The organism is Pseudomonas sp. GL-B-12 (genome assembly GCF_019955895.1).
Taxonomy (GTDB): Bacteria; Pseudomonadota; Gammaproteobacteria; order Pseudomonadales; family Pseudomonadaceae; genus Aquipseudomonas.
Genome location: NZ_JAHBCX010000024.1, coordinates 1 through 57,671, shown reverse-complemented (window position 1 = coordinate 57,671; position 57,671 = coordinate 1). Strand labels below are relative to the sequence as shown.

The 57,671-nt window shown below is 60.9% G+C and carries 47 protein-coding genes and 2 pseudogenes (1 of these 49 running past the window's edge); 27 read left to right on the top strand and 22 right to left on the bottom strand.

Annotation, left to right across the window (positions count from 1 at the left end):
• The 10 genes from hutH to mdoH all read left to right on the top strand — a co-directional run.
• Positions 1–473, top strand: partial view of a histidine ammonia-lyase gene (hutH, locus tag KGA85_RS15135; RefSeq protein ID WP_223532763.1) — the 3' portion only. It extends 1,060 nt beyond the left edge of the window; only the last 473 of its 1,533 coding nucleotides appear in the window; its start codon lies beyond the left edge, outside the window; the stop codon is at positions 471–473.
• A 109-nt stretch (positions 474–582) separates the two neighbouring features.
• Positions 583–1,989: an amino acid permease gene (locus KGA85_RS15130; RefSeq protein ID WP_223457546.1), complete on the top strand. Its 1,407-nt coding sequence runs from the start codon at positions 583–585 to the stop codon at positions 1,987–1,989.
• 17 nt (positions 1,990–2,006) lie between these two features.
• A complete protein-coding gene (gene hutI, locus KGA85_RS15125; protein ID WP_223457548.1) occupies positions 2,007–3,212 on the top strand; it encodes an imidazolonepropionase in 1,206 nt (401 codons plus the stop codon).
• Between the two features lie 10 nt (positions 3,213–3,222).
• Positions 3,223–4,026, top strand: coding sequence for an N-formylglutamate deformylase (gene hutG, locus KGA85_RS15120; protein WP_223457550.1), 804 nt, complete (start codon positions 3,223–3,225; stop codon positions 4,024–4,026).
• A gap of 270 nt (positions 4,027–4,296) precedes the next feature.
• Positions 4,297–5,253, top strand: coding sequence for a choline ABC transporter substrate-binding protein (locus KGA85_RS15115; RefSeq protein WP_223457552.1), 957 nt, complete (start codon positions 4,297–4,299; stop codon positions 5,251–5,253).
• 199 nt (positions 5,254–5,452) lie between these two features.
• Positions 5,453–6,358: an alpha/beta hydrolase gene (locus KGA85_RS15110; protein WP_223457554.1), complete on the top strand. Its 906-nt coding sequence runs from the start codon at positions 5,453–5,455 to the stop codon at positions 6,356–6,358.
• Positions 6,359–6,462: 104 nt separating this feature from the next.
• The gene (gene pip / locus KGA85_RS15105; protein WP_150726550.1) at positions 6,463–7,434 is read left to right on the top strand and encodes a prolyl aminopeptidase; all 972 of its coding nucleotides are present in this window, start codon (positions 6,463–6,465) and stop codon (positions 7,432–7,434) included.
• Positions 7,431–7,868, top strand: a complete 438-nt coding sequence (gene dtd / locus KGA85_RS15100; RefSeq protein ID WP_223446469.1) for a D-aminoacyl-tRNA deacylase — start codon at positions 7,431–7,433, stop codon at positions 7,866–7,868. Before pip ends, dtd begins: the two co-directional genes overlap by 4 nt.
• A gap of 321 nt (positions 7,869–8,189) precedes the next feature.
• Positions 8,190–10,004: a glucan biosynthesis protein G gene (locus tag KGA85_RS15095; protein ID WP_223457556.1), complete on the top strand. Its 1,815-nt coding sequence runs from the start codon at positions 8,190–8,192 to the stop codon at positions 10,002–10,004.
• Complete coding sequence (gene mdoH, locus KGA85_RS15090; RefSeq protein ID WP_223457558.1) at positions 9,997–12,567, top strand: glucans biosynthesis glucosyltransferase MdoH; 2,571 nt, start codon at positions 9,997–9,999, stop codon at positions 12,565–12,567. Before KGA85_RS15095 ends, mdoH begins: the two co-directional genes overlap by 8 nt.
• A 155-nt stretch (positions 12,568–12,722) precedes the next feature.
• Here mdoH and KGA85_RS31415 read toward each other — a convergent pair whose 3' ends face one another.
• The 11 genes and pseudogenes from KGA85_RS31415 to ubiE all read right to left on the bottom strand — a co-directional run bounded on the left by KGA85_RS31415 (position 12,723) and on the right by ubiE (position 20,935).
• Positions 12,723–13,436 carry a methyl-accepting chemotaxis protein gene (locus KGA85_RS31415; RefSeq protein WP_411741744.1) on the bottom strand — a complete coding sequence of 238 codons (714 nt, stop codon included), beginning with the start codon at positions 13,434–13,436 and terminating at the stop codon, positions 12,723–12,725.
• 141 nt (positions 13,437–13,577) lie between these two features.
• Positions 13,578–14,639 (bottom strand): annotated as a pseudogene (locus KGA85_RS31410) (methyl-accepting chemotaxis protein); the annotation flags it as partial.
• A gap of 237 nt (positions 14,640–14,876) precedes the next feature.
• Positions 14,877–15,584, bottom strand: coding sequence for a 16S rRNA (uracil(1498)-N(3))-methyltransferase (locus KGA85_RS15080; protein ID WP_223457561.1), 708 nt, complete (start codon positions 15,582–15,584; stop codon positions 14,877–14,879).
• Positions 15,581–16,375, bottom strand: coding sequence for a twin-arginine translocase subunit TatC (gene tatC, locus KGA85_RS15075; protein ID WP_046039611.1), 795 nt, complete (start codon positions 16,373–16,375; stop codon positions 15,581–15,583). Before tatC ends, KGA85_RS15080 begins: the two co-directional genes overlap by 4 nt.
• Entirely contained in the window at positions 16,372–16,824 is a 453-nt protein-coding gene (gene tatB / locus KGA85_RS15070) for a Sec-independent protein translocase protein TatB (RefSeq protein ID WP_223457562.1), read from the bottom strand. The genes tatC and tatB overlap by 4 nt, the downstream gene beginning before the upstream one ends.
• Before the next feature lie 10 nt (positions 16,825–16,834).
• The gene (locus KGA85_RS15065) at positions 16,835–17,107 is read right to left on the bottom strand and encodes a twin-arginine translocase TatA/TatE family subunit (RefSeq protein WP_223543195.1); all 273 of its coding nucleotides are present in this window, start codon (positions 17,105–17,107) and stop codon (positions 16,835–16,837) included.
• A gap of 25 nt (positions 17,108–17,132) precedes the next feature.
• Positions 17,133–17,465 carry a phosphoribosyl-ATP diphosphatase gene (locus tag KGA85_RS15060; protein ID WP_223457566.1) on the bottom strand — a complete coding sequence of 111 codons (333 nt, stop codon included), beginning with the start codon at positions 17,463–17,465 and terminating at the stop codon, positions 17,133–17,135.
• Entirely contained in the window at positions 17,458–17,859 is a 402-nt protein-coding gene (gene hisI / locus KGA85_RS15055) for a phosphoribosyl-AMP cyclohydrolase (RefSeq protein WP_085725456.1), read from the bottom strand. The genes KGA85_RS15060 and hisI overlap by 8 nt, the downstream gene beginning before the upstream one ends.
• 81 nt (positions 17,860–17,940) lie before the next feature.
• The gene (ubiB, locus tag KGA85_RS15050; protein ID WP_223457568.1) at positions 17,941–19,545 is read right to left on the bottom strand and encodes a ubiquinone biosynthesis regulatory protein kinase UbiB; all 1,605 of its coding nucleotides are present in this window, start codon (positions 19,543–19,545) and stop codon (positions 17,941–17,943) included.
• On the bottom strand, positions 19,542–20,165 hold the full coding sequence (locus KGA85_RS15045) for an SCP2 domain-containing protein (protein ID WP_223457570.1): 624 nt from the start codon (positions 20,163–20,165) through the stop codon (positions 19,542–19,544). Before KGA85_RS15045 ends, ubiB begins: the two co-directional genes overlap by 4 nt.
• Positions 20,165–20,935 (bottom strand): bifunctional demethylmenaquinone methyltransferase/2-methoxy-6-polyprenyl-1,4-benzoquinol methylase UbiE, encoded by a 771-nt coding sequence (gene ubiE / locus KGA85_RS15040; RefSeq protein WP_053153319.1) that lies wholly within the window; start codon positions 20,933–20,935, stop codon positions 20,165–20,167. Before ubiE ends, KGA85_RS15045 begins: the two co-directional genes overlap by 1 nt.
• A gap of 155 nt (positions 20,936–21,090) precedes the next feature.
• Between ubiE and KGA85_RS15035 the strand changes: the two genes are divergently transcribed.
• From KGA85_RS15035 to KGA85_RS15025, 3 genes are all read left to right on the top strand, one after another.
• The gene (locus KGA85_RS15035; RefSeq protein WP_223457572.1) at positions 21,091–21,366 is read left to right on the top strand and encodes a polyhydroxyalkanoic acid system family protein; all 276 of its coding nucleotides are present in this window, start codon (positions 21,091–21,093) and stop codon (positions 21,364–21,366) included.
• A gap of 249 nt (positions 21,367–21,615) precedes the next feature.
• Positions 21,616–22,038: a phasin family protein gene (locus KGA85_RS15030; RefSeq protein ID WP_223457574.1), complete on the top strand. Its 423-nt coding sequence runs from the start codon at positions 21,616–21,618 to the stop codon at positions 22,036–22,038.
• A 10-nt stretch (positions 22,039–22,048) separates the two neighbouring features.
• Positions 22,049–22,864, top strand: coding sequence for a phasin family protein (locus KGA85_RS15025; RefSeq protein ID WP_223543194.1), 816 nt, complete (start codon positions 22,049–22,051; stop codon positions 22,862–22,864).
• 188 nt (positions 22,865–23,052) lie between these two features.
• Here KGA85_RS15025 and KGA85_RS15020 read toward each other — a convergent pair whose 3' ends face one another.
• From KGA85_RS15020 to KGA85_RS14975, 10 genes are all read right to left on the bottom strand, one after another.
• Positions 23,053–23,673, bottom strand: coding sequence for a TetR/AcrR family transcriptional regulator (locus KGA85_RS15020; RefSeq protein ID WP_223447394.1), 621 nt, complete (start codon positions 23,671–23,673; stop codon positions 23,053–23,055).
• A 59-nt stretch (positions 23,674–23,732) separates the two neighbouring features.
• Positions 23,733–25,415: a class II poly(R)-hydroxyalkanoic acid synthase gene (gene phaC, locus KGA85_RS15015; RefSeq protein ID WP_223457584.1), complete on the bottom strand. Its 1,683-nt coding sequence runs from the start codon at positions 25,413–25,415 to the stop codon at positions 23,733–23,735.
• A 115-nt stretch (positions 25,416–25,530) separates the two neighbouring features.
• Positions 25,531–26,385, bottom strand: a complete 855-nt coding sequence (gene phaZ, locus KGA85_RS15010) for a poly(3-hydroxyalkanoate) depolymerase (protein ID WP_223457586.1) — start codon at positions 26,383–26,385, stop codon at positions 25,531–25,533.
• Positions 26,386–26,541: 156 nt separating this feature from the next.
• A complete protein-coding gene (phaC, locus tag KGA85_RS15005; RefSeq protein ID WP_223457588.1) occupies positions 26,542–28,221 on the bottom strand; it encodes a class II poly(R)-hydroxyalkanoic acid synthase in 1,680 nt (559 codons plus the stop codon).
• 259 nt (positions 28,222–28,480) lie between these two features.
• Positions 28,481–28,852: a gamma-butyrobetaine hydroxylase-like domain-containing protein gene (locus KGA85_RS15000; RefSeq protein ID WP_223543193.1), complete on the bottom strand. Its 372-nt coding sequence runs from the start codon at positions 28,850–28,852 to the stop codon at positions 28,481–28,483.
• Between the two features lie 79 nt (positions 28,853–28,931).
• Positions 28,932–30,269: an HslU--HslV peptidase ATPase subunit gene (gene hslU / locus KGA85_RS14995; protein WP_008047842.1), complete on the bottom strand. Its 1,338-nt coding sequence runs from the start codon at positions 30,267–30,269 to the stop codon at positions 28,932–28,934.
• 54 nt (positions 30,270–30,323) lie between these two features.
• Positions 30,324–30,854, bottom strand: coding sequence for an ATP-dependent protease subunit HslV (hslV, locus tag KGA85_RS14990; RefSeq protein ID WP_046031180.1), 531 nt, complete (start codon positions 30,852–30,854; stop codon positions 30,324–30,326).
• A 276-nt stretch (positions 30,855–31,130) separates the two neighbouring features.
• Positions 31,131–31,844: an SPOR domain-containing protein gene (locus KGA85_RS14985; protein ID WP_007975583.1), complete on the bottom strand. Its 714-nt coding sequence runs from the start codon at positions 31,842–31,844 to the stop codon at positions 31,131–31,133.
• Between the two features lies 1 nt (position 31,845).
• Positions 31,846–33,582: an arginine--tRNA ligase gene (gene argS, locus KGA85_RS14980; protein ID WP_223457592.1), complete on the bottom strand. Its 1,737-nt coding sequence runs from the start codon at positions 33,580–33,582 to the stop codon at positions 31,846–31,848.
• Between the two features lie 251 nt (positions 33,583–33,833).
• Positions 33,834–36,053 carry a primosomal protein N' gene (locus tag KGA85_RS14975; protein WP_223457593.1) on the bottom strand — a complete coding sequence of 740 codons (2,220 nt, stop codon included), beginning with the start codon at positions 36,051–36,053 and terminating at the stop codon, positions 33,834–33,836.
• Between the two features lie 206 nt (positions 36,054–36,259).
• On the opposite strand from KGA85_RS14975, the gene rpmE reads away from it, so the two are divergent.
• The 3 genes and pseudogenes from rpmE to KGA85_RS14960 all read left to right on the top strand — a co-directional run bounded on the left by rpmE (position 36,260) and on the right by KGA85_RS14960 (position 38,752).
• The gene (gene rpmE, locus KGA85_RS14970) at positions 36,260–36,478 is read left to right on the top strand and encodes a 50S ribosomal protein L31 (RefSeq protein WP_008047849.1); all 219 of its coding nucleotides are present in this window, start codon (positions 36,260–36,262) and stop codon (positions 36,476–36,478) included.
• 35 nt (positions 36,479–36,513) lie between these two features.
• Positions 36,514–37,301, top strand: a pseudogene (locus tag KGA85_RS14965) (thermonuclease family protein).
• Positions 37,302–37,483: 182 nt separating this feature from the next.
• Entirely contained in the window at positions 37,484–38,752 is a 1,269-nt protein-coding gene (locus KGA85_RS14960) for a malic enzyme-like NAD(P)-binding protein (RefSeq protein WP_095942355.1), read from the top strand.
• A gap of 279 nt (positions 38,753–39,031) precedes the next feature.
• Here KGA85_RS14960 and KGA85_RS14955 read toward each other — a convergent pair whose 3' ends face one another.
• Positions 39,032–41,470, bottom strand: a complete 2,439-nt coding sequence (locus KGA85_RS14955) for a penicillin-binding protein 1A (RefSeq protein ID WP_411741623.1) — start codon at positions 41,468–41,470, stop codon at positions 39,032–39,034.
• 217 nt (positions 41,471–41,687) lie between these two features.
• On the opposite strand from KGA85_RS14955, the gene KGA85_RS14950 reads away from it, so the two are divergent.
• The 11 genes from KGA85_RS14950 (at position 41,688) to hemE (ending at position 57,488) form a co-directional block, all read left to right on the top strand.
• Positions 41,688–42,752: a pilus assembly protein PilM gene (locus KGA85_RS14950; protein ID WP_223457599.1), complete on the top strand. Its 1,065-nt coding sequence runs from the start codon at positions 41,688–41,690 to the stop codon at positions 42,750–42,752.
• Positions 42,752–43,318, top strand: a complete 567-nt coding sequence (locus KGA85_RS14945; RefSeq protein ID WP_223457601.1) for a PilN domain-containing protein — start codon at positions 42,752–42,754, stop codon at positions 43,316–43,318. The genes KGA85_RS14950 and KGA85_RS14945 overlap by 1 nt, the downstream gene beginning before the upstream one ends.
• Positions 43,315–43,938: a type 4a pilus biogenesis protein PilO gene (gene pilO, locus KGA85_RS14940; RefSeq protein ID WP_223457609.1), complete on the top strand. Its 624-nt coding sequence runs from the start codon at positions 43,315–43,317 to the stop codon at positions 43,936–43,938. Before KGA85_RS14945 ends, pilO begins: the two co-directional genes overlap by 4 nt.
• Positions 43,935–44,462: a pilus assembly protein PilP gene (locus KGA85_RS14935; protein ID WP_223457611.1), complete on the top strand. Its 528-nt coding sequence runs from the start codon at positions 43,935–43,937 to the stop codon at positions 44,460–44,462. Before pilO ends, KGA85_RS14935 begins: the two co-directional genes overlap by 4 nt.
• A gap of 13 nt (positions 44,463–44,475) precedes the next feature.
• Complete coding sequence (pilQ, locus tag KGA85_RS14930; RefSeq protein ID WP_223457613.1) at positions 44,476–46,545, top strand: type IV pilus secretin PilQ; 2,070 nt, start codon at positions 44,476–44,478, stop codon at positions 46,543–46,545.
• Between the two features lie 4 nt (positions 46,546–46,549).
• Complete coding sequence (gene aroK / locus KGA85_RS14925) at positions 46,550–47,068, top strand: shikimate kinase AroK (protein ID WP_057712350.1); 519 nt, start codon at positions 46,550–46,552, stop codon at positions 47,066–47,068.
• A 151-nt stretch (positions 47,069–47,219) separates the two neighbouring features.
• Entirely contained in the window at positions 47,220–48,320 is a 1,101-nt protein-coding gene (gene aroB / locus KGA85_RS14920; RefSeq protein WP_223457615.1) for a 3-dehydroquinate synthase, read from the top strand.
• A 10-nt stretch (positions 48,321–48,330) separates the two neighbouring features.
• The gene (locus tag KGA85_RS14915; RefSeq protein WP_223457617.1) at positions 48,331–49,920 is read left to right on the top strand and encodes an AAA family ATPase; all 1,590 of its coding nucleotides are present in this window, start codon (positions 48,331–48,333) and stop codon (positions 49,918–49,920) included.
• Positions 49,921–50,270: 350 nt separating this feature from the next.
• Positions 50,271–54,716 carry a glutamate synthase large subunit gene (gene gltB, locus KGA85_RS14910; protein ID WP_223457619.1) on the top strand — a complete coding sequence of 1,482 codons (4,446 nt, stop codon included), beginning with the start codon at positions 50,271–50,273 and terminating at the stop codon, positions 54,714–54,716.
• Between the two features lie 32 nt (positions 54,717–54,748).
• The gene (locus KGA85_RS14905) at positions 54,749–56,167 is read left to right on the top strand and encodes an FAD-dependent oxidoreductase (RefSeq protein ID WP_223457622.1); all 1,419 of its coding nucleotides are present in this window, start codon (positions 54,749–54,751) and stop codon (positions 56,165–56,167) included.
• A gap of 253 nt (positions 56,168–56,420) precedes the next feature.
• Positions 56,421–57,488 (top strand): uroporphyrinogen decarboxylase, encoded by a 1,068-nt coding sequence (hemE, locus tag KGA85_RS14900; protein ID WP_223457624.1) that lies wholly within the window; start codon positions 56,421–56,423, stop codon positions 57,486–57,488.
• Positions 57,489–57,671 lie beyond the last annotated feature (183 nt).

The window sequence follows — 57,671 nt, the reverse complement described above, 5'->3', positions numbered from 1 at the left end:
AGCGCCGTATCTCGCTGATGATGGACAAGCACATGTCGCAACTGCCGCCGTTCCTGGTGGCCAACGGTGGCGTGAACTCCGGCTTCATGATCGCCCAGGTGACCGCGGCCGCACTGGCCAGCGAGAACAAGGCGTTGTCCCATCCGCATTCGGTGGACAGCCTGCCGACTTCCGCCAACCAGGAAGACCACGTATCGATGGCTCCGGCGGCTGGCAAGCGTCTGTGGGAAATGGCCGAAAACACCCGTGGGATTCTCGCGGTGGAATGGCTGGCGGCGGTACAGGGCCTGGACCTGCGCAACGGCCTGAAAACCTCGCCGAAACTGGAAAAGGCTCGGGCCATCCTGCGTAACGACGTGCCTTTCTATGAGAAGGACCGCTTCTTCGCGCCGGACATCAATGCGGCGTCTGAGCTGTTGGCCTCGCGTTGCTTGAACGAGCTGGTGACGGCGAAGTTGCTGCCTAGCCTGTAATTGCCCCTTCGCGAGCAAGCCCGCTCCCACATGGATCACGCTGAACCTGTAGGAGCTGGCTTGCCAGCGATTCGATTTTGCGTCGAATAACAATAATTAGGGACGAGAAATGCAACAGCCAGAAAAAGGTTTGAAACGCGGGCTCTCTGCCCGACATATTCGCTTCATGGCGCTGGGGTCGGCGATCGGCACCGGGCTGTTTTATGGATCCGCCTCGGCCATTCAAATGGCCGGGCCTGCGGTACTGCTCGCTTACCTGATCGGTGGCGCGGCGGTGTTCATGGTCATGCGCGCCCTCGGTGAGATGGCGGTGCACAACCCGGTGGCCGGCTCTTTCGGCCAGTACGCCAGCACCTACCTGGGGCCGATGGCGGGCTTCATCCTCGGTTGGACCTACGCATTCGAAATGGTCATCGTCGGCATGGCCGACGTCACTGCATTCGGTATCTACATGGGCTTCTGGTTCCCGGAAGTCTCCCGCTGGATCTGGGTGTTGGGTGTCGTTTCCATCGTCGGCGGCCTGAACCTGTGCAACGTCAAAGTCTTCGGTGAAATGGAGTTCTGGCTCTCGCTGCTCAAGGTCGCGGCCATCGTCGCGATGATCCTGGGTGGTTTCGGCATCATGCTGTTCGGCATCAGCTCGGCCCCCGGCCAAGCGACCGACATCAGCAACCTCTGGACCCAGGGCGGCTTCATGCCCAATGGCATGGGCGGTCTGATTGCTTCTTTCGCGGTGGTGATGTTTGCGTTTGGCGGTATTGAAATCATCGGCGTAACGGCAGGTGAAGCCAAAGACCCGCAGCACGTGCTGCCCCGGGCGATCAATGCCGTACCGTTGCGGATTCTGCTGTTCTACGTGCTGACGATGCTGGTGCTGATGTCGATCTTTCCATGGCAGCAGATCGGCAGCCAGGGCAGCCCGTTCGTGCAGATTTTCGATAAGCTGGGGATCAGCTCGGCGGCCACCATCCTCAATATCGTGGTGATCACGGCGGCGATTTCGGCGATCAACAGTGACATCTTCGGCGCTGGCCGCATGATGTTCGGTCTGGCCCAACAAGGGCATGCCCCCAAGGGCTTCGCCCGCCTGTCGCGCAATGGCGTGCCATGGATGACGGTGGTGGTGATGAGTGCCGCGCTGTTGCTGGGCGTATTGCTGAACTACCTGATCCCGGAAAACGTGTTCCTGCTGATCGCTTCCATCGCGACCTTTGCCACGGTGTGGGTCTGGCTGATGATTCTGGTGACCCAAGTGGCCATGCGCCGGTCCATGAGCGCCGAGCAGGTTGCACAACTGAAATTCCCGGTACCGCTCTGGCCCTATGCGCCGGCGGCGGCGATTGCATTCATGCTGTTCATCTTCGGCGTGCTGGGCTATTTCCCGGACACCCAGGCAGCGCTGATCGTCGGCGTGGTCTGGATCGTGTTGCTGGTGCTGGCTTACCTGACGTGGGTGAAACCGGCGGCGGGCCAGGCAGCCCTGGTGACGCAGGATCCTACTTTTTCTCATCGATAACCTAATGGAGGCCACGGATGAAAACTCTCTGGCAACACTGTCACGTCGCAACCATGGCACAAGGCGTCTACTCGATCATCGAGGACGCGGCCATCGTGACGTCAGGAGCGCACATTGAGTGGATCGGCCCGCGCGGTGAGTTGCCGGCGGGCGAGTACCCGGCCGTCAATGATTTGAACGGGGCCTGGGTCACACCGGGCCTGATCGACTGCCACACTCACACGGTGTTCGGCGGTAACCGCAGCGGCGAATTCGAACAGCGCCTGCAAGGCGTCAGCTACGCGGAAATCGCCGCCAGCGGTGGCGGCATCGCCAGCACCGTGCGCGCCACCCGCGCAGCCAGCGAAGATGAACTGTTCGCCAGTGCCGCCAAGCGCCTGAAAAGCCTGATGCGTGATGGTGTCACCAGCATCGAAATCAAGTCTGGCTACGGCCTGGACCTGGCCAACGAGCGCAAGATGTTACGCGTGGCCCGTCGCCTCGGCGCCGAACTGCCGGTCAGCGTGCGCAGCACCTGCCTGGCGGCTCATGCCCTGCCGCCAGAGTACAAGGACCGCGCTGACGACTATATCGATCACATCTGCGCCGACATGCTCCCGGCCTTGGCCGCCGAAGGTTTGGTGGACGCGGTGGATGCATTCTGCGAATACCTGGCGTTCTCGCCTGCGCAGGTTGAGCGTGTATTCATCACCGCTCAGAAGTTGGGTTTGCCAGTGAAGTTGCACGCCGAGCAATTGTCGTCGTTGCACGGCTCAAGCCTGGCGGCGCGTTATCACGCGTTGTCCGCCGATCACCTGGAGTTCATGACCGAGGACGACGCCATCGCCATGGCCAAGTCCGGTACGGTCGCGGTGCTGTTGCCCGGCGCCTTTTATTTCCTGCGCGAAACCCAATTGCCGCCAATGGAAGCCCTGCGCAAACATGGCGTGAAAATCGCCATCGCCAGCGACCTCAACCCCGGTACCTCGCCGGCACTGTCGTTGCGCCTGATGCTGAACATGGCTTGCACCTGCTTCCGCATGACCCCGGAAGAAGCCCTGGCCGGCGCGACGATCCACGCCGCCACCGCGCTGGGCATGGCCGACACCCATGGTTCGCTGGAAGCCGGCAAGGTCGCGGATTTCGTCGCCTGGCAAATCGATCGTCCGGCCGACCTGTGTTACTGGCTGGGCGGCGACCTGGAAAAACGCGTCGTGCGCCACGGCGTCGAATCAAGTCTGTAGGAGATCTGTTGTGGATAAGGTTCTGAACTTCAAACAAGGCCGCGTACCGCTGCTGATCAGCATGCCTCACGCTGGTGTACGCCTGACGCCTGCGGTCGAAGCCGGGTTGATCCCTGACTCGAAAAGCCTGCCGGACACCGACTGGCACATCCCGCAGCTTTACGATTTCGCTGCCGAACTGGGCGCCAGTACCCTGGCCGCCGAGTACTCGCGGTTCGTCATCGACCTGAACCGGCCGTCCGACGACAAGCCGCTGTACGTGGGCGCGACCACTGGTCTGTACCCGGCCACGTTGTTCGACGGCGTGCCATTGTTCCGTGAAGGGCTGGAGCCTTCGAAGGAAGAGCGGGCAACCTATCTTGAGCAAATCTGGACGCCATACCACAGCACACTGCAGCAGGAACTGGCGCGATTGAAGGCCGAGTTCGGCTATGCGCTTCTGTTCGATGCGCACTCGATCCGCTCGATCATCCCGCACCTGTTCGACGGCAAGTTGCCGGACTTCAACCTCGGCACCTTCAACGGCGCCAGTTGCGATCCACAGCTTGCGACCCAACTGGAAGCGATCTGCGCGCTTCACGACAATTACACCCACGTGCTGAACGGGCGCTTCAAGGGCGGGCACATCACCCGCCATTACGGCAATCCGGCCGAGAACATCCACGCGGTGCAGCTAGAGTTGGGGCAGTGCACGTACATGGAAGAATTCGAGCCGTTCCGCTATCGCCCGGATCTGGCAGAACCGACGCGGGTGGTGCTCAAGGAGTTGCTGCAAGGCTTGTTGGCCTGGGGCGGAAAGCACTACGGGCATTAAGGCTTGGTACGGTCTCTGTAGGAGCGAGCTTGCTCGCGAAAAACCAGAGAATGTCGCGGGGTGTCTGACTGGGCGCGTTACCGTTCTCGACCATCGTCGGAACGCCGCCCGGAGCAAGCTCGCTCCTACAGGTTAGGCTGACAGTCGCCACTGTGCAAAACACGGTCGCCACAGGTCGCTTTCACCACTCGTCTGCTGCGTAATGTTCTGGCCACGGTGCACAAAGACACCGCCCCGACAATAATCCGCTGCCGCACGAGAATGCTCTCTATGACAAGCCCCAAAGGTCTGTTCACCCGCTGTCTCTCAATCTTCTGCGGCACCGCTCTGCTGAGCGCCGGCGCCATGGCCGCGGACGATGCCTCCTGCAAAACCGTGCGCATGGGCGTGGTCAACTGGACCGACGTGATCGCCACCAGCGGCATGGCCGATGTGCTGCTCAACGGTCTGGGCTACGAAAGCAAGCAAACCAGCGCCGTGCAGCAAATCATCTTCGCCGGCATCCGCGACAAGCGCCTGGACATCTTCCTCGGTTACTGGAAACCGGCAATGGATAAAAACATCGCACCCTTCGTGGCCGCCAATCAGGTCAAGGTCATGGACAAGCCGAGCCTGGCCGATGCCCAGGCCACGCTCGCGGTCCCTGACTATGTGGCAGCGGCCGGTCTGAAAACCTTCGCCGACATCGCGAAGTTCAAGGATCAACTCGGCGGCAAGATCTACGGCATCGAGCCGGGCAGCGGCGCCAACACCACGATCAAGACCATGATCGAGACCAATCACTTTGGCCTGAAAGACTTCAAACTGATCGAGTCCGGTGAGGCCGGGATGCTGGCGGCCGTGCAGCGGGCGGTGAATCGCAAGGAGTTCGTGGTGTTTGTCGGCTGGACCCCGCACCCAATGAACATCAACATGAAGATCGACTACCTGACCGGCAGCGAAGACGTCTACGGGCCGAATGAAGGCGCCGCGACGGTCTCCAGCGTGACCGCGCCGGATTACGCCGAGCGCTGCCCGAACGTCAATCGGCTGTTGGAAAACCTGACGTTCACCGCCGCCCAGGAAAGTCAGTTGATGGTGCCGATCATGGAGCGCCAAACGGCTCAGGATGTCGCGAAAAAATGGCTGCGTGACCATCCCGAAGACTTGCAGCGCTGGCTGGCGGGTGTCAGCAGCTTTGATGGCAAGGATGGCGTGGCCACGGTTCAGGCCAGCCTGAAGAACTGACCCCCCGGTCTTTGTGATTTTGTGGCGAGGGAGCTTGCTCCCGTCCGAGTGCGCAGCACTCGCAAGCTCAGCGCCTCGGTGAGTCAGTTAAACAGCGAGTCGTGCAATATGGGGCTGCTTCGCAGCCCAACGGGAGCAAGCTCCCTCGCCACAGGGATCATTTCAATCCAAACCCTCTGAATCAACGGGCACCAGGCTCATGGCTCCTTACCCGCTTTCCAAACAGATGACAGCATTCGTCGACAAAACCCTGAGTTTCAACAGCACCGACAGCAGCATTACCGGGTTGCGCCAGGCCTACAGCGAGATGTGCCGGGCGTTTACTCCGGCACGCCCCGCCGGGTTGCATGTGGTCGATTTCGAGTTGGCCGGTGTTGCTGTTCGTTCCTATCAGCCACCGGTCAGCGGTGCGTCGTGCATCGTTTATCTGCATGGCGGCGGCTGGGTGGTGGGGGACCTCGACTCCCACGATTTCATCTGCGTCGAAGTGGCATCGACACTCGGTGTACGGGTGATCGCCGTCGATTACCGCCGGGCACCGGAGCATCCGTTTCCCGCCGCGTTCGATGACTGCCTTAAGGTCTGGCGAGCACTGCGCGCCGGACCGTTTCAAATCGACCCGGAGCGTACGCTGGTGGCCGGCGACAGTGCCGGTGGCAACCTCGCGGCGGCCTTGTGCCTGGCGCTGCGCGATGCCGGCGAACCGCTGCCGTGCGCGCAGGTGCTGATCTATCCGGGGTTGGGCGGCGATCACCGCCTGCCGTCGCGCAGTGAGTGCATCGACGCGCCATTACTCAGCAGCAGTGACGTTGATTGCTATCACGCGCTTTACCTGCAAGGCACCCGCCATCCGAACGCCTACGCCATGCCATTGCTCGCCACGGATTTCAGCGGACTGCCACCGGCATTGATCGCCGTGGCGCAATTCGACCCGCTGCGTGATGACGGCGTGCTGTATGCCGAGCGACTCAATGCCTCGGGCGTGGTTGCCACGCTGCATGTCGGCGAGGGTTTGGTCCATGGCTGTTTGCGGGCCCGAGGGCGGGTGGCCGAGGTGGATGCGCTGTACGAAACCTTGTTCGGATATCTGTCGGCAAAACTCTGACTCTGCACGGGCATGCTCATTGACGTAATTCGGGTTTATGATGCCGGACGGCAGAATAATAGAAGTCCCCCCAGGGATGACCTCGACCCCTTACGGAGTGCGCAATGCAGACTTTGTACCCGCAGATCAAACCCCACGCCCGGCACGATCTGGCCGTCGACGAAACCCACACGCTGTATGTCGACGAAAGCGGTTCACCGGAAGGTTTGCCGGTAGTGTTCATCCACGGCGGCCCCGGGGCCGGATGTGATGCCCAGAGTCGTTGCTTCTTCGATCCCAACCTCTATCGCATTGTCACTTTCGATCAGCGTGGCTGCGGTCGCTCCACGCCCCACGCCAGCCTGGAAAACAACACCACCTGGGACCTGGTCGCCGACCTCGAGCGGATTCGCCAGCACCTGGGCATCGACAAGTGGGTGCTGTTTGGCGGCTCCTGGGGTTCGACCCTGGCGCTGGCCTACGCGCAAACCCATCCTGAGCGGGTACACGGCCTGATCCTGCGCGGGATCTTTCTCTGCCGTCCGCAGGAAATCGAATGGTTCTACCAGGCCGGTGCCAGCCGCCTGTTCCCCGATTACTGGCAGGACTACATCGCGCCGATCCCACTGGACGAGCGAGACGACTTGCTTACCGCGTTCCACAAGCGTCTGGTCGGCAACGACCAGATTGCCCAGATGCACGCGGCCAAGGCCTGGTCCACCTGGGAGGGCCGCACCGCGACCCTGCGTCCCAACCCGCTGGTAGTCGATCGCTTCTCCGAACCACAACGTGCGTTGTCGATTGCCCGCATCGAATGCCACTACTTCAGCAACCACGCGTTCCTGGAGCAGAACCAGTTGATCCGCGACATGGGCAAGATCGCCCATTTGCCCGGCGTGATCATCCATGGTCGTTATGACGTGATCTGCCCGCTGGATAACGCCTGGGAATTGCATCAAGCCTGGCCGAACAGCGAACTGCAGGTCATCCGCGATGCCGGTCATGCCGCATCCGAGCCTGGCATCACTGACGCTCTGGTACGCGCCGCCAATCAGATGGCCCGGCGTCTGCTCGACCTGCCGCCTGAAGAAGCATGAAGGGCCTGCTGCAACGGGTGCGCGGCGCGCGAGTCGAGGTCGCGGGTGAGATCGTGGGTGCCGTCGATCAGGGATTGCTGGTCCTGGTAGCCGTCGAGCCCGACGATACGCGGGCCAGCGCCGACAAACTTCTTAATAAACTGCTTAACTATCGGGTATTCAGTGACGCTGAGGGCAAGATGAATCTGTCCCTGGCGGATGTGGGCGGCGGGCTGCTGCTGGTCTCTCAGTTCACCCTGGCTGCCGATACCAAAAGCGGGTTGCGTCCGGGTTTCTCGACTGCGGCCCCTCCGGCGCTGGGCGAGGAACTATTCGACTATCTATTGAACAAAGCGAAACAGGTGCATGGCACTGTGGCATCAGGTAGATTCGGCGCGGATATGCAGGTGCACCTGGTCAATGATGGCCCGGTAACCTTCCTGTTACAGACCTGAAAGCGTTTGAAACAAGTTTTTACGTTCATTTCGACTGAAAACAGGGCTTTTTCGCGATAAATACTTTGTTACCCCTGATGCGTTGTAACGCGGCCTACTAGATAATCCCGCGCTACGGGGATCAGCGTTCGTTGGTCCATTTTGACTTAGGTAGAGACTTGTCCTGATCCGATTGGGGAATCATTTCGCCCCAGCGGAGTCGGAACAATGCTCGCCAACTTGGCAAGAGTGGTTTGCAAGGGCGGTTTTTTCATACCGTACACCGTGCAGACCCTTTAACTGGCCGTTGGTTTTTTGATCTGTTTTCGGCGAGGGTTGCTCGTGATTGTTAGTCCCTGTAACGCACCAAAATTGTCTGCCAAACGGTTACGCAGCGCCCTGGTAGCGGGCTCTGCACTGCTCTGCCTGCTCAGCGCCGGTCAGCTTTGGGCATTCAGTCTGGATGATGTATCGGCCAAGGCAAAAGAGCTGGCCGCGCAGAAATACGAAGCGCCGCGCAGTAACCTGCCAAACGAGTTCCGCGACATGAAGTTCGCGGACTATCAGAAAATTCGTTTTCTGACGGAAAAAGCCGAGTGGGCTGATCAGAAGACGCCGTTCAAGCTGTCCTTCTATCACCAGGGCATGCATTTCGATACGCCGGTGAAAATCAACGAAATCACCGCGAACACCGTCGACGAGATCAAGTACGACCCGAGTCGTTTCGACTTCGGCGACATGCAGTTCGATCCCAAGGCCACCGAACAACTGGGTTATGCCGGTTTCCGTGTGCTGTACCCGATCAACAAGGCCGACAAGCAAGACGAAATCATGACCATGCTCGGCGCGAGCTACTTCCGCGTCGTCGGCAAGGGTCACGTCTATGGTTTGTCCGCTCGCGGCATGGCGCTGGATACCGCATTGCCGTCCGGCGAAGAATTCCCGCGTTTCCGCGAGTTCTGGATCCAGCAGCCCAAGCCAGGCGACAAGCACCTGGTGATCTTCGCCCTGCTGGATTCTCCTCGCGCCACCGGTGCCTATCGCCTGACCCTGCGTCCGGGCAGCGACACCATCGTCGACGTCAAGGCGCAGATGTTCCTGCGTGACAAGGTCGGCAAACTGGGTATCGCCCCGTTGACCAGCATGTACCTGTTCGGCGCCAACCAGCCGTCGAAAGTACTGAACTACCGTCGCGAGCTGCACGACTCCAGCGGTCTGGCGATCCATGCCGGCAACGGCGAGTGGATCTGGCGTCCGCTGAACAACCCGAAACACTTGGCCGTGAGCAACTTCAGCGTGGAAAACCCGCGCGGCTTTGGTCTGCTGCAACGTGGCCGCGACTTCAGCCACTATGAAGACCTCGACGACCGGTACGACAAGCGCCCAAGCGCCTGGATCGAGCCGAAGGGTGACTGGGGCAAGGGCACCGTCGACCTGGTCGAGATTCCGACCGCCGACGAAACCAACGACAACATCGTTGCCTTCTGGAACCCGGAAAAATTGCCGGAACCTGGCCAGCCGCTCGATGTCGCTTATCGTATGCACTGGACCATGGATGAAGACTCGATTCACGCGCCGGACAGCGCCTGGGTCAAACAGACCCTGCGTTCCACCGGTGACGTCAAACAGTCCAACCTGATTCGTCAGCCGGACGGCAGCGTTGCCTACCTGGTGGACTTCGAAGGCCCGTCCCTGGCGGCTTTGCCGGCCGATGCGGAAGTTCGCAGCCAGGTCAGCGTCGGTGACAACGCCGAGCTGGTGGAAAACAGCGTGCGCTACAACCCTGAAACCAAGGGCTGGCGCCTGACCCTGCGGATGAAGATCAAGGACCCGGGCAAGTCCACCGAGATGCGTGCCGCGCTGGTGCAGAACATCGTGCCTGCGGACCTGGCCAAGACTTCGCTTCCGTCGTCGAACTCGTCGGTTGCCAAGGCCGACAAGGTTGCCGCCAAGCAACAAGAGAAAGCGGACAAGGAAGCCAAGCAAGCGGAGGCCAAGCAGGCTGAAGCGAAGCCTGTTGCAGATGCCAAGGACAAGGCCAATAAAGACGCCAAGCAGCCTGCCGCTGCCGACGCGGCCCCAGCCACACCGGAATCGGCCCCGACTGAAGAAGTCCTGACCGAGACCTGGAGCTATCAGTTGCCTGCCGATGAGTAACTCACAAGTACGGCCAGAAACTCTTTCCGAGTATCTGGCGCATCTGCCGATGACCGACCAGCAGCGCGCGGAACTCGCGGGCTGCCAGTCTTTCAGCGAATTGCATGAACGCCTGTCATCGTCGACGTTCGACGCCCCGACCGAAGCCGCCCAGGCTTCGGTGGGCAAACGCCTGACCCTGAGCACCGCCGAAGAGCTGCAGGACGCGGAAATGCTGGCGCTCGACGCCAACGGCCGGGTCTGCCTCAAGGCGACCCCGCCGATCCGGCGGACCAAGGTCGTGCCGGAGCCGTGGCGCACCAACATTCTGGTGCGTGGCTGGCGCCGGATGACCGGTCGTACCAACCCGCCGAAGCCGCCGAAGGACGAACGTGTCCTGCCGGCCGCGCGCTGGCGCACCGTCGGATCGATCCGTCGCTACATTCTGTTGCTGCTGATGCTCGGCCAGACCATCGTCGCCGGCTGGTACATGAAAGGCATCATGCCGTACCAGGGCTGGTCGTTCGTCGACCTCAACGAAGTGCTGCACCAACCGCTGCTGCAAACTGCCACGCAAGTGCTGCCGTATGCCTTGCAGACCAGCATCCTGATCCTGTTCGGGATTCTGTTCTGCTGGGTATCGGCCGGTTTCTGGACCGCGCTGATGGGCTTCCTGGAATTGCTGACCGGTCACGATAAATACCGTATCTCCGGTAAAAGTGCCGGCAACGAGCCGATTCCAAAGGATGCGCGCACCGCACTGGTGATGCCGATCTGCAACGAAGACGTGCCACGGGTATTCGCCGGTCTGCGGGCGACCTTCGAGTCGGTTGCGGCCACGGGTGACCTGGACCGTTTCGACTTCTTCGTCCTCAGTGACAGTAACGACGCCGATATCTGTGTCGCAGAGCAACAGGCCTGGCTGGATGTCTGCCGCGAAGCCGGCGGCTTCGGCAAGATCTTTTATCGCCGCCGTCGTCGTCGCGTAAAACGTAAAAGCGGCAACCTCGACGACTTCTGCCGTCGTTGGGGTGGTGACTACAAGTACATGGTCGTACTCGATGCCGACTCCGTGATGAGCGGCGAGTGTCTGACCAGTCTGGTGCGCCTGATGGAAGCCACGCCGGACGCCGGGATCATCCAGACCGCGCCACGGGCGTCGGGCATGGACACCCTGTATGCGCGCATGCAGCAGTTCGCCACTCGTGTGTATGGCCCGTTGTTCACCGCCGGCCTGCACTTCTGGCAGCTGGGCGAGTCGCACTACTGGGGCCACAACGCGATCATCCGCATGAAGCCGTTCATCGACCACTGCGCCCTGGCGCCGTTGCCCGGTAAAGGCGCGTTCTCCGGCTCGATCCTGTCCCACGACTTCGTTGAAGCCGCGTTGATGCGCCGTGCCGGCTGGGGCGTGTGGATTGCCTACGACTTGCCGGGCAGCTACGAAGAACTGCCGCCAAACCTGCTGGACGAACTCAAGCGTGACCGTCGCTGGTGCCACGGTAACCTGATGAACTTCCGCCTGTTCCTGGTCAAGGGCATGCACCCGGTGCACCGCGCGGTGTTCCTGACTGGCGTGATGTCCTACCTGTCGGCGCCATTGTGGTTCTTCTTCCTGGTGCTGTCGACCGCGCTGCTGGCGGTCAACACGCTGATGGAGCCGCAGTACTTCCTCGAACCGCGTCAGCTCTATCCGCTGTGGCCTCAATGGCACCCGGACAAGGCGATTGCGCTGTTCTCGACCACCATCGTGCTGTTGTTCCTGCCGAAACTGTTGAGCATCATCCTGATCTGGGCCAAGGGCGCGAAAGAGTTCGGCGGCAAGTTCAAGGTGACCCTGTCGATGCTGCTGGAGATGCTGTTCTCCATGCTGCTGGCGCCGGTGCGGATGATCTTCCACACCCGTTTCGTCCTCGCCGCGTTCCTCGGCTGGGCCGCGACCTGGAACTCGCCGCAACGAGACGACGACTCCACGCCGTGGAGCGAAGCGGTCAAGCGTCACGGTCCGCAGACCTTGCTGGGCTTCTTCTGGGCCATGCTGGTGATCTGGCTGAACCCGAGCTTCCTGTGGTGGCTGGTGCCGATTGTCGGTTCGTTGATGCTGTCGATCCCGGTATCGGTGATCTCCAGCCGCGTCGGTCTGGGCCTGAAGTCCCGTGACGAGAGCCTGTTCCTGATTCCTGAGGAATACAATCCGCCGCAGGCCTTGCTGGCAACCGACCAGTACACCCACGAAAACCGCTGGCATGCGCTGAACGACGGCTTCGTCCGTTCGGTGGTCGATCCGCAGCAGAACGCCCTGGCGTGCTCGCTGGCGACCTCCCGGCACAATCAGGCCGAGCCGATTGAATGGTTGCGGATCGAGCGGGTTCGCCACGCGATGAAAGTCGGTCCTGAAGGTCTGACCAACAACGAGCGTGTGCAACTGTTGAGCGACCCGGTGGCATTGGCTCGCCTGCATGAGCAGGTCTGGAGCGAAGGCCACGCCGAGTGGCTGGGCGCATGGCGCAAATCGGTGAAGGCCGATCCGCACGCGCCGCTGCTACCGCTCAAACCAATGAGCGAACAGCCTCAGTTGGCATAATAAAAAACCCGCGAAAGCGGGTTTTTTTTGGGTTTCAAAGTTACACCGCGCCGTTCCAATCGCGAGCAGGCTCGCACACAGGGCCGGTGCCTGGCACAGGCGTTGTGTTTGAGCCGGTCAGTGTGGGAGCGAGCCTGCTCGCGATGGGGTTTCACTCATACCTTGAACCTGCCCACGAGCATCTGCAAATGCGTCCCCAACTGCGCCAGCTCAACGCTGGACGCCGCCGTCTCTTCACTTGCCGCCGACGTCTGGTCCGACACATCTCGCACATTCAGCACGCTGCGATTGATCTCTTCCGCCACGGCGCTTTGCTGTTCAGCGGCTGCAGCAATCTGCTGGTTCATCGCCTGTATCGCCGAGACGGTGCGGGTGATGCTTTCCAGTGAGCCCCCGGCGCGGCGGGTCAGTTCGACACTGCTGTCGGTCAGGGTACGGCTGTTGTCCATAATGGTCGCGACTTGCTGGGTGCCGTTTTGAAGGCCGACGATCAGCTCTTCGATCTCTTCGGTGGACTTCTGGGTGCGCTGGGCCAGGCTGCGGACTTCGTCTGCGACCACGGCAAAACCACGCCCGGCTTCACCGGCACGGGCAGCCTCGATGGCCGCGTTGAGCGCCAGCAGGTTGGTTTGCTGGGCCACTGACTTGATCACGTCCAGCACGCTGCCGATCTTGTCGCTTTCACGCTGGAGTTCGCCCATGGCTTCGGTGGAGTGGCCGACTTCCTTGGCCAGGCGTTCGATCTGTGCGATGGCTTCGCCGACCACTTTGTCGCCCTCACGGGCCTGCTGGTCGGCGGCGACGGCGGCTTCGGAGGCTTCTTCGGCGTTGCGCGCAACTTCCTGCACGGTGGCGGCCATTTCGTTCATGGCAGTGGCGACCTGATCGGTCTCGACCTTCTGGCTGTTGACCCCGGCGCTGGTCTGCTCGGTGACCGCGGACAGTTCTTCAGCGGCGCTGGCGATCTGCGTAACGCCATCGCTGATGCCGCCGATCAGTTCGCGCAAGCCCTGGGTCATGCTCTGCATGGCACGCTGCAACTGGCCGAGTTCGTCGCGGCGCTGCGACGTCAGGTTGTGGGTCAGGTCGCCACTGGCGACGCGCTGTGCCACGACCAGGGTCTGGTTCAACGGAATGATGATCTGCCGGGTGATCGCCCAGGCGGCCAGCAGGCCGAAGGCGATGGCCAGAATGGTGGCGAGGGTCAGCATGTTTTTTGCGTGGGCGGCGTCGGTGTCACGCACGACGGTTTGCGAGACGGTGAGTTTCTGGCTCATGTCCACCAGGATGTCGCCTTGGGCAGACATGCGTGCCAGGGCCTTGGCGCTGGCCACCTGGGAGTCGCGGAACTGGCTGACGGCGGCGCGATAGGCCTTCAGCGAATCAGTGGCCTGTCGCAGGTTAGCGATGTGTTCTTCAGGCAGTTTGGCCGGCAGGCTCTCGAGGTTCTTCAGGGCGTTGTCGATTGCGTCGAGGGCTGGCTGTTCGGCTTCGCTCTTGCCGCTGTAGGTGTAGCCGCGAACCTGGAAACGCGCCTGCTGGATCAGCTTGCTCAGGTCGATCACGCCGTTGAACGCCGCCACGCTGTCACCTTGCAGCATGGTTTTTTCCACTTCGGCGACGCGGGCCACGGCATTGTCGGCGGTGGCGCCGAGTTTGCTGCGGGCGTCTTCACGCTGGGCGCCGGCCTGGGTCATGTCGTTGAAGGCACGACGGTATTCGGCGACAGCGGCCAGTTGTTGATCGACCATGGCCGTATTAGCCGGTTGCTCGATCAGGCCGCGGGCGGTCTGCAGGCCACTTTCGAGTTTGCCCAGCAGATCGTTGACGGCACCGGGACCTTGTTCGCCGCGACGCATCTCGTAATCCAGGCGTGCAATGCGCAGGTCCTTGGTCAGGTCGTTGAGGCTGGCGATGAACCCCAGTTTATCGCCACGGCTGGTCACGCCGCTCAGGCCGCTCCAGCCGGTGAAGGTGATCAGCAGGGTCAGTAACAGCACCAGACCGAAGCCGATCCCCAGCTTGCGTTTGACGCTGACGTTTCCCAGACTCTCGGCTAGCCATTGATACATGCTGAAACTCCCCGGACCACAATTTGGTTTTATGGGGGATGTATCGGCTGGACTGTGCAGATCTATAGGTGCTCAGGATTTTTCAGATGCGCGGTGATCTGTGGCGAGGGGGCTGGCCCCCGTTCGGGTGCGCAGCAGCCGTAAAAAAGTGCATGCGGTTTGGCTGGAACAAACAACAGTGGCCGCTTCGCGTCCAAACGGGGGCAAGCCCCCTCGCCACAGTGATCGCGTAGGGATTTAGAAAAGTCGTGCCAGCAACGCGGTCACGGCGGTTTCGACGCGCAGGATGCGCTCGCCCAGTTGCACCGGTTGCAGGCCGGACTTGCCCAGCAGGTCGATCTCGTAGGGAATCCAGCCACCCTCGGGGCCGATGGCCAGGGTCACCGGTTCGCTGAGTGCGCGAGGGCAGGGCGGGTAATTGCCCGGATGCCCCACCAGGCCGAGGGTGCCTTCGGTAATCGCCGGCAGACGGTCTTCGACGAACGGCTTGAAGCGCTTCTCGATCACGACTTCCGGCAGCACGCTGTCCCGGGCCTGTTCGAGGCCAAGGATCAACTGCTCGCGAATCGCCTCGGGCTCCAGGAATGGGGTCTGCCAGAAGCTCTTCTCGACGCGATAGCTGTTGACCAGCACGATCCGTGGCACACCCATGGCCGCCACGGTCTGAAACACCCTGCGCAGCATCTTGGGCCGTGGCAGAGCCAATACCAGGGTCAATGGCAGCTTGGCCGGTGGTGGCTGGTCGAGGGTGACGCGCAATTCCGCTTCGTCGGCGTCCAGGCGCAGCACTTCGGCCGAACCCATCAGCCCGCCGATCCGCCCGACGCGCATGCTGTCACCGACTTCACTGCGGTGGACTTCCTGCATGTGGGTCAACCGGCGATCACGCAGGACCGCCCGGTCGGCCGCAATGAAATCGGCCTCTTCAAGGAGCAGCAGGTTCACGCTTGGGTCGCTGGCGGCTGGTCGTTGTGATCGTCAGCCGGTTGGTCGTCCGGATGCTCGCCACGCTTGCTGATCAGGCTGCCAAACAGGATGCCGATCTCGAACAACAGCCACATCGGCACGGCCAGCAGGGTCTGCGAGAAGATGTCCGGCGGTGTCAGGATCATGCCGACTACGAAGCAGCCAATGACCACGTACGGGCGGATCTTCTTCAGGTATTTGACGTCGACCACGCCGATCCACACCAGCAGCACCACGGCCACCGGGATTTCGAACGCCACGCCGAAGGCGAAGAACAGCGTCATGACGAAATCGAGGTAGCTGGTGATGTCGGTCATCATTTCTACGCCGGCCGGGGTGGCGGCGGCGAAGAACTTGAAGATCAGCGGGAACACCAGGTAGTAGGCGAACGCCATGCCGGCATAGAACAACACGATGCTGGACATCAGCAATGGCACAGCAATGCGCTTTTCATGCTTGTACAGGCCCGGGGCGATGAAACCCCAGATCTGGTGCAGGATCACCGGGATGGCCAGGAACAGCGAGACCATCATCGTCAGCTTCAGTGGCGTCAGGAACGGCGACGACACGTCAGTGGCAATCATCGTGGCGCCGGCGGGCAGGTACGCGCGCAGCGGCGTGGAGACGAAGGTGTAGATCTGCTGGGTGAAGGCGAACAGCCCGGCAAAGATGATGAAGATCGCCGCTACGCAGCGCAGCAGACGGGTACGCAACTCGGTGAGGTGCGAAACCAGCGGCATGTGCTGGTCGTTTTCAGGAAGATCGCTCATGGGGCTCGCGGCGGCAGTGTTGGGTCATGAGGGGCCGGCGCAACGGGCGCAGCCGCCGGTGTAACGGGTTCAACCGGCGTGGCTGCAACAACAGGTGCAGGTTCGACAGGCGCTACAACGGGAGCAGGTGTCGGGTCGACGGTAGCGGCAGGCGCATGAATCGTCTGCTCGCCCACGTGTTCCACCGGCGTCGGCTCCTGCTGGGTCGGCGTGAAGATTTTCCGCGCCTCCTGCTCAAGCGACAGGATGTGCTCGTTGTGCAGTTGCCGACGGATTTCGTCAGCACCGATTTCACGTTCAACTTCCTGTTTGATTGCGTTGAAGCTGCGCTTCAGACGCCCGACCCACAGGCCAGCGGTGCGCGCAGCGCCCGGCAAGCGCTCGGGACCCAGCACCAGCAGGGCAACGAGGCCGACGAGCAGCAGTTCAGAGAAGCTGATACCAAACATTAGTCAGTGCTCACACGTCTTTGCGGATCGGCTCTTCGACTTTCTGTGCCTGCACATCGATGGTGTGCGGCTGGTTTACAGAGGCTTGAGGCTGTACCGGTGGAACCGGTTGGGCCTGGGTCGCATTCGGGTCGGCCGGTTTTTCGTCGTCGTTCATGGCTTTCTTGAAGCCCTTGATCGATTCGCCGACGTCGGTGCCGAGGTTTTTCAGTTTCTTGGTGCCGAACACCAGTACCACGACAACCAGGATGACGATCCAGTGTTTCCAGTCAAAAATGCCCATGCTGCTGCTCCTCTCTAATAGTTATTCAGACGGACGGGCGCGAGGCTTTCTCGGCGTGTCCGGAGAGACCGAAACGACGGTCCAGTTCATCGAGTACAGCTTGTGGATGCTGCCCCAATTGGGCGAGCATGACCATGCTGTGGAACCATAGATCGGCGGTTTCGTAGATCACATCGCTGCAGTCGCCGCTGACGGCGGCGTCCTTGGCGGCAATGATGGTTTCGACCGACTCTTCGCCGACTTTTTCCAGAATCTTGTTCAAGCCCTTGTGGTACAGGCTGGCGACATACGAGCTGTCGGCGGCAGCGCCTTTGCGCTCCTCCAGTACCTCGGCGAGGCGGGTGATAGTGTCACTCATGTGTGTGCCCTGCGGAATAGATGGCGTGCGGATCTTTCAGAACCGGGTCGACGGTTGTCCAGTCGCCGTTCTCATAGACGCGGTAGAAGCAGCTCTGGCGGCCGGTATGACAGGCGATGTCGCCGATCTGCTCGACCATCAGGATGATGACGTCGGCGTCGCAGTCCAGGCGCATCTCGTGCAGGGTTTGCACATGGCCGGACTCTTCGCCCTTGCGCCACAGCTTGCCACGGGAGCGCGACCAGTAAATGGCGCGGTTCTCGGCAGCGGTCAGTTCCAGTGCTTCGCGGTTCATCCAGGCCATCATCAGGACGCGCCCGGTCTTGTGATCCTGGGCAATGGCCGGCACCAGGCCGTCAGCGTCCCACTTGATCTCGTCCAGCCAGTTTTTCATCTTCGACTCCGACAGCGGGCTCGACACTTCAATAGCCGAGCTCAGGCGTTGAAACAGTGTGCCAGTCGTTCACACAACTGGCTATCGGCGCACGACCAGATACAAACCGACCGCCATCATGATGCCAGCTGGCCAATAGTCCAACTGATTCAGCGGTCCGCCAGCGGCAAGGATGGCGCCACCGGCCAGGTGCGCCGTGCCGAGCAGGCGCAGGAACCAGTCGTCACGGCGTCGGTGCCACGCAGGCGGCGGGTCATAGGCGTGGGGTTGGGACATGCGTTCGAGCAGATCGCGGGCCATGTTGGCCAGGTGCGGGATCTGTTCGAACTGGCTGTGCACGTTGCCGAGCAGGGCTTTGGGGCTGACCCGCTCGCGCATCCAGCGTTCGAGGAACGGCTGCGCGGTGTTCCACAGATCAAGGTCCGGGTACAGCTGACGGCCCAGGCCTTCGATGTTCAACAGGGTTTTTTGCAGCAGGACCAGTTGCGGCTGCACTTCCATGTTGAAGCGGCGCGCGGTCTGGAACAGGCGCATCAGCACCTGGCCGAAAGAAATATCTTTTAACGGTTTTTCGAAGATCGGCTCGCACACGGTACGGATCGCTGCTTCGAATTCGTTGAGTTTGGTTTCCGCCGGCACCCAGCCCGAATCGATGTGCAACTGCGCCACGCGACGGTAATCGCGCTTGAAGAAGGCGAACAGGTTGCGTGCCAGGTAATCCTGGTCTTCCGGGGTCAGGCTGCCGACGATGCCGCAGTCGATGGCAATGTATTGCGGGCTCCACGGATTCACGGTGCTGACGAAAATGTTGCCGGGGTGCATGTCGGCGTGGAAGAAGCTGTCGCGGAACACCTGGGTGAAGAAAATCTCCACGCCACGCTCGGCGAGCATTTTCATGTCGGTGCGCTGGTCGGCCAGGGTTGCCAGATCGGTGACCTGGATGCCGTAGATGCGCTCCATCACCAGCACTTTCGGCCGGCACCAGTCCCAATAGACTTGTGGCACGTACAGCAGCGGCGAGCCGTCGAAGTTGCGCTTCAACTGGCTGGCGTTGGCCGCCTCGCGCAGCAGGTCGAGTTCGTCGTAGATGGTTTTTTCATAATCACTGACCACGTCCACCGGATGCAGCAGGCGCGCATCGGCCGAGAGTTTTTCGGCGGCGCGGGCGAGGATGAACAGCCACGCCAGGTCCTGGGCGATCACTGGTTTGAGGCCCGGGCGGATCACCTTGACCACCACTTCCTCACCGGTTTTCAGTTGCGCGGCATGCACCTGCGCCACCGAGGCTGAGGCCAGCGGCTCGACATCGAAACGGCTGAACACATCGCTGATTTTCTTGCCGAGTTGTTCTTCGATCAGCTTGACCGACACTTGCGAGTCGAACGGCGGCACGCGGTCCTGCAGCTTCATAAGCTCATCGGCGATGTCTTCTGGCAGCAGGTCGCGACGGGTGGACAGGATCTGCCCGAACTTGATGAAGATCGGCCCCAGGTCCTGCAACGCCAGGCGCAAGCGCGCGCCACGGCTCAGGTCCAGGGTCTTGCGCGGGAACCAGCGCCACGGCAAGGCATAGCGCAGCGCCCGCAAGAACCAGGGCAGCGGCAGGGCGAACAGCAGGTCATCGAGGCGGTAGCGGATCACGACGCGCTGGATGCGCAACAAACGGCGGGCGGCAAGCAGCTTCATGCGTTATCGCTTGGGTCGAGGGATCGGGAAAGGCGCTCGAATCGCGCCTCGAGACGTTCCAGATCGAGCTTGATCTGGTCCAGTTCACTGAATCGGGCTTCGGCTTCGCGCTGACCGACGAGGGTGCGCGATTCTTCGGCCAGGTACTCGCCCAGGTTCTGGCCCAGGCTGGCAAAGCCTTGCTGATACCAGCGGGCGCGGCTGCGCAGGTGACCGCCGAGCAGTTGCGTGGCCACCGGGCCCAACCAGCGCGAGAGTTCGTACTCCCAGTCCAGCTCCAGGTCCTGGAGGATCGCCGCCAGCTCCAGCAGTACGCCGCTGTCGCCGTCGAGTTCGACTTCAGGGGCGTGCAGAACAGAAGTCTTGTCCTTGCTCATGGCCAGTTTCAGCAGGCTCGAGGCCGGTGCACGCAAGGTGCAGTCGGCGCCGGTTTCCCACTGGGAGGCGAGCATCAGGCCTTCGTCGCTGGGCAGGATGAACAGTTGCAGCGCCGGGCTGCGGCAGTCGACGGCAATCACTCTGCCGCTCAAATGCGCCAGCCGCGGCAGCGCCGTGCTGTCGAGACGCAGCACCCGGTTCAGGCCGAGTTCAACGCTGGCGAGCAGGCCGGCGAGCAGCATCAGGGCTTGATGCCGCGGTGCAGGGCAACGATGCCTGCGGTCATGTTGTGATAGGTCACGCGGTCGAAACCGGCCTCGACCATCATCGACTTCAGGGTTTCCTGATTCGGGTGCATGCGGATCGATTCGGCCAGGTAGCGATAGCTTTCCGAGTCGTTGGTGATCAGCTTGCCCATCAGCGGCATGAAGGCGAACGAGTAGGCGTCGTAGGCCTTGGACATCAGCGCGTTGGTCGGCTTGGAGAATTCCAGCACCAGCAAACGGCCGCCAGGCTTGAGCACGCGCAGCATCGAGCGCAGGGCATCTTCCTTGTGGGTCACGTTGCGCAGGCCGAAGGCGATGGTCACGCAGTCGAAATGGTTGTCCGGGAACGGCAGCTTTTCCGCGTCGGCCTGGACGAATTCGACGTTGCCGGCCACACCGAGGTCCAGCAGGCGGTCACGACCGACCTTGAGCATGGATTCGTTGATGTCGGCCAATACGACCTGGCCGGTCGGGCCTACCAGGTGCGAGAATTTTTTGGTCAGGTCGCCAGTGCCGCCGGCGATGTCGAGCACGCGGTTACCGGCACGAACGCCCGACAGTTCGATCGCGAAACGCTTCCACAGACGGTGCATGCCGCCCGACAGAAGGTCGTTCATCAGGTCGTACTTGGCGGCTACCGAGTGGAAAACCTCAGCGACTTTTTCCGCTTTCTGGCTTTCCGGAACGTTTTTGAAGCCGAAGTGAGTGGTGGGTTCGGCATCGCTGCCTTTGCGCTGATCAGTCATATCGCTGTCACCAAAAGAGAATGCGCGACATTCTAATCCCCAAGGCATGCTTTGTCTTGGCAAGGCTGAAGGTAAGATGGGCAACCATCGGGACGTTTTGACGCAGCAGAGGTCAAGATGCCTCGGGAAAGCATCCATAAAGCAGGAGTCATTTGATGGCCCGTATTAGTGTTGAACGTGCCCATGGCCTGGGTAAGGCAGCGGCTCGCGAAAAGGCCGACAAGCTGGCGCAGAAACTTTCCGATCAGTATGGCCTGGAGCCGCAGTGGTCCGGCGATACCCTGAACCTCAAGCGCTCGGGTGTGAAGGGCGCGGTGCATGTCAGTGAAAATTCGATCAAGGTCGACGTGGAGCTGGGCCTGATGATGTCGGCCATGAGCGGCATGATCAAAGCGGAAATCGAAAAGGCGCTGGATAAAGCGTTGGTCTGACTCGGTTTCCGCGTGAACCGAGATCCCATGTGGGAGCGAGCCTGCTCGCGATGAGGGAGTGTCAGTCGACATTCATTTTGACTGATGAATCGCTATCGCGAGCAGGCTCGCTCCCACATTTGTTTTGTGGTGCACCTGACCTTTCATGTCAGTTGTTAGGGTGCCGTTTCTAATTTTTCTCCCTACTTTGTGCCAGAGCCCGACACTTATCCGGGCAGTTCCTCAAACCTTCTGCGCGTGAGGTGCACCATGGCCAAAGTTATTTTGAAGAAAAAAATCGACCCGTCGACCAGCACGCTGAGCGACGTCAAATCCTATGCCCGCAAGATCTGGCTGGCAGGCCTGGGTGCCTACACCAAGGTCGGCCAAGAGGGTAGCGAGTACTTTCAAGAGCTGATCAAAGCGGGTCAGGTTGTTGAAAAGAAAGGCAAAAAGGTAGTCGCTGAGAAACTTGAAGCGGCCAATGCCGAGATCGATGAAGCCAAGAGTGAAGTCAGCACTTTCAAAGGCCGCGTCGAAGTTCAACTCGACAAGGTCGAGAAGGCGTTTGACACGCGTGTCGCAAGTGCCTTGAATCGTATCGGTATTCCGTCTAAACATGACGTTGAGGCACTCTCTGCTAAGCTCGATGAGCTGACGGCATTGCTCGAACGTGTCGCGCGTAAATCTTAAGGAGAACGGGATGGCTGTTAAAAAGAACACCGAAAAAGAAGGCAGCTCGTGGATCGGGAAGGTTGAAGATTACTCCCGAAAAATCTGGCTGGCTGGTTTAGGCGTGTACTCGAAGATCGACACTGACGGCAGCAAACTCTTCGATGCATTGGTTAGGGACGGCGAGAAAGCCGAGAAGCTCACCAAGAGCGCTGTTGGCAAGACTGTCGACGCCGCCAAGGACTCCGCTTCTTCGGCCAAATCGCGTATCAGCGGCGTGAAAGATCGCGCACTGGGCAAGTGGGATGAGCTGGAAGGCGCTTTCGACAAGCGTCTGAACAGCGCCATTTCGCGTCTGGGCGTACCGAGCCGCAACGAAGTCAAGGCACTGCACAGCAAGGTCGATACCCTGACCAAGCAAATCGAAAAACTGACCGGTGCCAAGGTTGCGCCTGTTGCGGCGAAAACCGCGGCAGCCAAGCCGGCCGCCAAAACCGCAGCCAAGCCACTGGCAAAAGCAGCGGCTAAACCTGCTGCCAAACCTGCGGCTAAAACTGCAGCCGCCAAACCGGCCGCGGCCAAACCAGCCGCCGCCAAGCCTGCAGCGAAAACTGCAGCGGCCAAGCCGGCAGCCATCAAGCCAGCAGCCAAACCGGCCGCGGCGAAAAAACCAGCGGTGAAAAAGCCGGCCGCTCCAAAAGCTGCCGCGCCAAAACCAGCAGTGGCAGCTGCCAAACCGGCAACGCCGGCAGCTCCGGTCAGCGCATCGAACTCCGCTACCGCACCGACCCCTGCTGTCACCCCGACTGCCGCGCCAGCTCCATCGACGCCAACCAGTCAGTCCTGATTCTCAGGGCTCAAGAAAACGCCCGGCCTGTGAAGGTCGGGCGTTTTTGTTTGTGCGCGAATCTCTGAGCGACACAAGCCCACTGTAGGAGCGAGCTTGCTCGCGATGGTATTGCAGGCGCTGAGTAGCGTCGGCTGTACCTTTTTCGCGAGCAAGCTCGCTCCTACAGGGGGGCGTTGTGGTCAGGATTATTCGTGGTCTTCCAGATACTCCATCGCCATCTGCTCGGTCGCAGCCTTCATCGACGGCAGCAGGTGCGGTGCCACCAGCATCATGATCTGGTAAACCACCAATCGCACCTCGCCCTGACGATCAAGAATCCGCTGGTAATCCAGCGAGAACAGCAGCGTCATGGTGATCTGCTCCACCAGTTGCCCCAGTGCCTGGGTATCGCTGACCAGCAGCCCTTGCGCCTGCAATCGTGCCAGCAGCGATGCCAGTGTGCGCTTGAGTGCATTGAGCAGGTTGCGAATGCCCTTGGCCAGTTTCGGCAGGCGCCCGGCGAGGTTCGACAGGTCCTGGAACAGGAACCGGTAGTGGGACAGGCGTTCGACGATCAGGTGCAGGAACAGCCAGTATTCTTCGGGCGCCAGTTCGGCATCGGCCGGTGGGTCGAGCAAGGGCGCCAGTTCGCCCTGGAAGCGCTCGAACAGCCCGAGAATCAGCGGTTCCTTGCCGTGGAAGTGGTAGTAGAGGTTGCCCGGGCTGATGCCCATTTCATTGGCAACTTCCATGGTGGAGACATTCGGTTCGCCCTTTTGATTGAACAACTGCAGGGCACATTCGAGGATCCGGTCGCGGGTTTTCATCCAGTCTTCTTAATGATCGGGTCTTGCCACGGCCGGCAGAGGCCGTGGCTCGTTGAACGTCAGCGCACGCGTACGTAAGTACCGGGTGCTGCCTCCATCGGTGGATAGTTCTGATTGCCGAGCGCCATGTGGGTCTCCTTCTGCGCGCCGGAACGTTCCTGAATCCAGCTCAGCCATTGGGTCCACCAGCTGCCATCGACATGCTTGGCGTCGTAGTACCAGGCTCGGGGGTCGCTGCTCAGTTTGCCGTTCTCGACGTAGTTGGCTTTCGGGTTGCTCGGCGGGTTGAGGATGCTCTGCACATGACCGCTGTTGGACAGCACGAAGCGCCGCTCGCCACCGAGCAACAGCGTCGAGCGATACACCGCGTCCCACGGCGTGATGTGATCGTTGATGCCGGCGACGCTGAAGCTGTCGACAGTAACCTTCTGCAAGTCGATCGGCGTGCCACACACTTCCAGCCCGCCCGGGTGGGTCAGCGGGTTGTGCTTGAAGAAGTCCAGCAGGTCGCCATGTAGGGCGGCCGGCAGGCGCGTGTTGTCGTTGTTCCAGTAGAGAATGTCGAACGCCGGTGGCTCCTTGCCCAACAGGTAGTTGTTGACGAAGTAGCTCCAGATCAAATCGTTGGGGCGCATCCAGGCGAAGACCTTGGCCATGTCGCGGCCGTCCAGTACACCCCGCTGATAGGAGCGGCGCTTGGCAGCCTCCAGAGTCTGCTCGTCGGCGAACAGCGTCGCAGGGCTGTCCATCTGACTGTCGAGCAGGCTCACCAGGTAAGTCGCGCTGGACACCCTGCGCAGCTGCCGCTTGGCCTGCAAGTGACCTTGCAACGCGGCAATGGTCAGCCCGCCGGCGCAGGCGCCCATCAGGTTGACCTCGCGTGCACCGGTGATCGCCCGGCAGACATTCATGGCCTCTTCCACGGCTTCCACGTAGGTCGAAAGCCCCCATTCGCGATGGCGCACATCCGGGTTGCGCCAGCTGATCATGAAAGTTTGCAGGCCGTTTTTCAGGGCGTACTGGACGAAGCTGTTATGGGGGCTCAGATCGAAAATGTAGTACTTGTTGATTTGCGGCGGCACCACCAGCAGGGGCTTGGAATACTGCTTTTCGCTCATCGGCTTGTACTGGATCAACTCCAGCAGCTCGTTGCGAAACACCACGGCACCGGTGGTGGTGGCGACCGTCTTGCCGACCTCGAACGCTTGCTTGGTGACTTGCCGGGGCAGGCCATCGTTGTGCAGCAGATCGTCCACCAAATGGCCGATGCCACGCACCAGGCTGTTACCGCCGGAATTGAACAGTTCCTTGACCGCCAGTGGATTGAGCAGGGTGTTGGAGGGTGATACGGCGTCGTTCAGCAGGGCGAAAGCGAAGTGGGCGCGGGCGCGGTCGTCCGGGCTCATGTCGCTCTCGTCGATCCAGCTCTTGACCTGTTTCTGCCAGCTCAGATAGGCCTGCAGGCTACGGCGATAAAACGGGTTGAGGCTCCACGCCGGATCGGCGAAGCGAGCATCTTGCGGGTTGGTCGGGTGCAGGGTTTCGCCCAGCAGCACACGGCCAAGCTGACCGCCGAGTTTGAGGGCATGTCGGGCACTGTGTACCGGATTGCGCAAGCCATGGGCGGCCACACTGCGCAGGGTCGACAACAGATCCCGACCACGCAGGCCGGTAATCGCACTCTGTGCATTGATGAACGCGGCGGGAGTCGGTAGGGAATCCCTCGCTGGTTTCTCGCGCATGAGTCAACACTCCTTCGTCTTCAGGCCAAAAACAAATACACCGAACCAGAACACCATAGACGCTGTAACGGATTGTTGCGCGGCGTGGCGTCCTGCCGACCGCCGATGCAGCGGTTTAGCTGCCCAATGGCGCCGGACGCGGATGCATCACCGCGCGCTGGCGCTCCTCTTCCAGGAATTTCATGATGATCGGAGCCACCGCTTCGGCCCGGGTAATCAGGAACAGATGCCCGTCATCGATGATGTGCAACTGGGCGTTGGGAATCCGCCAGGCCAGCAAGCGCATATTGACCAACGGGATCAGTGGGTCATCGTCACCGGCCAGTACCAGGGTCGGCTGGCGGATCTTGTGCAACCAGTGGATGCTGGTCCAGCCGAGGCCGGCGAACAGCTGCCAGTAGTAACCGAGCTTGCCCGCTGAACGCACCTTGGCCGCATGGCTGGCGGCCAGCGTCGGGTCGCGACGGAACGCACCACCGTAGATCATCGGCGCAATGCGGATCACGTGGGACGGCTGGATGTAACGTCGCGGGCTGGCCATCATCCACAGCACTTTCGGTTTGCCCGGCACCATCACCGCACCCGCCGCCGTTGCGGCCAGCACGAGTTTCTTGCAGCGCTCCGGATAGTCATAAGCGAACTGTTGGGCCAGGGCGCCACCCCAGGACACGCCGATGACGTTGATTTGCCCATAGTCGAGATAGTCGAGCATCCGCGCCGTGAGTTTCGCCAGGCTCGGAAAACGATACGGCCGGTTCGGTGTCGACGAACCGCCGACGCCGGGTACGTCGAAGGCGATGACTTCCAGGTCCGGGTCCAGCGCCGCGATGAACGGGAACACCAGCTCCAGGTTGGCGCCGATGCCGTTGAAAATCAGCAGGGGCGTCAAGTGAGGCTTGCCGGGGCGTACCGCCGTGCGGAGCGTCTGGCCATCCAGATCGACGGTACGGAATATGAAGGGTTGCGGCATGCTTCTGGCCCTGTGGGTCGCTCTCTTGAATTCTTCCCCATCCCCTGTGGGAGCGAGCCTGCTCGCGATAGCGGTGTGTCAGCCAGCTCACTGGCCAAAGCTGCCGCCGCTATCGCGAGCAGGCTCGCTCCCACAGTGTGGGGCGAGGTGTGTCAGTTACCGCTCATGCACATAGGTGCCTGGCGCGGCTTCACCCGCTGGATAGGCCTTGTTGCCCAATTTCAACGGTGCTTTTTTCAGGTTGCCCGCACGCTGTGCCTGCCACGCCTGCCAGTGCAGCCACCAGGAGTCGGCGTGCTTGGTCGACTCTTCTTGCCAGTCATCGGCATTGGCGGGCATTTCGGTGCTGGTCATGTAGCGCGATTTCGGATTGCCCGGCGGGTTCAGAATGCTCTGGATGTGCCCGCTGCTGGACAGCACGAATTCAACGTTGCCGCCGAACAATTGCGCCGACTTGTAGCAGGAACGCCACGGGGTGATGTGATCGTTGGTGCCGGCCAGCGAGAAGATGTCGGCGGTGACCTTCTTCAGATCGATCGGAGTGCCGCACACTTCCAGTGCATCGGCACGGGTCAGCGGGTTACTTTTGAACATCTCGATCAGGTCGCCATGGAACGCAGCGGGCAACCGGGTGGTGTCGTTGTTCCAGAACAGAATGTCGAATACCGGCGGTTCGTTGCCCAACAGGTAGTTGTTGACCCAGTAGTTCCAGATCAGGTCGTTGGGGCGCATCCAGGCGAAGACTTTCGCCATGTCGCGGCCTTCGAGAACACCGGCCTGGTAGGAGTGGCGCTTGGCGGCTTCGAGGGTTTGCTCGTCGACGAACAGGGCCACGTCGCTGTCTAGGGTAGTGTCGAGCACGCTGACCAGCAGGGTCAGGGCGTTGACCTTGTTCTCGCCGATTGCCGCGTAGTGGCCCAACAGCGCGGTGCAGGTGATGCCGCCGGAGCAGGCACCGAGCATGTTCACGTCTTTGCTGCCGGTGATCGAGGTGACCACATCAACCGCTTCCTTGAGCGCTTCGATGTAGGTCGACAGGCCCCACTCGCGCTGCTCCTTGGTCGGGTTGCGCCAGCTGACGATGAAGGTCTGCACGTTGTTGCGCAGGCAGAACCGCGCCAGGCTCTTTTCCGGACTCAGGTCGAAAACGTAGAACTTGTTGATCTGCGGCGGTACCACCAGCAGTGGGCGTTCATGCACCTGTTCGGTGATCGGCTTGTACTGGATCAGCTCCAGCACGTCGTTGCGAAAGACCACTGCACCCTCGGTCACGCCAAGGGTCTTGCCGACCTCGAATGCGCCCATGTTGACCTGGCTCGGCATGCCGCCGTTATGCACCAGGTCCTTGGCCAGATGCGAGAGGCCATCGAGCAGGCTTTTACCACCGGTTTCGAAGAAGCGCTTGACCGCCGCCGGGTTGGCCGCCGTGTTGGTCGGGGCGAAGGCTTCGGTCATCAGGTTGATCACAAAGTGCCCACGGCTGACGTCCTTGGGCGGCAGGTTGCTGTCGCCGATCCAGTCGTGGAGTTCCTTGCGCCACGCCAGGTAGGTTTGCAGATAACGTTTGTAGAGCGGGTTCTGGCTCCAGGCCGGATCCGCAAAGCGACGGTCATCGCTACCCGGTTGCAGCTCGGATTTACCGAACAGCACGTTCTTGAGTTCAAGGCCGAAATGCGCGACATGTTTGGCGCTGTGAATCGGTTGTTTGATGGCCTGCCTGAGCACCATTCGAGCAGAAGCCAGTAGATCCTTTCCACGCAGTCCAACGACAGGATTCAGCCCCAAGGTGTTTTCCGAGGCTTGACTCTTCAAGTCATCGTTATTCTTGTTACTCATCTACGACGCTCCATTGTCCTGAGACGAGTACCGGGTCCTGCTGTGTAGTCACACAGCCAATGCCAGGTACTACTGCTCGGGGTGACCGTTAATACTGCATCGCTGCTTTTTTAATGCAGAGAGCACTGCAGGGAACTTGCCAGTTCCATTGGTTACCCGAGTTTAATTTTTTTCGCAAGCAGGCCAATCGGCGGCCCTGAAGCGGAGCATTCAAACAGATGAAATTAGAAAATGCCCTCTAAAGAGCGAGAGGCTCGGATTAGAGCATCAGTTTGACGATGGATTCGTTCGGATCGCGGGTTTTTCCGGCGGCTTTGAGCTCGGCCAGATAATCTTCCCAGAGTGCGTCATAACGTCGCCCCAGCTCGTACAGATATTCCCAGGTGAACAGACCACTGTCGTGACCATCATCGAAGGTCAGTTTCAGTGCGTACTGACCGGCCGGTTCTACCTTGGTGAGGCCGACGTTGATCTTGCCGAATTGCAGGATGGGTTTGCCGTGGCCCTGGACCTCGGCGGAAGGAGAGTGCACGCGCAGGAACTCGGCGGGCAGGGTGTATTCCTCGCCGGACGCGTATTTCAGCGACAGGGTTTTCGAGGCTTTGTGCAGCTTGATGTCGGTGGGAAGCATAGAAAGAGCCTTGGGTGGCGAGCTACAAGCTTCAAGCTTAACTCCATCAGCTTGACGCTTGTAGCTTGCAACTTGAAGCTTACAAAATATAACGGGACAGGTCTTCGTTCTGCGCCAATTCGCCCAGGTGGCTGTTGACGTAGTCGGCGTCGATCTGGATCACCTTGCCGTCATGAACGCTGGCCAGGTCGCCGGCGCTGAACGACACCTCTTCGAGCAGGCGCTCAAGCAGGGTGTGCAGGCGACGGGCACCGATGTTTTCGGTTTTCTCGTTGACCTGCCAGGCGATCTCCGCGATGCGCTTGATGCCGCTCGGCTGGAACTCGATGCCCAGGCCTTCGGTTTTCAGCAGTGCGCAATATTGCTCGGTGAGCGAAGCGTGAGGCTCGCTGAGGATGCGTTCGAAATCCTCAGGGCTCAGGGCCTTGAGTTCGACACGGATCGGCAGGCGGCCTTGCAGCTCGGGCACCAGGTCGCTCGGCTTGCTCAAGTGGAAGGCACCGGAGGCGATGAACAGGATGTGGTCGGTCTTGACCATGCCCAGCTTGGTGTTGACGGTGCAGCCTTCGATCAGCGGCAGCAGGTCGCGCTGCACGCCTTCGCGGGACACATCGACGCCACCGGAATTGCCACGCTTGGCGACCTTGTCGATTTCGTCGATGAACACGATGCCGTGCTGCTCGACCGCTTCCAGGGCCTTGGCCTTCAACTCTTCATCGTTGACCAGGCGGCTGGCTTCTTCGTCACGCACCAGCTTGAGCGCTTCCTTGACTTTGAGCTTGCGGGCTTTCTTCTTGCCCTTGCCCATGTTGGCAAACAGGCTTTGCAGCTGGTTGGTCATTTCTTCCATGCCCGGTGGCGCGGAGATATCGACGCCGGCCATTTCGGCGACTTCGATTTCGATCTCCTTGTCATCCAGCTGACCTTCGCGCAGGCGCTTGCGGAACAACTGGCGGGTGTTGGAATCGGCAGTCGGGGCGTCGTCGTTGCTGAAGCCCATGCGTGCCGGTGGCAGCAGGGCGTCGAGGATGCGCTCTTCAGCGGCGTCTTCGGCGCGGTGGCGAACCTTGACGATTTCCTGTTCGCGCAGCAGCTTGATCGCGGCATCGGCGAGGTCACGAATGATCGATTCGACGTCGCGGCCGACATAGCCGACTTCGGTGAACTTGGTCGCTTCGACCTTGATGAACGGCGCATTGGCCAGTTTTGCCAGGCGACGGGCGATCTCGGTTTTACCGACACCGGTCGGGCCGATCATCAGGATATTCTTGGGTGTTACTTCAACGCGCAGCTCTTCTGGCAGCTGCATGCGCCGCCAGCGGTTGCGCAGGGCAATGGCGACGGCGCGCTTGGCATCGTCCTGGCCGATGATGTGGCGGTTGAGTTCGTGGACGATTTCACGGGGAGTCATGGACATAATATTCAATGGACCTCAAGCAAGAATGAGCCGTGGTGCGATGGCTGCACGGGCTTACTCGGCGCAGTCCTGCTCCTCAATGGTCTGGGTGTGGTTGGTGAATACACAGATGTCGGCGGCGATGCCGAGGGCGGTTTCGACGATTTCCCGGGCCGACAGATCGGTTTTCTTCAGCAGCGCGCTGGCAGCGGCCTGGGCGTAACCGCCGCCGGAACCCATGGCGATCAGGCCTTCTTCGGGCTCAACCACATCGCCGTTGCCGGTGATGATCAGGGAGGCGTCTTTGTTGGCGACGGCGAGCATGGCTTCGAGGCGGCTCAGGGAGCGGTCGGTGCGCCATTCTTTGGCGAGTTCGACGGCGGCGCGCACTAGGTGACCCTGGTGTTTTTCAAGCTGGCCTTCGAAGCGTTCGAAGAGGGTAAAGGCGTCAGCGGTGGCGCCGGCAAAACCGGCGATGACCTGACCGTGGTACAGGCGACGAACTTTTTTCGCGTTACCTTTCATCACGGTATTACCAAGGGAAACCTGGCCGTCGCCGCCCATGACGACTTTGCCGTGGCGGCGAACTGAAACGATGGTGGTCAAGGGAAGAGTCTCCACGCAGCTGGGCGAAAATGCCTTATGCAAACTCATATGGGGGTGGTGGAGCGTTTTTCAACTGTAGGACGGGAGAGGGGACGAGTGGTGTGTTGTGATGGTGATGGGTTGTCGCTGAAACAATTGTGGCGAGGGAGCTTGCTCCCGCTTGGCTGCGAAGCAGCCACAAACCCGGTCTATGCGGTCTACCTGATGGACCGCAAATGCAGGTTTTGGGAGTGCTGCGCACTCCAGCGGGAGCAAGCTCCCTCGCCACAGGGGGCGTTATCGGCTTTGGCGTTGTTGTAACAGCAAGTTGCTAAAGCCTGCGCCGGCCAATTGTTTCTGCGCCGTGGTCAGTTGTTCGCGGTTGCTGAACGGTCCGACCAGCACCCGATACCAGGTTTCGTCCTTCACCGTGCCGGACTCAACCGCCACGGCCTGGCCCAACAGAATGATCTGCGCCCGAACCTTGTCCGCATCAGTCTCTTTGCGGAACGAGCCAGCCTGCAGGAAAAACTTCGTCACAGGCGCAGCCTTGACCGGTGGCGCAGGAGGCGGAGTAATCCCGGCCAAAGCAGCCTGGGCGCGCGCGGTGTCGATCTTCGCCGCTTCGGCCGGGGTGACCGGCGTGGTCGGGATGGCCGGCACTTGCGGCGTCGGCAGGGTTTTTTCCGGCACGGCATCCGGCGGCACGATGACTTCCGATTCCGGCAGCAAGGTGTAGAAGTCGTACTTCGGCTTCACCGGTTGCGTCGGGCTCGGCGGGGTCTTGTTGGCCTCGGCGATCTTGCTGGCTTTCTGCTGTTGCTGTTGCTCGACTTTTTCACGCTTGACCGTGTCGCTGCCCTTGCCCGGTTCCAGCTTCATCAGGAATACGATGAAAGCGCCGACCGTCAGGCCGATGGCCATCCACAGCCAGCCCGGGATCGGTTGCTTTGCAGGAGCTTGGTAACGGCTGGCGCCACGCTTGGGTGCAGGTTTTTTCTTGGCAGCCAACTTACATACGCTCCAGAGTTTCCAGGCCCAAGAGTTCCAGGCCTTGCTTGAGAGTGCGTCCGGTCAGCGCGGCGAGGCGCAGGCGACTCTGCATTTGTGCCGGGGTATCGGCGGCGAGGATCGGGCAGTTCTCGTAGAAGCTGGAGAACAGGCCTGCGACGTCGTACAGGTAAGTGCAAAGGATGTGCGGGGTGCCTTTTTCGGACACGTTGTTCAGGATCTCGCCAAACTGCGCGAGCTTCGCCGCCAGTTCGTGTTCGTGCGCCGCTTCGAGGACGATCTGGCCGTCGACTTCGCTGAAGTCCTTGCCGAGCTTGCGGAACACGCCGGCCACGCGGGTGTAGGCGTACAGCAGGTACGGTGCGGTGTTGCCTTCGAAATTGAGCATCAGGTCGAAGTTGAAGCTGTAGTCGCTGGTGCGGTGCTTGGACAGGTCAGCGTATTTCACTGCTCCGATGCCCACCACCTTGGCGATGTTGCGCAGCTCAGTCTCGGCCAGTTCAGGGTTCTTGTCCTTGACCAGGGTGTAGGCGCGCTCCTGGGCTTCGGTCAGCAGGTCGATCAGCTTCACGGTGCCGCCATCACGGGTCTTGAACGGACGACCGTCAGCGCCGTTCATGGTGCCGAAGCCCATGTGTTCCATTTCCATTGGATGGGTCACGAAACCGGCCTTGCGCGCCACGGCGAACACTTGCTGGAAGTGCAGGGCCTGACGCTGGTCGACGAAGTACAGCGCACGGTCGGCCTTGAGCTTGCCGCTGCGGTAGCGCACGGCCGCCAGGTCGGTGGTGGCGTAGAGGTAGCCGCCGTCAGCCTTGACGATGATCACCGGCAGCGGGTCGCCGTCGGCGTTCTTGAACTCGTCGAGGAACACGCACTGGGCGCCGTTGCTCTCGACCAGCATGCCTGCGGCCTTCAAGTCGTTGACCACGTTGATCAGGTCGTCGTTGTAGGCGCTTTCGCCCATCACGTCGGCCATGGTCAGTTTGACGTTGAGCAGTTCGTAGATCTTCTGGCAGTGGGACAGCGAGATGTCCTTGAACTTGGTCCACAGCGCCAGGCAATCGGCGTCGCCGGCCTGCAACTTGACCACCAGGCCACGGGCGCGGTCGGCGAACTCTGCGGATTCGTCGAAGCGTTGCTTGGCGGCGCGGTAGAAGTTCTCCAGGTCCGACAGCTCGTCGCTGGTGATCGGGTTTTCCTGCAGGTAAGCCATCAGCATGCCGAACTGGGTGCCCCAGTCGCCGACGTGGTTCTGACGGATCACGGTGTCGCCGAGGAATTCCAGCACGCGGGCCACGCCGTCGCCGATGATGGTCGAGCGCAGGTGGCCGACGTGCATCTCTTTGGCCAGGTTCGGTGCCGACAGGTCAACCACGGTGCGCTGCACCGGGCCAGCCTTGCGCACGCCGATGTGGGCGTCGGCCAGGGCGGCGTCCAGGCGGGTCGCCAGGGCGTCGGTGTTCTGGAAGAAGTTCAGGAAGCCCGGGCCGGCGATTTCGGTCTTGGCGACATTTTCGTCAGCCGGCAGCGCGGCAATGATTTTTTCCGCCAGATCGCGGGGCTTCATGCCGGCCGGCTTGGCCAGCATCATGGCGATGTTGCTGGCGAAGTCGCCGTTCTTCTTGTCGCGGGAGTTTTCCACCTGGATCGCCGGCGACAGGCCTTCAGGCAACACACCTTCGTTGACGAGTTGGGTGATGGCTTGTTGGATCAGCTGGCGAATGGTGTCTTTCATGGTCTTCTCTTTCGACCGCAGGCGCGGCGGCGCATCATGCGCTGGTGGAAAAACTGGGCATTATCCGTTGCGAAGACGGGCTTGCCAACCTTAGCAGGCAGGATATGGATGTGTGGTGACAATTAGGGCCTCTTCGCGAGCAAGTCGAATTGTCGCACCGCCGCTCCCACAGGTTTTGAGGTGGATACAAAATGTAGTTCCACCCGAGAACCACTGTGGGAGCGGGCTTGCTCGCGAAAGCGATCTCAAAATCAATATAGATCTACGGGATCAACATCCAAAGACCAGCGCACCGCCCGCCCGCTCGGCATCTGCTCCAGCACCAGCAACCAACTGGCCAGCAATCGATGCAAGGGTGCCCGCGCCGTAGCCTGCAACAACAGCTGCGCACGATAACGCCCGGCCCGGCGCTCCATCGGTGCGGGGACCGGTCCCAATAATTCGATCCCCGTCAGATTCTGCTCGACCAGCAAACGCTCCGCCTCGCTGCACGCCTCATCCAGGAAACCTTCGGCCTGACCCGGTTTATGCGCCTCGGCCCGCAGCAGCGCCAGGTGCGCAAACGGCGGCAATCCGGCCGCACGACGTTCGCTCAAGGCCTGTTCGGCAAAGGCGAAATAGCCTTGCTCGGTCAATTGCACCAGCAGCGGATGGTCGGCCAGGTGCGTCTGGATAATCACCTTGCCCGGCTCTTCGGCGCGACCTGCGCGACCAGCGACCTGGACGATCAGCTGCGCCATGCGCTCGCTGGCGCGGAAGTCGCCGGAGAACAGGCCACCGTCGGCGTCAAGGATCGACACCAGCGTCACCCGTGGAAAGTGGTGACCTTTGGCAAGCATCTGCGTGCCGATCAGGATGCACGGCTGGCCTTTTTGAATGGTTGCGAACAACTGGTTCATCGCATCCTTGCGCGATGTGCTGTCGCGGTCGACCCGCAGCACCGGATAGTCCGGGAACAGAATCGCCAGGCGCTCCTCGGCCCGTTCGGTGCCGGCGCCAACGGGGCGCAGATCGACCTTGTTGCACTTCGGGCACTGGCGCGGCACGCGTTCGACGTAGCCGCAATGGTGGCAGCGCAACTCGCCGTAACGCTGATGCACGGTCATCCGTGCATCGCAACGCTGGCATTCGGACATCCAGCCACAGTCATGGCACAGCAGGGTCGGGGCGAAGCCGCGGCGGTTGAGGAATACCAGGACTTGTTGTCCGGCGGCCAGGGTCTGGCCGATGGCTTGTTGCATCGGCCCGGAAATGCCGCTGTCCAGCGGGCGGCTTTTGACATCCAGACGCAGGAAGCGTGGCTGTTTGGCGCCGCCGGCGCGCTCGGTCAAGCGCAGCAGCCCGTAGCGGCCGGTGTAGGCGTTGTGCAGGCTTTCCAGCGAAGGGGTGGCGGAGCCGAGGACAATCGGGATGTTTTCCTGTCGCGCCCGCACCAATGCCAGATCACGGGCGTGGTAGCGCAAACCTTCCTGCTGTTTATAGGAGCCGTCGTGCTCTTCGTCGATGATGATCAGGCCGGGGTTCTTCATCGGTGTGAACAGGGCCGAGCGGGTGCCGATGATGATATCGGCCTCACCGTCCCGGGCGGCCAGCCAGGCCTCGAGGCGTTCGCGGTCATTGACCGCCGAATGGATCAGCGCGATACGGGCATTGAAACGCTGCTCGAAGCGCGCCAGGGTCTGCGGGCCGAGGTTGATTTCCGGGATCAGCACCAGCGCCTGCTTGCCGGCCTCCAGGGTTTCGCGGATCAACTGTAGATAGACTTCGGTCTTGCCGCTGCCGGTGACGCCGGCCAGCAGGAACGCGTGATAACTGTCGAAGCCGGCGCGAATCGCCTCATAGGCGGCGCGCTGCTCCGGATTCAGCGGGAGTTCCGGTTGCGCCAGCCAGTGTTCGTGGCGTGCGCCCGGGGCGTGCCGGCGGATCTCGACCTGCACCAGATCCTTGGCCAGCAGCAAATCCAGGCTGTCCTTGCTCAGCATCAGTTTGCTCAGCAATTGATGGGCGACGCCGTGGGGATGCTGGGCCAGCGTGGCCAGGGCTTCGCGCTGGCGCGGGGCGCGGGCGATGCGCGGATCGTCGAGGCTGGCCCCCGGCGCGGCGGACCAGAAACGCTCCTGGCGTGCTTCGGCCAGCTCACCCTGGCGCAGCAAAACCGGCAGCGCCCAACTCAAGGTGTCGCCGAGGCTGTGCTGGTAATACTGGGACGTCCACAGGCACAGCTTGAACAGCGCGGGTGGCAGCGGTGGCGTAGCGTCGAGCAGGGCCAGGGCCGGCTTGAGTTTCTCGACCGGCACTTCGCTGGTGTCGGTGACTTCCACCAGAATCCCGATCATCTCCCGTCGGCCGAACGGCACCCGCAGGCGCATGCCAGGATGCAGATGGGCGCGCAGGACGCCGGCCGGAGCGCGGTAGTCGAACAGGCGGCGCAGCGGCGAAGGCAGGGCGAGGCGCAGAATGGCGTCGGGCACGCGGGGGGATCTCGATTAGCAGGCAACAAAAGAAGGGGTGGACGCAGATCAATTGTGGGAATGCGCTTGAGGCCGGGAGCCTAGCAGACGGTCGGTCTCAGGGACAGCTTGCGTGAATGGGATTGTCTGGTAGAATCCGCGGCCTAATTACGTGCGGTATTCAACAATAGTGTTGGGTGGCGGCACGCTAGCCTGAGGAAAACACCATGAAAGCGGATATCCATCCAGAATACCCAGCAGTTGCTGTTACCTGCAGCTGCGGCAACAAGTTCGAAACCCGTTCGACCTTCGGCAAAGCCCTGGCGATCGACGTTTGCAACGAATGCCACCCGTTCTACACCGGTAAGCAGAAGACTCTGGACACTGGCGGCCGCGTTCAGCGCTTCGCCGACCGTTTCGGTGCTTTCGGCGCGAAAAAGGCCTAAGGCCAATCAACTTGGGAAGCCGTTCCGGTTTTTCCATGCTGATGAAAAAGGCGTCCCTCGCGGGCGCCTTTTTTGTGTCCGCGATTTGGCTATCCAGCGCCCAGGCGTTTTGCCCGGCACCCAGCGGCCTGACGCCCGTCGCGGTGCAGCGGGTGGTGGACGGCGACACTCTGCGCCTGAGCGATGGCCGCAGCGTGCGCATGATCGGCTTGAACACGCCGGAGCTAGGCAAGAATGGCCGCTCTGACGAACCGTTCGCCGTGGTCGCGCGCAAGCGGCTCGAAGCCCTGGTGGCGGCGAGTGATGGGCAGGTTGGTTTGCTGCCAGGTAAAGAAAGCAAAGACCATTACGGTCGCACCCTGGCCCATGTCTACGGTGCCGATGGCGCCAACCTTGAAGCGCAAATGTCGCCGAAGGCCTGGGTTTCCAGGTGGCCGTGGCGCCGAATGTCGATCTTGTCGCCTGTCAGCAAGCTGCGGAACGCAGCGCCCGCCAGGCTGGGCTCGGTGTATGGCGCCAGTCGCCTGTACTGAAAGCGGAGCAGATCAGCACTTCCGGTTTTGCCGTGCTCAGCGGTCGTGTGAGCAAGGTTCAGCGCAATCGTGGCGGGGTTTGGATCGAGTTACAGGATTCGGTTGTATTGCGCATTGCGCCCAATCTCCTGGGGCGGTTCGATGCAGCTACGCTGGAAAGGCTCGAGGGCAAGCAAATCGAGGCGCGCGGCTGGGTCCTGGATCGTTCGCGGCGTGGCGGTCTCAAGGAGGGTCAGGCACGCTGGATGTTGCCCTTGACCGACCCGGCGATGCTTCAAACGGCGCAGTGATAAAGAATTGTAGACATTTTTTCTGTCGATTGTGAACAGTCTATCCCTTGTGTTCCGTGGCTCTTGGCCCAAAGTCGTAGGGCCGGGCGCTTGACAGGGGTGACCGGTCAGTCTTGTGGGGACTTTGCGAGGCGCGTATCCTCGCTGACCAGTCTGTCCAACAGTAAAAGCGGAATGCCAAAATGTCTGATCTGAAAACTGCCGCTCTCGAATATCACGCCAATCCTCGTCCAGGGAAGCTGAGTGTCGAGCTCACCAAGGCCACTGCTACCGCTCGCGACCTGTCGCTGGCCTACAGCCCGGGCGTAGCCGAACCAGTCCGCGAGATCGCCCGCGATCCTGAACTGGCCTACAAGTACACCGGCAAAGGCAACCTGGTTGCAGTCATTTCCGATGGCACCGCGATTCTCGGCCTGGGTAACCTCGGCCCATTGGCTTCCAAGCCAGTGATGGAAGGTAAAGGCGTGCTGTTCAAGCGCTTCGCCGGTATCGACGTTTTCGACATCGAAGTCGACTCCGAAAGCCCGCAAGCCTTCATCGACACCGTCAAGCGCATCTCCATCACCTTCGGTGGCATCAACCTGGAAGACATCAAGGCACCAGAGTGCTTTGAAATCGAACGCGCTCTGATCGAGCAGTGCGATATTCCGGTATTCCACGATGACCAGCACGGCACCGCTATCGTGACCGCGGCCGGCATGATCAACGCCCTGGAAATCGCTGGCAAAACCCTGCCGGAAGCCAAGATCGTCTGCCTGGGTGCCGGCGCCGCCGCCATCTCCTGCATGAAGTTGCTGGTGAGCATGGGCGCCAACATCGAAAACATCTACATGGTCGACCGTACCGGCGTGATCCACTCCGGCCGTGACGACCTGAACCAGTACAAGGCTGTGTTCGCTCACGCGACCGACAAGCGCACCCTGGCTGACGCCCTGCAAGGCGCTGACGTGTTCGTTGGCCTGTCCGGCCCGAACCTGCTGAGCGCTGAAGGCCTGCTGTCGATGGCGCCTAACCCGATCGTGTTCGCCTGCTCCAACCCGGATCCGGAAATCGCCCCGGAACTGGCGCACGCCACCCGTAACGACGTGATCATGGCCACCGGTCGTTCCGACTACCCGAACCAGGTCAACAACGTACTGGGCTTCCCGTTCATCTTCCGTGGTGCCCTGGACGTTCGCGCCAAGCGCATCAACGAAGAAATGAAAGTGGCTGCGGCCAACGCCCTGCGTGAACTGGCCAAGCTGCCAGTACCTCAGGAAGTGTGCGATGCCTACGGCGGCATCAAGCTGGAATTCGGTCGTGAGTACATCATTCCGAAGCCAATGGATGCCCGTTTGATCACCCTGATCTCCGATGCCGTGGCTAAAGCCGCCATCGAGACCGGCGTGGCAACCCTGCCGTATCCGAAGAACTACCCGCTGAAAAGCGTGGATGACGTATTCAACGGCTAAGCCGTTGTAGCGCTTCAACGAAAAGCCCCGGCTTGTGAGAGTCGGGGCTTTTTTGTGCCTGACAGTTTTGTGCCGCCTGTCAGGGCCTCTTCGCGGGCAAGTCGAATCGTCGCACCGCCGCTCCCACAGGTTCGGTGGCGTACATAGATTTTTTGTTCGACGCGGGCACTGTGGGAGCGGGCTTGCCCCCGAAGAGGCCGGGCCAGACAACATCAAAACCGGCAGGCAAAAAAAGCCCCGCACTTCTTTCGAAGACGGGGCTTTTCAGTATTGCGGCGATCAGAACAAATCGATCGGCGCCGCTTCATCCGCTGGCAGCGGGCTGCCAGGTGCCAGGCCGTTACCCAGTTCGTTCCCCGACGGTGGCGTATCTTCGACCTTGAACAATTCGAAGTAGGCCCCTGGCGTGCCCGGGCTGGCTGCGCGGCCGCTGATCGGATCGACTCGCAGGCTGAGGATGCCTTCCGGCTCCGGTTGCGTATGCGGCGGTTTGCCTTTGAGCGCGGCGCCCATGTAGTTCATCCAGATCGGCAGCGCGACGGTGCCGCCGAATTCCTTGCGGCCCAGGCTTTCCGGTTGATCGAAACCGGTCCACACCGTCGTCACATAATCGGCGTTGTAACCGGAGAACCAGGCGTCCTTGGATTCGTTGGTCGTACCGGTCTTGCCGGCAATGTCAGGGCGGCCCAAGGCCAGCGCGCGGCGACCGGTGCCGAGCTTGATCACGTCCTCAAGCATGCTGTTGAGGATGTACGTGGTGCGCCCGTCAACGACGCGTTCGGCCACGGCGGGTGCTTGTGGCGCCTGCGTAGTGCCCGGGGCTTCGCCTGGCGTTGCGTTGACCGTGAAGGCTTGAGGGGCGGGCACGGCAATGCCATCGCTGGCTGCACCGCCCTGAGGCACGCTCGGCGGATTGGCGACGAACAGCGTGTCACCGTTGCGGCTTTCGATCTTGTCGATGATGTACGGGGTGATCTTGTAGCCGCCGTTGGCGAAAGTGCTCCAGCCGGTGGCGATTTCCATTGGCGTCAAGGTCGCGGTGCCCAGTGCCAGGGACAGGTTGGGTGGCAGGTCCTGTTTGTTGAAGCCGAAGCGCGTGATGTAGTCGATGGTCTTGCCGACGCCCATCGCTTGCAGCAGGCGGATCGACACCAGGTTGCGCGACTTGTACAGCGCTTCACGCAGGCGGATCGGGCCGAGGAAGGTGTTGGTGTCGTTCTTCGGACGCCAGACCTTGTCCAGATACTCGTCGACGAACACGATCGGTGCGTCGTTCACCAGGCTGGAGGCGGTGTAGCCGCTATCCAGTGCGGCAGCGTAGACGAACGGTTTGAAGCTCGAACCCGGCTGGCGCTTGGCCTGCAATGCGCGGTTGTAGTTGCTCTGCTCGAAGGCGAAGCCGCCGACCAGCGAACGAATGGCACCGTTCTGTGGGTCCAGGGATACCAGCGCGCCCTGGGCCTGCGGGATCTGGCTGAACTTCAGCGAATTGTCCGGCTGACGCTGCACGCGAATCAGATCGCCGACCTGGGTCACGTCCGATGGTTGTTTCGGGTTGGCGCCCATGCTGTTGGTATTCAGGAACGGCCGGGCCCACTTCATGGTGTCCCAGCTCACGTGTTCCTGGCCGGTGCGGGTCAGCACTTGCAGGCCGTTCTTGTCGACCTGGGTCACGATGGCCGGTTCCAGGCCGCTGATGGTGCGTTGTTTGGTCAGCTCGGTTGCCCAGGCTTCGCGAGTCTTGCCCGGCAGCCGCGACTCTGGCCCGCGATAGCCGTGGCGTTGATCATAGGTCATCAGGCCTTCATGGACCGCAGTGTTGGCCAGTTCCTGGAGGTCGCTCGGCACCGTGGTGGTGACGCGAAAGCCTTCGGTATACGCGTCGCTGCCATAACGCCCGACCATTTCGGCACGGGCCATTTCGGCGATGTACGGGGCGTTCACTTCCGGGGTCGGCACGTGATAGCTGGCGTTCAGCGGCTCGTTGACCGCAGTGGTGTAGTCGGCCTCGCTGATTTTTCCGAGCTTGTACATGCGCCCAAGGATCCAGTCACGACGCTCCTTGCTGCGCGCCGGGTTGGCCAGCGGGTTGAAACGCGACGGCGCCTTGGGCAGGCCGGCGATCATAGCCATCTGCGCCAGGCTGACATCGCGGATCGATTTGCCGTAATAGACCTGCGCCGCCGCCTCGATGCCATAGGCGCGGTTGCCCAGGTAGATCTTGTTGACGTACAGCTCGAGGATCTCGTCCTTGGTCAGCTGACGTTCGATCTGCAGGGCCAGCAAGATTTCGGTGGTTTTGCGCGAGAAGCTGCGTTCGCTGCTCAGGAAGAAGTTCTTCGCCACCTGCATGGTGATCGTGCTGCCGCCGGACTGGATGTGTCCGCTTTTGATCAGCTGGGTCGCGGCACGCATCAGGCTGCTCGGATCGACGCCGTAGTGGTTGGCGAAATTGTCGTCTTCAGCACTTAGTAACGCATTGATGAAATTGGGGGGAATGTCGGCGAAACGGATCGGTGTGCGGCGCATTTCGCCGAACTCTGCAATCAACTTGTTATCGCTACTGTAGACCCGCAAAGGGATCTGCAACTGGATGCTTCTCAGCGCCTCCACGGACGGTAGTCCGGGACTAAGGTAAAGGTACGCCCCGCTCAGACCCAGAAGGAGTCCGCAGAAAACCGCGACGATGGACCAACCGAAAAACTTCAGCAGACGAATCAAGGCTTTTGGATATCCAGGGTAAAAATGAATTGGGCAACAGGGTTCAGGCTAAATGAGAACAACCCGCGCTTGAGCAAATGCGGAAAAAAAACGCTGGGCATTATAAGCATTTTTCTGATCGGGAGCGCGGTTGGCGCTGCTGTCAAGACGGGTGGATTGAACGCAATGGATATTGCAGAGTCCGTAACTCACGGAAAGTCATAGGGAATTGGTAGTGCCAGGACTCTTCAACAAAAAATCCAATACGCTCTTGGGAATCGATATCAGCTCCACCTCGGTGAAACTTCTGGAGTTGAGCCGTCAGGGTGAGCGCTTTCGGGTCGAGGCCTATGCGGTCGAGCCGTTGCCGGTCGGCGCGGTGATCGAAAAGAATATCGCCGAGCTCGAAGGCGTGGGGCTGACCCTCGCGCGCGCGCTGGCCAAGGCCAGAACCGGTCTAAAGAACGTGGCCGTGGCCGTGGCGGGCTCAGCGGTGATCACCAAGACCATCGAGATGGATGCCGGTCTTTCCGAGGACGAGATGGAAAGCCAGCTGAAGATCGAGGCTGATCAGTACATTCCTTATCCCCTGGACGAAGTCGCGATCGACTTTGAAGTCCAGGGCACCTCCGTGCGCAATCCGGATCGCGTCAACGTACTGCTCGCCGCTTGTCGCAAGGAAAACGTCGAAGTCCGCGAGGCAGTCCTGGCCCTGGCGGGGTTGACCGCCCGCGTGGTCGATATCGAGGCCTACGCGCTGGAGCGTTCATTCGAATTGCTGGCCAGCCGGCTCGCGGTTTCCGGGGAGCCTTTGACGGTCGCAGTGGTGGACATCGGTGCCACCATGACCACCCTGAGCGTGCTGCACAACGGGCGGATTATCTACACCCGCGAACAACTGTTCGGCGGTCGGCAGTTGACCGAGGAAATCCAGCGTCGCTATGGCCTGACGCTGGAGCAGGCGGGGCTGGCGCAAAAGCAGGGCGGCCTGCCGGATGACTATGCCGGTGAGGTCTTGCAGCCATTTCGAGAGGCACTTGTGCAGCAGGTGTCGCGCTCGTTGCAATTCTTCTTTGCCTCAGGCCAATACAGCGCCGTCGACCATGTCCTGCTGGCCGGCGGTACCGCGTCGATCCCGGGGCTGGACGGTTTGATCGAGCAGCAATTGGGTACGCCGACCCAGGTCGCGAACCCTTTTTGCGAAATGACTCTGGGCAGCAAGGTCAATGGTGCTGCCCTGGCGAGTGATGCCCCGGCGCTGATGATCGCCTGTGGTCTGGCCCTCAGGAGCTTCGACTGATGGCACGGATCAACCTTTTACCTTGGCGCGAGGAGCGGCGTGAAGTCCGCCGCAAGCGCTTCCTGCTGGTCCTGGTGGCCGTGATGGTGGGCACGATGGGCGCGGTGCTGGTCGCGAACCAGGCCATCAGCGGCGCCATCGACCGGCAAGTCGCCCGTAACGATTACATCGGCAAGCAAGTCGCCGTGGTCGATGAGCGGATCAAACAGATCAATGATCTCAAGGCGCGCCGTCAGCAACTGGTCGAGCGCATGCGCATCATCCAGGACCTGCAAGGCAATCGCCAAATCAGCGGGCGAATATTTGACCAGTTGGCGCGAGCACTGCCTGACGGCGTGTATTTCACCGAAGTGAAAATGACCGCAAAGACCTTGTCCATCACCGGCGCTGCGCAATCCAACAACCGTGTTTCAGAATTGATGCGCAATCTCGAGGCATCGGACTGGTTCGATGCGCCGAGCCTGACCGAAGTCAAGGCTACAGCTGTCGGCCAGGTGGAGCAGGCCAACGTCTTCCGGTTAACCGTTCGCCAGACTCAGCCCGCAACACCGGAGGGGGGCAAATGAGTCCGTCCGAATGGTTCGAAGGGCTGCGCAAGATCGACATCAATGACCTGGATACCAGCAACATGGGTTCCTGGCCGCCGGCGATCAAGTTTCTGGTGGCTGGTTTGCTCGTGCTTCTGGTGCTGGCCCTGGGCTACAACTTTTCCACTCGCGACCTTGTGAGCCAGCTCGATCTCAAGCGCGAGGAAGAGTCGACACTCAAGGAACAGTTCGCCGACAAAGCCCGCATGGCGGCGAATCTGGATCTCTACACCCGGCAGTTGAAGGAGATGGAGAACGCCTTCGGCGTGCTGTTGCGGCAACTGCCCGGCGACACCGAAGTGCCCGGCTTGCTGGAAGACATCACGCGTACGGGCCTGGGCAGTGGCCTGGAGTTCGAAGAGATCAAGTTGCTGCCGGAGGTCGCCCAGCCGTTCTACATCGAACTGCCGATCCAGATCACGGTCACCGGGGATTACCACGACCTGGCCACCTTCGTCAGTGGTGTGGCCGGATTGCCGCGAATCGTCACCTTGCACGATTTCGACCTTGCCCCCGTCAGCCCCGAGGGTGGTCCGAAACTGCGCTTGAGCATCCTCGCCAAGACCTACCGCTACAACGACAAGGGACAGCATCAATGAGCCCGGCACGTTGTTTTTCGGTGGTGGTGTTGCTGTCTGCCCTGTCCGGTTGTGGCGCAGGCGATGACTACACCGATCTGGACGCGTACATGAACGAAATGCGCCTGCATGGGCCGGGCAGGATTGAACCAACGCCGGTATTCCGGTCTTACCCGACATTCACTTACAACGCGGCGAATCTGCGCAGCCCGTTTTCGCCACAAATCAGCACTGATCTGGCGGCCCAGCGGCGGGGTTCGCGTAACGTCAAACCCGACCCAGGGCGGGTCAGGCAATACCTCGAAGGCTTCAACATCGAGCAGTTTGAAATGGTCGGCACCCTTTCCAATGCAACGGGCTCCTATGCCCTGCTGCGCGGGGCGGGTGGGGTGCACCGGCTGAAAGTCGGCGATTACCTGGGGCGTAACGACGGACGGATCGTTGCGATCAGCGGCTCGCAAGTCGATGTGGTTGAAATTGTCCCTGATGGTCAGGGCGCGTGGCTGGAGCGTCCCCGGACCATCCCTTTGAAAGAGCACTCATAGTGGAACTCCAATAATGAACAGGATTCTCTCCACCGTCGGCCTTTCGCTATGGATAGCGTTGTTGTCGCCGATGGTACAAGCGGCCAATCTCAAGGCGCTGGATGTCGCTGCGCTGCCGGGTGACCGTGTCGAGTTGAAGTTGTCGTTCGATGAGCCGCCCCCGGTGCCCCGCGGCTACACGACGGAGTCGCCGGCTCGGATTGCCCTGGATTTACCGGGTGTCGCCAGTCAGCTGGCCAGCAAGACTCGCGATCTCGGCAGTGGAAATGCCCGTAGTGCAACGGTGGTGGAGGCCGGGGACCGTACGCGATTGATCATCAACCTGACCCGGCCGGCCCCGTACGACTCGCGAATTGAAGGCAACAATTTGCTGGTAGTTGTCGGGCAGGGAGTCAAACCGTCGACATCCAGGCCGGCGGCCGCAGCAATGCCGGTTCCGGCACGAGCCGCCGCGACGGCAGGCAAGGCCATTCGGGGTGTGGATTTCCAACGGGGAACCCAGGGTGAAGGCAACGTGGTGATCGACTTGTCGGATCCATCGATTGCGCCCGACATACAAGAGCGCGAGGGCAAGATCATCGTCGGATTTGCCAAAACCCGATTGCCCGAGCCATTACGCGTGCGTCTGGACGTGAAGGATTTCGCCACGCCAGTGCAGTTCGTCAATGCCAGCGCGAGCGGCGATCGAGCCACCATCAGCATTGAACCCGGTGGCACGTTCGATTACTCGACCTATCAGACTGACAATAAGCTCACGGTCAGCGTTCGCCCGGCGACGGTCGACGAGCTGCAAAAGCGCAATGCCAGGCAACAAGCCTACAGCGGCGAGAAGCTTTCGCTGAATTTCCAGGACATCGATGTGCGCTCGGTGCTGCAACTGATCGCCGATTTCACCAACCTCAATCTGGTGGCCAGCGACACTGTCCAGGGGGGAATTACCCTGCGTTTGCAGAGCGTGCCGTGGGATCAGGCGCTGGATCTGGTGCTGAAAACCAAGGGGCTGGACAAGCGCAAGGTCGGTAATGTCCTGCTTGTTGCGCCGGCCGATGAAATTGCTGCCCGTGAGCGTCAGGAGCTGGAATCGCAGAAGCAGATTGCCGATCTGGCGCCGTTGCGTCGGGAATTGTTGCAGGTGAATTACGCCAAGGCGGCGGACATCGCCAAGCTTTTCCAGTCGGTGACCAGTGCCGAAGCGAAACCCGACGAACGGGGGTCGATCACCGTCGATGAGCGCACCAACAACATCATTGCCTACCAGACCCAGGACCGGCTTGATGAGCTGCGCAGGATCGTCACGCAACTGGATATCCCGGTGCGTCAGGTCATGATCGAGGCGCGCATTGTCGAAGCCAACGTCGACTATGACAAAAGCCTCGGGGTGCGCTGGGGCGGTTCGATACAGAACAAGGGCAACTGGAACACCTCCGGCGTCAGCAATGGACTCAATGGGTCATCGACCATTGGCACGCCCGGCAGTACCAGCACCAACTCACCGTTCGTCGACATGGGCGTAGCCAACAACACCTCGGGAATCGGCATCGCGTTCATCACCGATAACGTCTTGCTGGACCTGGAGCTGACGGCGATGGAGAAAACCGGTAACGGGGAAATCGTCTCGCAACCCAAGGTGGTCACGTCCGACAAGGAAACCGCGAAAATCCTCAAGGGCACCGAGATTCCCTATCAGGAAGCCAGTTCCAGCGGCGCGACTTCGGTGTCGTTCAAGGAGGCTTCGCTGTCGCTGGAGGTGACGCCGCAGATCACGCCCGACAACCGGATCATCATGGAGGTCAAGGTCACCAAGGACGAACCGGACTTCCTGAACAAGGTCCAGGATGTACCGCCCATCAAGAAAAACGAAGTTAACGCCAAGGTCCTGGTCAACGATGGCGAGACCATCGTCATTGGCGGTGTTTTCTCAAATACTCAGAGCAAGGTTGTAGATAAGGTGCCATTTCTTGGCGATGTGCCGTATCTTGGCCGCCTTTTCCGGCGTGATGTGGTTTCGGAGAAAAAATCCGAGCTGTTGGTATTCCTCACTCCGCGTATCATGAATAATCAGGCGATTGCTGTGAGTCATTGATTCTGTGCGAAATTTGATTCTTGTTGGACCGATGGGTGCTGGAAAAAGCACCATCGGCCGGTTGCTGGCCAAAGAGCTGCGCCTGCCATTCAAAGATTCCGATAAGGAAATTGAATTGCGCACGGGCGCCAATATCCCTTGGATCTTCGATAAAGAAGGCGAACCGGGCTTTCGTGATCGCGAGCAGGCAATGATTGCCGAGCTGTGCGATTGCGACGGTGTGGTGCTGGCGACAGGCGGGGGCGCGGTCATGCGCGAAGCCAATCGGCGGGCACTGCATGCCGGTGGGCGGGTGGTTTATCTGCATGCGTCGGTCGAGCAGCAGGTCGGCCGCACGTCCCGCGACCGCAATCGGCCATTGTTGCGTACCGCCGATCCGGCCAAGACCCTTCGGGATCTGTTGGCGATCCGCGATCCGCTTTATCGGGAAATTGCCGACCTGGTGGTCGAAACCGATGAGCGGCCGCCACGAATGGTCGTACTCGACATTCTAGAGCGCTTGCAGCAGTTGCCACCCCGTTAAAGCGTCGCGCGAAATGCGCTATCCTCGGCGTCCCGCCATGACCGCTCAAGGTTGTGGCGGATGGCTACGGAACGGCGTCACACCAGCAGAGGCCGTGGATATTCGTTAACTCAAGGCAGAACGCCTGATTCCATCTTCACTGTGGGGACACATGCAGACACTCAAGGTCGATCTAGGCGAGCGCAGCTACCCGATTCATATTGGCGAAGGTTTGTTGGATCAGCCTGAGCTGCTGGCCCCGCACATTCGCGGACGGCAAGTAGCGATCATCTCCAACGAGACTGTTGCGCCGCTCTATCTCGAGCGTCTGACCCGCAGCCTGGCGCAGTTCTCGGTGATTTCCGTGGTACTGCCGGACGGTGAAGCCTTCAAGACCTGGGAAACCCTGCAACTGATTTTCGATGGTCTGCTGACCGCCCGGCATGACCGCCGCACCACGGTGATCGCCCTTGGCGGCGGTGTGATCGGTGACATGGCCGGCTTTGCCGCCGCCTGCTACCAGCGCGGCGTCGATTTCATTCAGGTTCCGACCACGCTGCTGTCGCAGGTCGACTCCTCGGTGGGTGGCAAGACGGGGATCAACCATCCGCTGGGCAAGAACATGGTCGGCGCCTTCTATCAGCCGAACGTGGTGCTGATCGATACCGCCAGCCTCAATACCCTGCCGGCGCGGGAACTGTCCGCCGGGCTGGCCGAAGTCATCAAGTACGGGCTGATCTGCGATGAGCCGTTCCTGACCTGGCTCGAAGACAACGTCGACCGCCTGCGCAATCTGGACCAGCAAGCCCTGACCTATGCCATCGAACGCTCCTGCGCAGCCAAGGCGGCGGTGGTCGGTGCCGATGAAAAAGAGACGGGCGTTCGTGCCACATTGAACCTGGGCCACACGTTTGGCCACGCCATCGAAACCCACATGGGCTATGGTGTATGGCTGCATGGTGAGGCGGTGGCTGCTGGCACCATAATGGCGCTGGAAATGTCCGCGCGACTGGGCTGGATCAGCGAGCAGGAGCGTGATCGCGGCATTCGTCTGTTCCAGCGTGCGGGGCTGCCGGTCATTCCGCCGGAAGAGATGACAGAAGCCGATTTCCTCGAACATATGTCCATTGATAAAAAAGTGATCGACGGTCGTTTGCGCCTGGTGCTGCTGCGCCACATGGGCGAAGCGGTGGTGACCGACGATTATCCGAAAGAGGTTCTACAGGCCACGCTGGGGGCAGACTACCGCGCCCTGGCCCAGCTTAAAGGTTAATAAGAACACGATGACTAGTTTGCATGCCGACGAGGCTTTCCTCGGCCATTACCAGTTGAGTCATGACCCTTTTGCTCCACGGGTGCCTGGCTTCAAATTTTTCCCGGCCCAGCGCAAACCCGTGCTGGGGCAACTGCATCACCTGGCGCGTTATAGCCAGTTGTTGCTGGTGGTCACTGGCCCTCAGGGCAGTGGCAAGACTCTGCTGCGCCAGGCCCTGGTGGCCAGCACCAATAAGCAATCGGTACAGAGTGTGGTGGTTTCCGCCCGTGGTGCCGGTGATGCGGCGGGCATCCTGCGCCAGGTCGCCCAGGCGCTGAACGTGGCCCACGCCGAGATCGACACGATCCTGGGTCAGGTGGTGCAGCTTGCGCTGACCGGTCAGGAAGTCTATTTGCTGGTGGATGATGCCGAGCAGCTCGACGAATCTGCGCTCGAGGCCTTGATGGCCCTGGCTGCTGGTGCGCCGGAAGGGCGGCCCCATGTGTTCCTGTTCGGCGAGTCGTCGCTGATCGCTCAGCTTGATGCTTTGCACCTTGAGGAAGAGCGTTTTCACGTCATCGAGTTGCAGCCCTACACCGAAGAAGAGACTCGCGAATATCTGGATCAACGGCTTGAGGGGGCGGGTCGGGGGATCGAACTTTTCACCGCGGATCAGATCTCTGATATTCACGAAAGCTCCGACGGTTGGCCTGGCAACATCAACCAGGTTGCCCGCGATGCAATGATCGAAGCCATGATTGCCAGCCGCTCAGCGGTGAAGCGTCCAAAAATGGGGTTCAATATGCCGAAGAAACACGTATTGGCGATTTCCGCCGTCGTCGTGGTCGCGGTAGCTGCCGCCTGGTTGATGCCGGGTCGCAACAAGGCACCGACCACAGGTGCACCGGCCAACGAACAGGCGCAATTACCGCTTGGTCAGGGGCAGCCAACAGCAAATGGCGGTGCTCCGGCCGTCGAATTCGCCGGCAACACGCAGCCGATGCCATTGCCGTTGGTCGGTAACTCGCAACCGGTCATGCGCGGTCCGCTGGCTGAAGCGGCGGGTGGCATTACCGAGGGCGACGACGGCGTGCCGGTCGAAGGCTCCAGCGCCACACCGCCGACGGTGACCACCACTGCGCCGCCTGTGGGCGTTCCTGCCGGCCCTGCGCCGACGCCAGCGGCCAAGCCAACGCCTGCGCCGACTCAGGTCGCTACCGCCAAGCCAGCGCCTGCTCCAGTGGCCAAACCTGCTCCAGCCCCAGCCAAGCCAGCCGTTGCTGCGGCGGCCAAGCCTGCCGAGAAACCGGCTCCGGCGGCCAAGGCTGCTGGCGGCACCTGGTACGCCGGTCAGGCACCGGGCAACTACGTGGTGCAAATCCTTGGCACCAGCTCCGAAGCGTCCGCACAAAACTTCGTCAAGGAGCAGGGCGGCGAGTACCGTTACTTCAAGAAAGTCCTCAACGGCAAGCCGCTTTACGTCATCACCTACGGTAACTTCGCCAGTCGCGATGCAGCCGTAACTGCCATCAAGGCCTTGCCAGCGAAGGTTCAGGCTGGTAAACCTTGGCCTCGCACTGTCGCCAGCGTCCAACAGGAACTGGCAACAACTCGCTGAAGATTCGGCGGCCTTACCCAGGCCGCCTCTCCAAGCACCTCAAAATTTCTACAAGTGCGCGCCGCCTTCCGGGCTGCGTGCCTTGTGGTGTCTGCGTCATAGTAGCTTTTGAGTCGTAGCGGTCAAAATTAAAAAAAGTTTTGACTAGCACAGCAGATCGCTTTAAACCTTTCACAAATGCGACATAGATTTGCGACATTTCGTCGTCAAATTTGTGGGGCCAAGTGTCGGTGTGTACAATGACCTCCCTTTTGCTCCCGCAAAGCTGGCGTACGTTCGGCGTGGATGGCAAGTGGTTGAATTGAAAAGAAATTTGCCTCGAAAAGAGGCAGCCTGGTGAGAAAGCGTCTATGAAAGCAGGTCTGTACCAACCAGATGAATTCAAGGATAACTGCGGTTTCGGCCTGATAGCCCATATGCAGGGCGAGCCCAGTCATACCCTTTTGCAAACGGCCATCGAGGCCCTGACCTGCATGACCCACCGCGGTGGGATTAATGCCGACGGCAAGACCGGTGACGGTTGCGGTCTGCTGATTCAAAAGCCGGACGTGTTCCTGCGAGCCATCGCCCGGGAAACGTTCGGCGTCGAAATGCCCAAGCAATATGCAGTGGGCATGGTCTTCTTCAACCAGGACCCAGTCAAAGCCGAAGCCGCTCGCGAGAACATGAACCGCGAGATCCTGGCCGCCGGCCTGCAGCTGGTTGGCTGGCGCAAAGTGCCGATCGACACCAGCGTCCTCGGCCGCCTGGCCCTTGAGCGCCTGCCGCAGATCGAGCAAGTATTCATCGGCGGTGAAGGCCTGAGCGATCAGGACATGGCCGTCAAGCTGTTCACCTCCCGTCGTCGCTCGTCTGTGGCCAACGCCGCTGACACCGACCACTACGTCTGCAGCTTTTCCCACAAGACCATTATTTACAAAGGCCTGATGATGCCGGCGGACTTGACCGCCTTCTATCCGGACCTGAGCGATGAGCGCCTGCAAACCTCGATTTGCGTGTTCCACCAGCGCTTCTCCACCAACACCCTGCCGAAATGGCCGCTGGCTCAACCGTTCCGCTTCCTGGCGCACAACGGCGAGATCAACACCATCACCGGCAACCGCAACTGGGCCGTGGCCCGTCGTACCAAGTTCACCAATGACTTGATGGACCTGGAAGAACTCGGCCCGCTGGTCAACCGTGTCGGTTCCGACTCCTCGAGCATGGACAACATGCTGGAGCTGATGGTCACCGGTGGCATCGACCTGTTCCGTGGCGTGCGGATGATCATTCCGCCTGCGTGGCAGAACGTCGAGACCATGGATCCGGATCTGCGTGCGTTCTACGAATACAACTCGATGCACATGGAACCGTGGGACGGCCCAGCCGGCGTGGTAATGACCGACGGTCGTTACGCGGTGTGCCTGCTCGACCGTAACGGTCTGCGTCCGGCGCGTTGGGTCACCACCAAGAACGGCTTCATCACCCTGGCCTCGGAAATCGGCGTCTGGAACTACCAGCCTGAAGACGTGATCGCCAAGGGCCGTGTGGGACCTGGCCAGATCTTCGCCGTGGACACCGAAACCGGTCAGATCCTCGACACCGATGCGATCGACAACCGCCTGAAGTCCCGTCATCCATACAAGCAATGGCTGCGCAAGAATGCACTGCGCATCCAGGCGACCATGGAAGACAACGACCACGGTTCGGCGTTCTACGACGTCGATCAGCTCAAGCAATACATGAAGATGTACCAGGTCACGTTCGAAGAGCGCGACCAGGTGCTGCGTCCGCTCGGCGAGCAAGGCTACGAAGCCGTGGGCTCGATGGGCGACGATACGCCGATGGCCGTGCTGTCCCAGCGCGTGCGCACGCCGTACGACTATTTCCGCCAGCAGTTCGCGCAGGTGACCAACCCGCCGATCGACCCGCTGCGTGAAGCCATCGTCATGTCGCTGGAGATCTGCCTCGGTGCCGAGCGCAACATTTTCCAGGAGTCGCCGGAACACGCTTCGCGCGTGATCCTCAGCTCGCCGGTCATTTCCCCGGCCAAGTGGCGCTCGCTGATGAACCTCGATCGTCCGGGCTTCGAACGCGCGATCATCGATCTGAACTACGACGAGAGCGTCGGCCTGGAAGCTGCGATCCGCAACGTTGCCGATCAGGCTGAAGAAGCCGTGCGCGCCGGTCGTACCCAGGTTGTGCTGAGTGACCGTCATATCGCCCCGGGCAAGTTGCCGATCCACGCGTCCCTGGCTACCGGCGCGGTGCACCACCGCCTGACCGAGAAAGGCCTGCGTTGCGACTCCAACATCCTGGTGGAAACCGCGACCGCTCGCGATCCGCATCACTTCGCCGTGTTGATCGGTTTCGGCGCCTCTGCCGTTTACCCGTTCCTGGCCTATGAAGTGCTGGGCGACCTGATCCGTACCGGTGAAGTGCTGGGCGACCTCTACGAGGTGTTCAAGAACTACCGTAAAGGCATCACCAAGGGCTTGCTGAAGATCCTGTCGAAGATGGGCATCTCGACCATCACTTCGTACCGTGGTGCGCAGTTGTTCGAGGCCATCGGCCTGTCCGAGGAAGTCTGCAACCTGAGCTTCCGTGGCGTGCCGAGCCGTATCAAGGGTGCGCGTTTCGTCGACATCGAAGCCGAGCAGAAAGCCCTGGCCACCGAAGCCTGGAGCCCGCGCAAGCCGATCCAGCAGGGTGGATTGCTGAAGTTCGTCCACGGTGGCGAATATCACGCGTACAACCCGGACGTGGTCAACACCCTGCAGGCCGCCGTGCAGCAGGGCGACTACAGCAAGTTCAAGGAATACACGTCGCTGGTGGACAACCGCCCGGTGTCGATGATCCGCGACCTGCTGAAAGTCAAAACCCTCGACACTCCATTGGATATCAGCGAGATCGAACCACTGGAATCGGTGCTCAAGCGCTTCGACTCCGCCGGTATCTCGCTGGGCGCCCTGTCGCCGGAAGCTCACGAAGCCCTGGCCGAAGCCATGAACCGCCTCGGTGCGCGTTCCAACTCCGGTGAAGGCGGCGAAGACCCGGCGCGCTACGGCACCATCAAGAGCTCGAAAATCAAGCAGGTTGCCACCGGCCGTTTCGGTGTGACCCCGGAATACCTGGTCAACGCTGAAGTGCTGCAGATCAAGGTCGCCCAGGGCGCCAAGCCTGGCGAGGGTGGTCAGCTGCCAGGCGGCAAGGTCAACGGTCTGATCGCCAAGCTGCGTTACGCAGTACCGGGCGTGACCCTGATTTCGCCACCGCCGCACCACGACATCTATTCGATCGAAGACTTGTCGCAGCTGATTTTCGACCTGAAACAAGTCAACCCGAAGGCACTGGTCTCGGTGAAGCTGGTAGCAGAAGCGGGCGTCGGCACCATCGCCGCTGGTGTGGCCAAGGCCTACGCGGACCTGATCACCATCTCCGGCTACGACGGCGGCACCGGTGCATCGCCGCTGACCTCGATCAAGTACGCGGGCGCTCCGTGGGAACTCGGCTTGGCCGAAACCCACCAGACCCTGCGTGGTAACGACCTGCGCGGCAAAGTCCGGGTACAGACCGACGGCGGCCTGAAAACCGGCCTCGACGTGATCAAGGCGGCAATCCTCGGCGCTGAAAGCTTCGGCTTCGGCACCGCGCCGATGATCGCCCTGGGCTGCAAATACCTGCGCATCTGCCACCTGAACAACTGCGCCACCGGCGTTGCGACTCAGAACGAGAAGCTGCGCAAGGATCACTACATCGGTACCGTCGACATGGTGGTGAACTTCTTCACCTACGTCGCCGAAGAAACCCGTGAGTGGCTGGCCAAGCTGGGCGTGCGCTCCCTCGAAGAGCTGATCGGTCGTACCGATCTGCTGGAAGTCCTCGAAGGCCAGACCGCCAAGCAGCATCACCTTGACCTGACCCCGTTGCTGGGCAGCGACCACGTGCCGGCGGACAAACCGCAGTTCTGCGGTGTGGAACGCAACCCGCCGTTCGACAAGGGCCTGCTGGCCGAGAAAATGGTCGACATGGCCACCTCGGCGATCAACGACCTGAGCGGCGCTGAATTCGCCTTGGATATCTGCAACTGCGACCGTTCCATCGGCGCACGGATCTCCGGCGAAATCGCGCGCAAGCATGGCAACCAGGGCATGGCCAACGCGCCGGTCACGTTCCGCTTCAAAGGCACGGCCGGGCAGAGCTTCGGCGTGTGGAACGCCGGCGGCCTGAACATGTACCTGGAAGGCGACGCCAACGACTACGTCGGCAAGGGCATGACCGGCGGCAAGCTGGTGATCGTTCCGCCGAAGGGCAGCGTCTACCGCACTCAGGACAGTGCCATCATCGGCAACACCTGCCTGTACGGCGCCACCGGCGGCAAGCTGTTCGCCGCTGGTACCGCGGGCGAACGTTTCGCCGTGCGTAACTCCGGTGCCCACACCGTCGTGGAAGGCACTGGCGATCACTGCTGCGAGTACATGACCGGTGGTTTCGTCTGCGTATTGGGCAAGACCGGTTACAACTTCGGTTCTGGCATGACTGGCGGTTTCGCCTACGTGCTCGACCAGGACAACAGTTTCGTTGACCGGGTCAACCACGAACTGGTGGAAATCCAGCGGATCAGCGGCGAGGCGATGGAAGCCTACCGCAGCCACCTGCAACGCGTGCTGAACGAGTACGTCGAGGAAACCGACAGCGAGTGGGGTCGTGAACTCGCCGAGAACCTCGATGATTACGTGCGTCGTTTCTGGCTGGTCAAGCCCAAGGCTGCCAACCTGAAGTCGTTGCTTTCCAGCACCCGTGCCAACCCGCAGTGATATGCGCCTGAAGAGTTTGATGAGGTTTTAAAATGGCTGAACGTCTGAATAATGACTTCCAGTTCATCGAGGTCGGGCGCAAGGATCCGAAGAAGAAACTGTTGCGTCAACGCAAGAAAGAGTTCGTGGAAATCTACGAACCGTTCAAACCCCAGCAGTCGGCCGACCAGGCCCACCGCTGCCTGGGTTGCGGTAACCCGTATTGCGAATGGAAGTGCCCGGTGCACAACTTCATTCCCAACTGGCTGAAGCTGGTGGCCGAGGGCAACATCCTCCAGGCCGCCGAGCTGTCGCACCAGACCAACACCCTGCCGGAAGTCTGCGGCCGGGTGTGCCCGCAGGACCGTCTGTGCGAGGGTGCCTGCACCCTCAACGACGGCTTCGGCGCGGTGACCATCGGTTCGGTGGAGAAGTACATCACTGACACCGCGTTCGCCATGGGCTGGCGCCCGGACATGTCCAAGGTCAAGCCGACCGGCAAGCGCGTCGCGATCATCGGTGCCGGGCCTGCGGGCCTGGGTTGTGCCGACGTGCTGGTGCGCGGCGGCGTGACCCCGGTGGTGTTCGACAAGAACCCGGAAATCGGCGGTCTGCTGACCTTCGGCATCCCCGAGTTCAAGCTGGAAAAGACCGTACTGAGCAATCGTCGCGAAGTCTTCACTGGCATGGGCATCGAGTTCCGCCTCAACGCCGAGGTCGGCAAGGACGTGACCATGGAGCAACTGCTCGAAGAATACGATGCGGTATTCATGGGCATGGGCACCTACACCTACATGAAGGGCGGTTTTGCCGGTGAGGACCTGCCGGGCGTGTACGACGCACTGGACTTCCTGATCGCCAACGTCAACCGCAACCTGGGCTTTGAAAAGTCGCCGGCAGATTTCGTCGACATGAAAGGCAAGAAGGTCGTGGTACTCGGCGGTGGCGACACGGCGATGGACTGCAACCGTACTTCGATCCGCCAGGGCGCCAAGTCGGTGACCTGCGCCTATCGTCGTGACGAAGCGAACATGCCTGGCTCGCGCAAAGAGGTGAAGAACGCCAAGGAAGAAGGGGTGAAATTCCTCTACAACCGCCAGCCGATCGCCATTGTCGGTGAAGACAAGGTCGAAGGTGTGAAGGTGGTCGAGACCCGTCTCGGCGAGCCGGACGCCCGTGGCCGTCGCAGCCCCGAGCCGATCCCGGGCTCCGAAGAGATCATCCCGGCCGACGCCGTGGTCATCGCTTTCGGTTTCCGCCCAAGCCCGGCACCGTGGTTCGAACAGTTCGAGATCCAGACCGACAGCCAGGGCCGCGTGGTGGCGCCGGAACAAGGTCAGTACAAGCACCAGACCAGCAACCCGAAAATCTTCGCCGGTGGCGACATGGTGCGCGGTTCGGACCTGGTGGTGACGGCGATCTTCGAAGGCCGTAATGCGGCGGAAGGGATTCTGGATTATCTGGGGGTCTAAACCCTGATCCTGAGCCGAATGCAGTAAAAATGTGGGAGCGGGCTTGCTCGCGAAGAGGGAGTATCAGTCGACAGTTTTGTTGCCTGACACACCGCATTCGCGAGCAAGCCCGCTCCCACAGTTGTTTCGCGGTGTTGCTAAACTTCGTATTTCATTGCGACAAATTGACCCGATAGACAAAAGCCTCCGCTCTTGCCGTGCCTTTTGCGCCCGGCTCTGAGAAAATGCCCGTACTTTTTTTCCGGATGCCGACATGACTGCCCTGAAGAACGACCGTTTCCTGCGCGCCCTGCTCAAGCAACCCGTAGACGTCACCCCTGTGTGGATGATGCGTCAGGCCGGTCGCTACCTGCCTGAATACCGCGCCAGCCGTGCCAAGGCTGGCGATTTCATGAGCCTGTGCATGAACCCGGCGTTCGCTTGCGAAGTCACGATGCAGCCTCTCGACCGCTATCCACAGCTGGATGCGGCGATCCTCTTCTCCGACATCCTGACCATCCCCGATGCTATGGGCCAGGGCCTGTATTTCGAAACCGGCGAAGGTCCGCGCTTCAAGAAAGTCGTCAGCACCCTGGCCGACATCGAAGCCCTGCCGATTCCTGATCCGCAGAAAGACCTGGGCTACGTGATGGACGCGGTCAGCACCATCCGCCGCGAACTGAACGGCCGCGTGCCGCTGATCGGTTTCTCCGGCAGCCCGTGGACCCTGGCGACCTACATGGTCGAAGGCGGCTCGTCGAAAGACTTCCGCAAGACCAAGGCCATGCTTTACGACAACCCGCAAGCCATGCACCTGCTGCTGGATAAACTCGCGCAGTCGGTCACCAGCTACCTCAATGGCCAGATCATGGCCGGTGCGCAAGCGGTGCAGATTTTCGACACCTGGGGCGGCAACCTGTCGGCGGCGGCGTACCAGGAGTTTTCCCTGGCCTACATGAAGAAAATCGTCAGCGGCCTGATCCGCGAGCACGAAGGCCGCAAGGTGCCGGTGATCCTGTTCACCAAGAACGGTGGCCTGTGGCTGGAAAGCATCGCCGACGCCGGTGCTGATGCATTGGGTCTGGACTGGACCTGCGACATCGGCAACGCCCGCGCCCGTGTCGGCGACAAGGTCGCACTGCAAGGCAACATGGACCCGACCGTACTCTACGCCAAACCGGAAGCCATCCGCGCAGAAGTCGGGCGTATTCTGGCCAGCTACGGCAAGGGCAGCGGCCACGTGTTCAACCTCGGCCATGGCATCACGCCGGAAGTCGATCCGGAACACGCCGGTGCATTCCTGCGTGCCGTGCATGAATTGTCGGCGCAATATCACGAGTAACGGTCGACGCCGTTTTCCAGAAGCCTGTCCCGCCTCGTGCCGGACAGGCTTTTTTATGGTGCGCCCAGCATGGGCGCAATCTTGTGGGTGAAAGTCCCGCCGTAAGCTGACCACAGCGAACGAAGCGAAGCGCAACTGCATGAGGGCGACCGAGTGTGGGGAGGAAGCGTGGAGCGAAACCGC

What these genes read in the sequence shown, in the direction of transcription:
- KGA85_RS15130 (WP_223457546.1), top strand. Translation starts at nt 583, where the DNA reads ATGCAACAGCCAGAAAAAGGTTTGAAACGCGGGCTCTCTGCCCGACAT.
- hutI (WP_223457548.1), top strand. Translation starts at nt 2,007, where the DNA reads ATGAAAACTCTCTGGCAACACTGTCACGTCGCAACCATGGCACAAGGC.
- KGA85_RS15115 (WP_223457552.1), top strand. Translation starts at nt 4,297, where the DNA reads ATGACAAGCCCCAAAGGTCTGTTCACCCGCTGTCTCTCAATCTTCTGC.
- KGA85_RS15110 (WP_223457554.1), top strand. Translation starts at nt 5,453, where the DNA reads ATGGCTCCTTACCCGCTTTCCAAACAGATGACAGCATTCGTCGACAAA.
- pip (WP_150726550.1), top strand. Translation starts at nt 6,463, where the DNA reads ATGCAGACTTTGTACCCGCAGATCAAACCCCACGCCCGGCACGATCTG.
- dtd (WP_223446469.1), top strand. Translation starts at nt 7,431, where the DNA reads ATGAAGGGCCTGCTGCAACGGGTGCGCGGCGCGCGAGTCGAGGTCGCG.
- mdoH (WP_223457558.1), top strand. Translation starts at nt 9,997, where the DNA reads ATGAGTAACTCACAAGTACGGCCAGAAACTCTTTCCGAGTATCTGGCG.
- KGA85_RS31415 (WP_411741744.1), bottom strand. Translation starts at nt 13,436, where the DNA reads ATGAACGAAATGGCCGCCACCGTGCAGGAAGTTGCGCGCAACGCCGAA.
- tatC (WP_046039611.1), bottom strand. Translation starts at nt 16,375, where the DNA reads ATGAGCGATCTTCCTGAAAACGACCAGCACATGCCGCTGGTTTCGCAC.
- tatB (WP_223457562.1), bottom strand. Translation starts at nt 16,824, where the DNA reads ATGTTTGGTATCAGCTTCTCTGAACTGCTGCTCGTCGGCCTCGTTGCC.
- KGA85_RS15065 (WP_223543195.1), bottom strand. Translation starts at nt 17,107, where the DNA reads ATGGGCATTTTTGACTGGAAACACTGGATCGTCATCCTGGTTGTCGTG.
- KGA85_RS15060 (WP_223457566.1), bottom strand. Translation starts at nt 17,465, where the DNA reads ATGAGTGACACTATCACCCGCCTCGCCGAGGTACTGGAGGAGCGCAAA.
- hisI (WP_085725456.1), bottom strand. Translation starts at nt 17,859, where the DNA reads ATGAAAAACTGGCTGGACGAGATCAAGTGGGACGCTGACGGCCTGGTG.
- ubiB (WP_223457568.1), bottom strand. Translation starts at nt 19,545, where the DNA reads ATGAAGCTGCTTGCCGCCCGCCGTTTGTTGCGCATCCAGCGCGTCGTG.
- KGA85_RS15045 (WP_223457570.1), bottom strand. Translation starts at nt 20,165, where the DNA reads ATGCTGCTCGCCGGCCTGCTCGCCAGCGTTGAACTCGGCCTGAACCGG.
- ubiE (WP_053153319.1), bottom strand. Translation starts at nt 20,935, where the DNA reads ATGACTGATCAGCGCAAAGGCAGCGATGCCGAACCCACCACTCACTTC.
- KGA85_RS15035 (WP_223457572.1), top strand. Translation starts at nt 21,091, where the DNA reads ATGGCCCGTATTAGTGTTGAACGTGCCCATGGCCTGGGTAAGGCAGCG.
- KGA85_RS15030 (WP_223457574.1), top strand. Translation starts at nt 21,616, where the DNA reads ATGGCCAAAGTTATTTTGAAGAAAAAAATCGACCCGTCGACCAGCACG.
- KGA85_RS15025 (WP_223543194.1), top strand. Translation starts at nt 22,049, where the DNA reads ATGGCTGTTAAAAAGAACACCGAAAAAGAAGGCAGCTCGTGGATCGGG.
- KGA85_RS15020 (WP_223447394.1), bottom strand. Translation starts at nt 23,673, where the DNA reads ATGAAAACCCGCGACCGGATCCTCGAATGTGCCCTGCAGTTGTTCAAT.
- phaC (WP_223457584.1), bottom strand. Translation starts at nt 25,415, where the DNA reads ATGCGCGAGAAACCAGCGAGGGATTCCCTACCGACTCCCGCCGCGTTC.
- phaZ (WP_223457586.1), bottom strand. Translation starts at nt 26,385, where the DNA reads ATGCCGCAACCCTTCATATTCCGTACCGTCGATCTGGATGGCCAGACG.
- phaC (WP_223457588.1), bottom strand. Translation starts at nt 28,221, where the DNA reads ATGAGTAACAAGAATAACGATGACTTGAAGAGTCAAGCCTCGGAAAAC.
- KGA85_RS15000 (WP_223543193.1), bottom strand. Translation starts at nt 28,852, where the DNA reads ATGCTTCCCACCGACATCAAGCTGCACAAAGCCTCGAAAACCCTGTCG.
- hslU (WP_008047842.1), bottom strand. Translation starts at nt 30,269, where the DNA reads ATGTCCATGACTCCCCGTGAAATCGTCCACGAACTCAACCGCCACATC.
- argS (WP_223457592.1), bottom strand. Translation starts at nt 33,582, where the DNA reads ATGAAAGACACCATTCGCCAGCTGATCCAACAAGCCATCACCCAACTC.
- rpmE (WP_008047849.1), top strand. Translation starts at nt 36,260, where the DNA reads ATGAAAGCGGATATCCATCCAGAATACCCAGCAGTTGCTGTTACCTGC.
- KGA85_RS14960 (WP_095942355.1), top strand. Translation starts at nt 37,484, where the DNA reads ATGTCTGATCTGAAAACTGCCGCTCTCGAATATCACGCCAATCCTCGT.
- KGA85_RS14945 (WP_223457601.1), top strand. Translation starts at nt 42,752, where the DNA reads ATGGCACGGATCAACCTTTTACCTTGGCGCGAGGAGCGGCGTGAAGTC.
- pilO (WP_223457609.1), top strand. Translation starts at nt 43,315, where the DNA reads ATGAGTCCGTCCGAATGGTTCGAAGGGCTGCGCAAGATCGACATCAAT.
- KGA85_RS14935 (WP_223457611.1), top strand. Translation starts at nt 43,935, where the DNA reads ATGAGCCCGGCACGTTGTTTTTCGGTGGTGGTGTTGCTGTCTGCCCTG.
- pilQ (WP_223457613.1), top strand. Translation starts at nt 44,476, where the DNA reads ATGAACAGGATTCTCTCCACCGTCGGCCTTTCGCTATGGATAGCGTTG.
- aroB (WP_223457615.1), top strand. Translation starts at nt 47,220, where the DNA reads ATGCAGACACTCAAGGTCGATCTAGGCGAGCGCAGCTACCCGATTCAT.
- KGA85_RS14915 (WP_223457617.1), top strand. Translation starts at nt 48,331, where the DNA reads ATGACTAGTTTGCATGCCGACGAGGCTTTCCTCGGCCATTACCAGTTG.
- gltB (WP_223457619.1), top strand. Translation starts at nt 50,271, where the DNA reads ATGAAAGCAGGTCTGTACCAACCAGATGAATTCAAGGATAACTGCGGT.
- KGA85_RS14905 (WP_223457622.1), top strand. Translation starts at nt 54,749, where the DNA reads ATGGCTGAACGTCTGAATAATGACTTCCAGTTCATCGAGGTCGGGCGC.
- hemE (WP_223457624.1), top strand. Translation starts at nt 56,421, where the DNA reads ATGACTGCCCTGAAGAACGACCGTTTCCTGCGCGCCCTGCTCAAGCAA.